The 57671-nt window shown below is 54.6% G+C and carries 47 protein-coding genes (2 of these 47 running past the window's edge); 25 read left to right on the top strand and 22 right to left on the bottom strand.

Going from position 1 to position 57671, the window contains the following annotated elements:
* The 4 genes from ABF979_RS02695 to ABF979_RS02710 form a co-directional block, all read right to left on the bottom strand.
* Window positions 1-843 carry the 5' portion of a TonB-dependent receptor plug domain-containing protein gene (locus ABF979_RS02695; RefSeq protein ID WP_415557612.1) on the bottom strand. It extends 2238 nt beyond the left edge of the window, so the window shows 843 of its 3081 coding nt (coding positions 1-843); it begins with the start codon at window positions 841-843; the stop codon falls past the left edge of the window.
* A 277-nt stretch (window positions 844-1120) separates the two neighbouring features.
* Window positions 1121-1639 (bottom strand): cupin domain-containing protein, encoded by a 519-nt coding sequence (locus tag ABF979_RS02700; RefSeq protein ID WP_415557613.1) that lies wholly within the window; start codon window positions 1637-1639, stop codon window positions 1121-1123.
* A 3-nt stretch (window positions 1640-1642) separates the two neighbouring features.
* Window positions 1643-2191, bottom strand: coding sequence for a VOC family protein (locus tag ABF979_RS02705; RefSeq protein WP_415557614.1), 549 nt, complete (start codon window positions 2189-2191; stop codon window positions 1643-1645).
* Window positions 2192-2282: 91 nt separating this feature from the next.
* Window positions 2283-4871: an MMPL family transporter gene (locus ABF979_RS02710; protein ID WP_415557615.1), complete on the bottom strand. Its 2589-nt coding sequence runs from the start codon at window positions 4869-4871 to the stop codon at window positions 2283-2285.
* A 71-nt stretch (window positions 4872-4942) separates the two neighbouring features.
* Between ABF979_RS02710 and ABF979_RS02715 the strand changes: the two genes are divergently transcribed.
* On the top strand, window positions 4943-5542 hold the full coding sequence (locus ABF979_RS02715) for an IMPACT family protein (protein WP_415557616.1): 600 nt from the start codon (window positions 4943-4945) through the stop codon (window positions 5540-5542).
* 153 nt (window positions 5543-5695) lie between these two features.
* Entirely contained in the window at window positions 5696-7339 is a 1644-nt protein-coding gene (locus tag ABF979_RS02720; protein WP_415557617.1) for an alginate export family protein, read from the top strand.
* Window positions 7340-7346: 7 nt separating this feature from the next.
* Here ABF979_RS02720 and ABF979_RS02725 read toward each other — a convergent pair whose 3' ends face one another.
* From ABF979_RS02725 to pspA, 10 genes are all read right to left on the bottom strand, one after another.
* Window positions 7347-9299 carry a glycosyltransferase family 4 protein gene (locus ABF979_RS02725; protein WP_415557618.1) on the bottom strand — a complete coding sequence of 651 codons (1953 nt, stop codon included), beginning with the start codon at window positions 9297-9299 and terminating at the stop codon, window positions 7347-7349.
* Window positions 9300-9322: 23 nt separating this feature from the next.
* A complete protein-coding gene (locus ABF979_RS02730) occupies window positions 9323-10885 on the bottom strand; it encodes a Hint domain-containing protein (RefSeq protein ID WP_415557619.1) in 1563 nt (520 codons plus the stop codon).
* Window positions 10886-11121: 236 nt separating this feature from the next.
* Complete coding sequence (gene radA, locus ABF979_RS02735; protein ID WP_415557620.1) at window positions 11122-12522, bottom strand: DNA repair protein RadA; 1401 nt, start codon at window positions 12520-12522, stop codon at window positions 11122-11124.
* Between the two features lie 77 nt (window positions 12523-12599).
* Window positions 12600-12803 carry a hypothetical protein gene (locus ABF979_RS02740; protein ID WP_046900488.1) on the bottom strand — a complete coding sequence of 68 codons (204 nt, stop codon included), beginning with the start codon at window positions 12801-12803 and terminating at the stop codon, window positions 12600-12602.
* Window positions 12800-13588, bottom strand: coding sequence for an ABC transporter ATP-binding protein (locus ABF979_RS02745; protein WP_215768591.1), 789 nt, complete (start codon window positions 13586-13588; stop codon window positions 12800-12802). Before ABF979_RS02745 ends, ABF979_RS02740 begins: the two co-directional genes overlap by 4 nt.
* Entirely contained in the window at window positions 13585-14370 is a 786-nt protein-coding gene (locus tag ABF979_RS02750; RefSeq protein WP_046900490.1) for an MlaE family ABC transporter permease, read from the bottom strand. The genes ABF979_RS02745 and ABF979_RS02750 overlap by 4 nt, the downstream gene beginning before the upstream one ends.
* Before the next feature lie 48 nt (window positions 14371-14418).
* A complete protein-coding gene (locus ABF979_RS02755; RefSeq protein ID WP_252348555.1) occupies window positions 14419-15834 on the bottom strand; it encodes a GIN domain-containing protein in 1416 nt (471 codons plus the stop codon).
* A complete protein-coding gene (locus tag ABF979_RS02760; RefSeq protein WP_415557621.1) occupies window positions 15834-17045 on the bottom strand; it encodes a hypothetical protein in 1212 nt (403 codons plus the stop codon). Before ABF979_RS02760 ends, ABF979_RS02755 begins: the two co-directional genes overlap by 1 nt.
* Window positions 17042-17284 carry an envelope stress response membrane protein PspB gene (gene pspB / locus ABF979_RS02765; protein WP_143412284.1) on the bottom strand — a complete coding sequence of 81 codons (243 nt, stop codon included), beginning with the start codon at window positions 17282-17284 and terminating at the stop codon, window positions 17042-17044. The genes ABF979_RS02760 and pspB overlap by 4 nt, the downstream gene beginning before the upstream one ends.
* Before the next feature lie 25 nt (window positions 17285-17309).
* Complete coding sequence (pspA, locus tag ABF979_RS02770; RefSeq protein ID WP_046900493.1) at window positions 17310-17993, bottom strand: phage shock protein PspA; 684 nt, start codon at window positions 17991-17993, stop codon at window positions 17310-17312.
* A gap of 112 nt (window positions 17994-18105) precedes the next feature.
* On the opposite strand from pspA, the gene pspF reads away from it, so the two are divergent.
* From pspF to ABF979_RS02825, 11 genes are all read left to right on the top strand, one after another.
* Window positions 18106-19158, top strand: coding sequence for a phage shock protein operon transcriptional activator (pspF, locus tag ABF979_RS02775; protein WP_415557622.1), 1053 nt, complete (start codon window positions 18106-18108; stop codon window positions 19156-19158).
* Window positions 19159-19442: 284 nt separating this feature from the next.
* Window positions 19443-20123, top strand: a complete 681-nt coding sequence (locus ABF979_RS02780) for a phosphoadenylyl-sulfate reductase (RefSeq protein ID WP_064275243.1) — start codon at window positions 19443-19445, stop codon at window positions 20121-20123.
* Between the two features lie 50 nt (window positions 20124-20173).
* Entirely contained in the window at window positions 20174-20968 is a 795-nt protein-coding gene (gene cysD, locus ABF979_RS02785) for a sulfate adenylyltransferase subunit CysD (protein WP_064275312.1), read from the top strand.
* A 1-nt stretch (window position 20969) separates the two neighbouring features.
* Window positions 20970-22850: an adenylyl-sulfate kinase gene (gene cysC / locus ABF979_RS02790; RefSeq protein ID WP_415557623.1), complete on the top strand. Its 1881-nt coding sequence runs from the start codon at window positions 20970-20972 to the stop codon at window positions 22848-22850.
* A gap of 457 nt (window positions 22851-23307) precedes the next feature.
* Entirely contained in the window at window positions 23308-24072 is a 765-nt protein-coding gene (locus ABF979_RS02795; RefSeq protein ID WP_415557624.1) for a triose-phosphate isomerase, read from the top strand.
* Complete coding sequence (locus ABF979_RS02800) at window positions 24069-24908, top strand: DeoR/GlpR family DNA-binding transcription regulator (RefSeq protein ID WP_211500381.1); 840 nt, start codon at window positions 24069-24071, stop codon at window positions 24906-24908. The genes ABF979_RS02795 and ABF979_RS02800 overlap by 4 nt, the downstream gene beginning before the upstream one ends.
* Before the next feature lie 15 nt (window positions 24909-24923).
* The gene (locus ABF979_RS02805; RefSeq protein WP_415557625.1) at window positions 24924-25406 is read left to right on the top strand and encodes an RpiB/LacA/LacB family sugar-phosphate isomerase; all 483 of its coding nucleotides are present in this window, start codon (window positions 24924-24926) and stop codon (window positions 25404-25406) included.
* Between the two features lie 59 nt (window positions 25407-25465).
* Window positions 25466-26386, top strand: coding sequence for a substrate-binding domain-containing protein (locus tag ABF979_RS02810; RefSeq protein ID WP_211500382.1), 921 nt, complete (start codon window positions 25466-25468; stop codon window positions 26384-26386).
* A gap of 28 nt (window positions 26387-26414) precedes the next feature.
* Window positions 26415-27920: a sugar ABC transporter ATP-binding protein gene (locus ABF979_RS02815; RefSeq protein WP_415557626.1), complete on the top strand. Its 1506-nt coding sequence runs from the start codon at window positions 26415-26417 to the stop codon at window positions 27918-27920.
* Window positions 27910-28929, top strand: coding sequence for an ABC transporter permease (locus ABF979_RS02820; protein WP_415557627.1), 1020 nt, complete (start codon window positions 27910-27912; stop codon window positions 28927-28929). Before ABF979_RS02815 ends, ABF979_RS02820 begins: the two co-directional genes overlap by 11 nt.
* Before the next feature lie 39 nt (window positions 28930-28968).
* Window positions 28969-30723 carry a dihydroxyacetone kinase family protein gene (locus ABF979_RS02825; RefSeq protein ID WP_415557628.1) on the top strand — a complete coding sequence of 585 codons (1755 nt, stop codon included), beginning with the start codon at window positions 28969-28971 and terminating at the stop codon, window positions 30721-30723.
* 125 nt (window positions 30724-30848) lie between these two features.
* On the opposite strand, the gene ABF979_RS02830 is transcribed toward ABF979_RS02825, so the two are convergent.
* Window positions 30849-32579, bottom strand: a complete 1731-nt coding sequence (locus tag ABF979_RS02830) for a Hint domain-containing protein (protein WP_415557629.1) — start codon at window positions 32577-32579, stop codon at window positions 30849-30851.
* A gap of 553 nt (window positions 32580-33132) precedes the next feature.
* On the opposite strand from ABF979_RS02830, the gene ABF979_RS02835 reads away from it, so the two are divergent.
* From ABF979_RS02835 to ABF979_RS02850, 4 genes are all read left to right on the top strand, one after another.
* Window positions 33133-33765, top strand: coding sequence for a TetR/AcrR family transcriptional regulator (locus tag ABF979_RS02835; RefSeq protein WP_046900504.1), 633 nt, complete (start codon window positions 33133-33135; stop codon window positions 33763-33765).
* Window positions 33766-33922: 157 nt separating this feature from the next.
* Window positions 33923-35077: a M24 family metallopeptidase gene (locus ABF979_RS02840; protein WP_415557630.1), complete on the top strand. Its 1155-nt coding sequence runs from the start codon at window positions 33923-33925 to the stop codon at window positions 35075-35077.
* Window positions 35078-35149: 72 nt separating this feature from the next.
* Window positions 35150-36493, top strand: coding sequence for an MFS transporter (locus ABF979_RS02845; protein ID WP_202206962.1), 1344 nt, complete (start codon window positions 35150-35152; stop codon window positions 36491-36493).
* 100 nt (window positions 36494-36593) lie between these two features.
* Window positions 36594-38942 (top strand): TonB-dependent receptor, encoded by a 2349-nt coding sequence (locus ABF979_RS02850; RefSeq protein ID WP_415557631.1) that lies wholly within the window; start codon window positions 36594-36596, stop codon window positions 38940-38942.
* 101 nt (window positions 38943-39043) lie between these two features.
* Here ABF979_RS02850 and ABF979_RS02855 read toward each other — a convergent pair whose 3' ends face one another.
* Complete coding sequence (locus tag ABF979_RS02855; RefSeq protein WP_415557632.1) at window positions 39044-39814, bottom strand: AraC family transcriptional regulator; 771 nt, start codon at window positions 39812-39814, stop codon at window positions 39044-39046.
* A 124-nt stretch (window positions 39815-39938) separates the two neighbouring features.
* Between ABF979_RS02855 and ABF979_RS02860 the strand changes: the two genes are divergently transcribed.
* The 4 genes from ABF979_RS02860 to ABF979_RS02875 all read left to right on the top strand — a co-directional run bounded on the left by ABF979_RS02860 (window position 39939) and on the right by ABF979_RS02875 (window position 44679).
* Entirely contained in the window at window positions 39939-40334 is a 396-nt protein-coding gene (locus tag ABF979_RS02860) for a nuclear transport factor 2 family protein (RefSeq protein WP_415557633.1), read from the top strand.
* 609 nt (window positions 40335-40943) lie between these two features.
* Window positions 40944-41426 (top strand): hypothetical protein, encoded by a 483-nt coding sequence (locus ABF979_RS02865; RefSeq protein WP_415557634.1) that lies wholly within the window; start codon window positions 40944-40946, stop codon window positions 41424-41426.
* Between the two features lie 15 nt (window positions 41427-41441).
* Window positions 41442-42845, top strand: a complete 1404-nt coding sequence (locus tag ABF979_RS02870) for a PLP-dependent aminotransferase family protein (protein ID WP_415557635.1) — start codon at window positions 41442-41444, stop codon at window positions 42843-42845.
* Window positions 42846-43296: 451 nt separating this feature from the next.
* Entirely contained in the window at window positions 43297-44679 is a 1383-nt protein-coding gene (locus ABF979_RS02875; protein WP_215749796.1) for a sugar porter family MFS transporter, read from the top strand.
* Between the two features lie 68 nt (window positions 44680-44747).
* Here the strand turns inward: ABF979_RS02875 and ABF979_RS02880 are convergent, their stop codons facing one another.
* From ABF979_RS02880 to ABF979_RS02895, 4 genes are all read right to left on the bottom strand, one after another.
* Window positions 44748-46061, bottom strand: coding sequence for a UDP-glucose dehydrogenase family protein (locus tag ABF979_RS02880; RefSeq protein WP_415557694.1), 1314 nt, complete (start codon window positions 46059-46061; stop codon window positions 44748-44750).
* Between the two features lie 102 nt (window positions 46062-46163).
* Entirely contained in the window at window positions 46164-48041 is a 1878-nt protein-coding gene (locus tag ABF979_RS02885) for an AsmA family protein (RefSeq protein WP_415557636.1), read from the bottom strand.
* 127 nt (window positions 48042-48168) lie between these two features.
* A complete protein-coding gene (locus tag ABF979_RS02890; RefSeq protein WP_415557696.1) occupies window positions 48169-49824 on the bottom strand; it encodes a porin in 1656 nt (551 codons plus the stop codon).
* A 225-nt stretch (window positions 49825-50049) separates the two neighbouring features.
* Window positions 50050-51741 carry an OprO/OprP family phosphate-selective porin gene (locus ABF979_RS02895; RefSeq protein ID WP_415557637.1) on the bottom strand — a complete coding sequence of 564 codons (1692 nt, stop codon included), beginning with the start codon at window positions 51739-51741 and terminating at the stop codon, window positions 50050-50052.
* A 324-nt stretch (window positions 51742-52065) separates the two neighbouring features.
* Here ABF979_RS02895 and pstS point away from each other — a divergent pair, with 324 nt between their 5' ends.
* Window positions 52066-53082, top strand: coding sequence for a phosphate ABC transporter substrate-binding protein PstS (gene pstS / locus ABF979_RS02900; protein WP_202206972.1), 1017 nt, complete (start codon window positions 52066-52068; stop codon window positions 53080-53082).
* 147 nt (window positions 53083-53229) lie between these two features.
* The gene (locus ABF979_RS02905) at window positions 53230-54474 is read left to right on the top strand and encodes a multidrug effflux MFS transporter (RefSeq protein ID WP_202206973.1); all 1245 of its coding nucleotides are present in this window, start codon (window positions 53230-53232) and stop codon (window positions 54472-54474) included.
* A gap of 43 nt (window positions 54475-54517) precedes the next feature.
* Here the strand turns inward: ABF979_RS02905 and ABF979_RS02910 are convergent, their stop codons facing one another.
* Together ABF979_RS02910 and ABF979_RS02915 are read right to left on the bottom strand one after the other, a co-directional pair.
* Window positions 54518-54658 (bottom strand): hypothetical protein, encoded by a 141-nt coding sequence (locus ABF979_RS02910; RefSeq protein ID WP_157091237.1) that lies wholly within the window; start codon window positions 54656-54658, stop codon window positions 54518-54520.
* 278 nt (window positions 54659-54936) lie between these two features.
* Window positions 54937-55440 carry a DUF2721 domain-containing protein gene (locus ABF979_RS02915; protein ID WP_202206974.1) on the bottom strand — a complete coding sequence of 168 codons (504 nt, stop codon included), beginning with the start codon at window positions 55438-55440 and terminating at the stop codon, window positions 54937-54939.
* Between the two features lie 107 nt (window positions 55441-55547).
* On the opposite strand from ABF979_RS02915, the gene ABF979_RS02920 reads away from it, so the two are divergent.
* Both ABF979_RS02920 and ABF979_RS02925 read left to right on the top strand, forming a co-directional pair.
* Window positions 55548-56393: a creatininase family protein gene (locus ABF979_RS02920; RefSeq protein WP_215749810.1), complete on the top strand. Its 846-nt coding sequence runs from the start codon at window positions 55548-55550 to the stop codon at window positions 56391-56393.
* Window positions 56390-57671 carry the 5' portion of a hypothetical protein gene (locus ABF979_RS02925; protein WP_415557638.1) on the top strand. 5 nt of this gene lie beyond the right edge of the window, so 1282 of the gene's 1287 nt are visible here — the first part of the coding sequence; its start codon is at window positions 56390-56392; its stop codon lies off the right edge, out of view. The genes ABF979_RS02920 and ABF979_RS02925 overlap by 4 nt, the downstream gene beginning before the upstream one ends.

Here is a 57671-nt window from a genome sequence, read left to right on the forward strand (position 1 = left end):
GATATAGACGTTATATCCATCCCGGTGCAGATCACCGAAGCCGTAGGTTGCATAAAGCTTCTGATGTCCGGAATCGCCGCGTTGAGACAGGCCCCCCTCGGCATTGCCTTCAAAACCCTTGATTTCTTTGCGGGTCACATAGTTGATGACACCAGCAACCGCGTCGGCACCGTAACGGGTAGCCGCACCGTCTTCCAGAACATCAGTGGATTCCATGATGGAGGACGGGATCCAGTTGGTATCGACGAAGTTGCGCTGTCCGTCATCCGAAAGGGGATAATAAGACAGTCGCTGCCCATCCATCAGCACCAGCGTTGAATCGGAACTGAGACCACGGAGCGAGGGAGCGGAAGCGCCACCTGCGAAAGCGCCATTGGCGGAGAAAGCGTTGGTCAAACTGCCCGCGCCGTTGGAGGACAGGGCCTGCAATGCGTCTGTTACGTTGGCAAATCCACGCCGCGCCATGTCTGCCCGGCTGATATGCGTGATGGGTGACATGCTGTTGACGTTGGGATCATGCAGCAGCGAACCGGTCACCGTGACATTTTCGGAGCGGACAGACTCGATCTGTTGCAGATCCTTTTTCTGCACACGCGTAACTCTCGATGCCGTAGCAGTAGAGCCTGTTGGTGGAAGTGCAGGAACTGACTGCTGAACAGGAGCAGTAACTTTCGGTGCACTCTTTTTGGTAGTGGAATGTTGTTTGGCAGGAGCCTGCGCATGAGCTCCTGCGACTGGCAGAGCACTATATGAAATGCCTGCCAGGAGCGTAATTTTTAGAAAACCTGTTGGCATGCTCCGGAAAATCCCGGCGCGACCTTGCTTGGGTGGAGACGCTGACATGAAAAGCGGTTTCCTTGCGCGTAACGTTTCAACTGTATCTTCGGTTACAAAATTGAAAGGAAACGTCACTGGTCCGCAATAGAAACAAACACATCCAGCATCAAGAATTTCTAATGTGTGTCATAACCGACACTATTGTTTCAAAGTGTGTTATACTTCTGTATTGCAAGTATTGGCAAGTGTAGTTCAATATAACTACGGAATGTTATCGGATAAAAAACTCCCCTTTTTAGGATAACAAACAGAGTTTTCTCCAACCCACTCTGAAACCATCACCTCATTTGAACCGGCAGGGCTGATCTGTGGTCGGCTGTTCATTAGTCTGAATGACCATGAGCGTCACAGCATCATCGCCGACATTTCCTGCAAAATGCCCGACGTGACCCTTCGCATCCTTACGGCTCATTTGGTCTTCACCCAAAGAAACATCCCCGGGTCCCATCTCGACACGTGTTCCGTCCATTGCGGTGACGTACCATGTGCCTTTGAGAGGGATGATCCACTGGACTTTCGGGTCAGGGTGCCAGCTTCCATCCCAGTGTGGAGGTTGCACGGTGGAAATGATCTGAGCCTGTCCGCTCTTGAGGCGGTCCTGCCATTGCGGGCCTGCTGGCTTGGACATGGTTTTCAGAATGTAATTGTGAAACGGACAGCGCGTCATATGGCTGACGCCATTATGGTCCGTCCAGTTGTGCCAGTAATACGCCGTGGGGGGTGTAGGGTCCGCAGCTTCAGCAGCGTGGCAGAGGGCGGTGACAGCAAGAGCGAAAGCGAACAGCAGAGAGATAGGGCGCATGGCTTATGGTTCCTCATGTCGTGCTGGGGGCTGATAGCGAGGCTTTGGGGCGATATCGTCAAAGCGGCTGCGTGAGGGCGTGGACAGAAGCTCGATAATCATGCCCCACGGCGCACGGCCGTAGCAGAACATGTTACCGGGGCCAGCTTCGAGAGAAGGCTGCCCCTGTGGCTCTGTCAGAAGTTCGCCGCCCGCTTTGGTGAAGCGGATGCAGGCCGCATGAATATCGTCAACATAGACGGCAAAGTGCTGCACGCCGAAGTCACAGGCGCGGACGGCAGGTCTCTGGTCTGGGCCATGAATTTCAAAGAGTTCGAGCCCGGGTCCATGCCCCAGAGACATCATACACATCTCCCAGACCACACTGCCGGTTGGCAGCCCGAGTATCTTCTCTGTCTGCGGACCCTGTTGGGGTTGGGTGTGGGTAACGTTGCGGTATAGCGCAACAGCGCCTAGTGCGGCTTCGAGAAAGCGGATGGCGAGGTTGATGTCGGGTACGGTCACACCGACATGGTCTATACCGCGCGGAAGTCCTGAATGGTCTGCACTCACGGAGAGATCCTTCATCGTTATGAAGGTCTCAACCTGTGAGTGGAGAAACGGTTGCGGTCAGTCGTTCACATTAGTGACGAACTATGTCTACTTAGGCGTCGTCGATCGGACGTTTCGGGAGGAGCGCCGGTACGAAGAAGAGTGTGCAGATCAGTGTGCAGCCCAACGACATCAGAAGCAGACGGCCCATACTCGCAGTGCCCGGATGAGCAGATGTTGCCAGCGATCCAAAGGCCGTTGCTGTCGTCAGGGCAGAAAATAGAACCGCGCGTGCGGTCGGAGAGGTCAACGGCCCCTTGATACCTTCACGCCAGTTCATCACGAAGTAGATATTGAAAGACACGCCAACCCCGAGAAGCAGGGGAAGAGCAATGATGTTGGCGTAGTTCAGTGTTTCTGGAACCGTGACAATCAGGATGACAGTCAGGAGAGCCGAGAGCAGGAGCGGCGCCATAACAAGAGCAGCATCCAGAATGCGGCGCAGCACCACCAGAAGAATGATGCCAATCATGATCAGAGCCGAGATGGCGGCAATCGTGAATGCATGGACGATGGTGTTCGCGCTTTCGGTGATCTCCATGGCCGGCCCACTGATATCCGGATTGACCGAACGCAACTGGGACACAAACTGGTGCATCACGGGCGTCTCGGAAATCTGTCCCTTGGGATGGATCGTCAGGCGCTGGCGACCATCAGGAAGTGCGTAATCCTTCCGAATATCGTCGGGGATATTGTCGATCGTGATGGGCTTCGGCTGAAGCGCCGTGCGGAGCATGGAGAGCTGATCCGGCAAAAAGCGCGTCAGGGCATGGCTGGCATTGACCAGTGTTGCGTCAGGGGCTGTCGAGAGCGTGTTGAGAGCCTGGCGGATTTTTTCCAGCGGCGCGGGGAGCTGATCTTTGACGCTGTCCAGTTTAGTCGCCGCAGCAATGGCAGAGGCCCGAATGGCCGCGGCATCCGGCGCAGGTAATGGGTCCTGAACGGTAATTGTCGGGAGAAGGATGGAAGCCGTGTCCTCGATCATGGCCAGTTTGTCGGTCTGATCATCCGGGACAAGCGCCCCCAGCCACAACACATCATGGACGCTCGACAGCTTGGAGAAAGCCGCCGCGTTCTTCGCCGCATCCTCAACATTCGGCACCAGAAGTTGAGCAAAATACGGGGTGGTAAGGGGGTTATCTTCCAGAAGATGAAGGGCATGCATGCCCTCCGTGTTCGGGTTCTTCGTGTGGAGAGGATCTGCATCAAACTTCAGCAGCGGCATCAGGGCAACGCCCACGACCCCGAGAAGCGCGAACACGCCCACGACCTTTCTGCGCTTGTGACGCAGCACGTGATCAACTGGCGCCATGAACGTGAAGCCGGGCTCACCTTTCCCGAGCTTCGCCCGGAAGAGCGTCAGCAGGGCCGGGAGCAGTGTCATGGTGCACAGGAAGGCAATCAGCATCCCGAAGCCAGCAATCAGGCCTAACTGAGCAACACCGATGAAGCTTGTCGGGGTGAAGGCCAGAAAGCCCGCAGCCGTTGCAAGCGACGCGACCAGAATTTGGGCACCGCTTTCCTGTCCGGTAAGAACAAGGGCGTCATGCAGAGACGGCATGGAGCCATCTTCGTTGCGCTGTCCCCGGAAGCGGACGCTGTACTGAATGGCAAAATCCACTGCAATGCCCACGAACAGGATCGCGAACGCTACCGAGATGAGATTCAGTTCTTTCACGCTAAGCGCAGCAAAGCCGGTCGTCAGCAGAAGGCCTGAAATCAGTGTCAGCAGAATGGGGACAATGACGCGGATCGAATGCACGGCCAGAATCAGCCAGAGTGCGACCAGAACCAGCGAAACGACCAGACCAAGCACCATGCCATGCGCAACGGTCGAGAACTCTTCGTCGTTGAGCTTGACCTCGCCAGTAATGCTGCCGGTGGCCTGACCGGACTTTACGAATTCAAGGCTGTCGATCGCCTTGCGCATCGCCGTTGTGGCGCCCTCTCCGGGTTGAAGGGAGCTATAATCCAGCTTGGGCTTTGTGACGACGAATTCGTAGCGGCTGCCAAGCTCGGCCAGACGACCGACAAGAAGATTCTGCCAGGACAGATCCTGAGGCTGACCAGCCGCGGCCTTGGTCAGAGAGTCCGCAAAGCCGTCCAGAGCGCCGTTGAAGCCGCTGGGAATGCCTTGCCCGGCCTTGATACCGTCCCCAATCAGGCCAAGGGCACCGAACAGGCCGCGGGCTGAAGGATCTGCTGCCAGAGTTCCAAGAAAAGGCTGGGCTGAAACGATGGAATCCAGAAGGGGTTCGAGGTCCTTCTTATCCAGAAACAGGAAGCCGTGACTGTTATAAAACGGATTATCGCCCGGCAGGCTGACCATTTCGAAGTGCTCATGGTCTTTGCTGAGTTCGGCAGCAAGGGCGCGGGCCGTGGCGCGTCCCTGTTCGGGGATGCGGCTGTCGATGATGGCGACGAGCTGATTGTCATCCTGCGGGAAGAGACGGTTCATCTCATCCGTCCGCTGTTTCCAGAGCAGGGTGCTGGCAAACATCTTGCCAGTATCAGTTGTCACACTCAGGCGCATGATACTCAGTGCGACACATCCCGCACAGAGGAGCGCAAACAGAACCACCACCAGTGGCGCACGACGTGCACAGGCGGCATTTAGCCGGCCGATCAGATCCGAAAACATGGGGCCTACCCTTAACAGAACGGGCAGAATTTCCCTACCCCAACCTGACATTTCCGCCATCATGGGGCACAATGGAAGCCATGACGTGGACTCTCGATGGCTTGGCTGAACATGAAAGTGTGATCAAGGGCAGCACTTTCCTTGCGCGCGCGGCCCCTGTTGCAGATGAAGCCGCAGCACTGGCGTTCTTTGCTGAGGTTGCCGTCCCGGACGCGACTCATAATTGCTGGGCCTTCCGGACGGGTCAAAGATACCGTGCCAGCGATGATGGAGAACCCTCCGGAACAGCAGGGCGCCCGATCCTTTCTGCGATTGAGGGGCAGGATTTCGACAATGTGATGGTTGTCGTCACCCGGTGGTTCGGTGGTGTAAAATTGGGGGCCGGTGGGCTCGTCCGGGCATATGGCGGTGCGGCTGCGGCCTGTCTGCGAGAGGCTGCCAAAATCGAGCGGATCGAAACCCTGCCCCTGCGGTTTCATTGCCCATTCTCGGTTTATGCGCAGGTTGAAGCTAAACTGCCGGGGTGGCGGGCAGAAAAGACACTGTGTGACTTTGATGCAGAAGGTGCGTGGTTGACGGTCGCTGTACCTGTTGAAGAGGCAGACATGATCACGGAATACCTGCGAGACCTGACACGTGGCCAGATGGCCATCTCTCGCTCGGATCTATAAACAACTAAATAAAAAAGTTATAAATAAAATCTCTCTTTACATACTGTGTAATATGAGGCTCACTCGTTTTCGTTGCCTCTTCATGTCAAATTGTGGTTCTCGATGCTTCTTTCTGTCGTCTCTTTCCGTCATGAAAGAAGCCTCATTGCCGGAGTGCTTCTGTTGACGGTCAACCTGGGTCATCACGCAGGTGCCCAGACCGTTCCTTTGAAAGCCAGTCCGATTGAGTCCCCTCCGACAGAGGAAGAGTGGATCAAGGTTCCTTCCACCGAGCGACCTATCATCCAGGATTATCCTCATGCCGGCGTGGTCGGCCAGCCACGGCGAATCACTGCCAAGCAGAACCGTGCACCGAATGGTCATCAGGGGCCGTGGGGTGATTTCAACTACGGAAACGGTGAAGCGGCGGGGTTTGGCCCCGTGGGTCGCTACGGCGCAGCGGCTTGGGCGGAGGACTGGAGCTACCTGCGAGACAAAAGCAAGCGCACGGATTTTTTTGATCCGCTCAAATTTATTGCCCTGAACAATAGTCGCACGATCTGGCTGACCTTGTCGGGAGAATCGCGGTTACGAAACTGGTATGAGGAAGCGCCATTTCTGGGGCGCAGTGGAAAGGCTCAGTCGGGCCGTTTCGGAGTTCGGAACCTGATCGGGGCAGACTTGCATCTGGGTGAGCACGTGCGTTTTTTCGGTCAGCTCATCAACGCGGATGCAGGGGGCTGGAAGGGGTTCGGATATGGCTCGACATATCGCAAGAGGCTGGACCTGCAACAGGGCTTTGTTGAGCTGAAGGGCAAGGTTGCGGGCGCCCAGACTGGCTTTATGTTTGGACGACAGCAGTTTCTCGACGCCCCATCCTACGTGCTCTACAATCGTGAAACTCCAAACGTTCCTCTGTCCTGGAATGGTGGCCGGTTTTATGCTCTCTGGCCCCGGATCCGTGTGGACGCATATGATTTCGTTCAGACGAAAACAGACAGTCGTCTCATGTTCCACAATACCGAGGATTACGGGACGCGTCTTTATGGTGGAAACACCACGATGATCGTTCCAGCATTTTCCGTTGGTGGCGAGCGCGTTCATTCGTTTTTGGACCTGTTTTATATCCGGTACAGATACAGCAGCGGCTTGTCTGCGGTGCCGACAGCAGCGCGCGTTCTTAAAGGAACATCCTCTCGGGGCAATCTGGGATTTCGCTGGTATGGAACATCCGCATCCGTCGAATATTCAGTCGGGGCGCTCTATCAGAACGGGACATTTCAATATGCCGGGACGGAGCGAAAAAGCAGCGTTCGCGCCTGGGCCGTCAACACGATCATAGGGTACAGACATACGCCTTCTCCTTTGCATCCCTTTCTGGGTGTGCAGGCTGATGTCTATTCCGGTGGTTCGGATGGTCGAAACGGAACAGTGCGCACGTACATGGCGCCGTTCAATCCACAGACCAATTATCTGGATACGACGACCTATATTTCACCGTCCAATCTGGTCAGCCTGTCTCCCGTTATCAGCATTACCCCATGGAAAGGCTTTGCATCCCTGCGTCTGAAGGCACCGTTTATGTGGCGGGAAAACGCAAACGGGGCGATCTGGAGTTCATCTGGCCCATACACATTCGCTCATGCTTATCGGGGAGGATATGTGGGCGTCGTACCACAGGCATCGTTGACGCTTCAGCTGAACCATCATCTGACCTGGCAGATCTATGGAGCGCGGTTCATGGCATCACAGAGTTTGCGCAAAGCGGGGGCGCAAAGTGGCAGCTATGCGCAGTCCAACGTGACATTCAGGTTCTAGAAAACTATCAGTTCAGGACGGGTTCTGACCTGTCCTCTGGCAGTGGGGGTGGCTCGATCATCACGGGCGGAAGAATGTCTTCCAGACTGGCTTGGATAGCTTTCTCGGAAAAACGCTCTTTCAGCAGCTTCCTTGCGGCCGCTATCTGAGCCTTTGCCGCAGATGGCACCAGAAGAGCAGCTGTTTTTTCCGCAAAATCTTCCGCACTGTCAGCGATGGATTTTGTCCATAGCGGATTGGACGCATCGACCAACCCCTCTGCTGCAATGGGCGTCATGACAATTGGCAGCCCAACAGACCACGCATCCAAAACTTTCCCCTTGATCCCTGCACCATAACGGAGTGGAGCGACACAGAGCGACACGTCAGACAAGGTCTCTTGAAGGTTGGACACGTGCCCCGTCACTTCTATGTCTTTGTCTGCAAGCATGTGAACTGCATGCGGCATGGCGCTGCCGATGAGGCGACAGACAAGATTGGGAATGCGTTTTTTAAGGCGCGGCAAAATATCCAGAATGAGCCATTTTGCAGCGTCCGTGTTGGGGGCATGGGCAAAGTGAGCAACAAACGCAACGATGGGTTTGTTTTGATGTCGACGGGCACGGGTTTTGACGGGAACCGCCCAAGGCACAACATGGATATTGGCTGTAGGAACCATCCGCTCCAGTTGCTTGGCTTCGATCGAAGAATGCGTCAGAACGCTATCGGCCAGCCAGGCACACATGTTTTCCCGCACTTCAATTCGCATTGCTGTGCGCACAAGTTCCGGACGGCTTTCCACAGTGGCCTGACGGCGCAGGCGAAGGGACGCCAGATCCGCAACACTCCAGATCAGTGTGGCTGTTGGGGCAAAGGCGCGGCACAGGGCAGCATAGCTTTCAGCATTATTCAGGCGATGCAGGTAAACTACGTCTAACCCAGGTCCGAGCCGTTTGAGTGCCTCTTCAGGTCCCGTGAAAACCGGGGGCATAAGGCAGTCGATATTCATAACTGCCAGATGCGCCTGATCCTGCTCTGTGGGGGGCAGGCGGGAGGCTATGAAACAGCATCGGTAGCCCAATGCCTGCGTCGCTCGTATGTGAGACAACAAGGCGACCGATCCTGCATCTCTTGTGGGGTCAGGAGCTCTGTCATCTATGAAAAGCGCACAGGGAGCAAAAGAGAGAGCGTCCTCATGGCGGCGGCTGGCTTTTTGAGCGAGAGTGCGAGCCTCGAGACTGGTAATGTTTGACGCGCTCTGGTGTCGAAGCGCATCTGCTGATTTTGTGAGAAAAGACAAGGCGTCACGTCTTGCCTGCGGTGTAATCAGGCCTTGGATCAGGGCGTTGAAATGCTTTTTGAAAGCATCATCCAGGTGATCTGCCCGTGGTAAGAAAACGGGATCTCCGAAACGCTCCTGTCCATGCAGAAGCTGGATAGTATGGTCTTGCAACGGATCAAGCGCAGTGCTGAATACGTATTCGAAGCCGTATCGGCCGGACTGGAAACCAGCGTCCCGTAAATCCCGCCGGAATTGGTTCGCTGGAAAATGTGCGGTGGGAGCGCCATCAATGACCGCGGTCAGCCAGACTGTTCGATCCAGATTCAGGTCATCTCGGACCCAGCCTGCAATACGTAGGCGGTCAGTAATATCTATGGAGCCGACAAGAGCACTGGGCAGAGGCTCAATATAAAAAGGGGAACCGTTCAGGGGGTAGTCATGCTTGCTGTCCCGAATTTCAATAATGCCTCCTTCATGAGGAGGACATTCAGGCCAGGACCAGTCAAACGCGCAATATCCTGCTCTGGCGAAGTCGGTCAGGTCAGTACGGAATATTTCAGCGGTCACCTCATCGAGGAGGCGGCCATTCTGAAAAAACCGCAGGCAGACAGGCTGATCAGGCTCCTCCAGATCTAAAGCCCATCCGGCGATACGATTGCGATTGCAGACATCAATGTAACCTGCCAGAGGGTGCGGCACGGTAGCGAATTATCCTCGGAGTATCAGGCGGCTTTAAGGGGTAAAAAATTCCGTGCGTATTGCTTCAGGCGATCGTGAATACGTGCGAGTTCCGGCCCGTCTTCCAGCCTGGGGGCACAATAGCGTGGAGGCTGTTTGGAAGTCTGCGGGTATAGATCATCGTATTCGCTAGCGTTGTGGAACATCCCGCGTGAGTTATCGTCCAGAAAGCTTTCTGATGGTGCTCCCTCTGCGAGCAAGACGTCATGGCTTTCAAGCTCGATATGGATGTAGCGGATCTCTGAGGGTTTCTCGATCTGAAGAATAGAAAGGTCGTTGACCAGATGAAGAGCCGGAATGAGGCGTCCGTCGATGAGCATCGCGTGCAGCGGGGAAACCATTAGATCCCGACGTGGCAGTCCGTCGCCAAGAGAACCCGCACGAAACAGAATAGGCAGGATATCCCGGTTTCCATAGGCAAAAATCGGATCATAGGCCCGCCGTCCGATCCAGCGGATTGGATGATGCTTTCCCGAGGCAGTGAGAACGATGTCGCCAATAGAAAGCTGTTCGACAGGCCGCTCTCCCTGTGGTGTCGCGATCAGGGTTCCGGGGCAATAGCAGGGCGTGCCGACAACCAGATCCAGTCCGTTTCCCGAAGGTGCAGTCTGGAAATAATAAGGAGAGGAAAAATCGTCTGCCACCCCAATGCTGTGCAGAACCTGGCCGCCAGACATGATTTCCAGAGTAGAACCACTGGAGGGGCTGATGCTTCCGCCATTATGGACCAAAACGCCACTGACTGTAGATGCTGTATTTCCCAGGTCGGTAAAGCTGATTGTCGTCTGAGCGTTATTCTTGAAAATTCCCGTTAGATTAGCGTTGTGATCCAGAATGATCGTTCCGCCATTGCCTGTAACGTTTGTAGCATTTTGGTCTGCACTGACGGATAGGACGCCCTTAACGCCTACCGTGACGTCCGAGAGCGTGCCGGATTTCTGAAGAACTGCGCCGCTTCCTATAGTGATATGGTCAGCGCTTCCTCCAGACAGGATCAGGGTTCCGCTTGCTGGTTGCTGACTGGAACTTGTTATACCTACCGTTGCTGTGTGAAGTGTTCCACCATCGGAGACGATCTGTGTTGCTGCATACTGAGCATACTGAATCGTCATAAGGCCCCCGGAGGTCAGCCAGCCGCCACTAATATTGACGTTGTAGGAGATACCCCCGTTTTCGATAATGGACGTCGCTAATGGGCCAAGCGTTGTATTACTGGCGAATGCTCCAGATTGAATGGTTTGGGTGGACGATTCAAAAACGAAGTGCTCCTGGCTGACTATGGCCCCGCCACCTGGAAAACTTGTCCCGGAGATTATAGTGTTGAGTGCACCTGCAGAATTTTCGATAATCTGCGAGCCGGGAACGCCCGTATAGTGAGGGATCGCTGACCAGTCTGGAGATACGGGTGTGGAACTTGCTACGATTTTCGCGCCATCTACGACAGTCCCGCTTGTGACGACCTGTGATGTAGTGGAAGTCGAGCCTCCCGACACAATCGTGTATGTTTGTCCTGTCTGGGGGGATGTATAAGTGGACGAAGTTGCCATGAACGATGTCACCCGAAAAATGTAGAGAATCCATGGCAATATCCGTTCCTGTTTCAGGATATGGTATTTGCAGAATTCTTACTTGTATTTCTGATTCCCCCCTCGATTGGAGGGATGAAAGGAATGTAATAATTTAATACGGGTTTTTTGAATGGGAGTGTCGGTAATAATTCGTTAATTTAACTGCTTTTTAGCAATTAAATGATGAATTTTTTCATGGATGAAGGCTTTTTACTTCAGCTTTCGGAAGGGCTGAATAATTCTACCAAATCCGTGAGATGCCCGATTTCCCGTAGCTTGAGACCGGCTGGCGGTTTGACCCGTGCCGAGGCAGAAGATACTCGCCTTGGGAGAATGGCTTCTCCAAATCCCAGTTTTGCAACTTCCTTGAGTCTCAGATCAGCCTGACTGACCTGCCTGATCTCACCTGAGAGACCGACCTCGCCGAAATACGCGGCTGTTGAAGATGTTGGGTGGCCTGTCGCTGCGGAGATCAGGGCTGCGGCAACGGCCATGTCTGCGGCAGGCTCATTGACTCTTAACCCACCAGCCACGTTCAGATGGACGTCCATATTGGCGAGTTTCAAACCGCATCTCGCATCCAGCACGGCCAGCAGCATGTTCAGGCGAGAGGTATCCCATCCGACAACGGCGCGACGTGGTGCCCCGTCGCCAGCTTTTGGGGATAGCAGGGCCTGAACTTCCAGAAGAACGGGGCGTGTGCCTTCAAGGCCGGCAAACACAGCCGATCCAGCAATGTTGCCGCGTCTCTCGGCGAGGAACAGGGCGGAAGGATTAGGTACCTCCGTCAGCCCCGTATCAGTCATGGCAAAGACGCCGATTTCATCGGTTGCGCCAAAGCGGTTTTTGGCCGCACGCAGGATGCGGAACTGATGACCGCGATCACCTTCAAAATACATGACAGCATCAACCATGTGTTCCAGCACACGTGGCCCTGCCAGAGACCCTTCCTTCGTGACGTGACCGATCAGAATCAGGGCAAAGCCAAGCGTTTTGGCGAGACGGATGAGTTCAAAAGCACTCGCCCGGACCTGCGCTACGGACCCTGGAGAGCTTTCCACGCTTTCCAGCCACATGGTCTGAATGGAATCAATGACCACGACAGTATGGGACCGATCGTTTTCCAGCGATCCCACGATGTCCCCAACATTGATGGAGGCAGCCAGATCCAAGGAATCCAGTGTCTTGCTGTCCCGGTCCAGCTCCAGTCTCTGCGCGCGAATGCGGATCTGATCGACGGATTCTTCGCCCGAGACATACAGAACCTTGTGACCACTCCGAGCCAGCGCACAGGTTGTCTGGAGCATTAGGGTAGATTTACCGATACCCGGATCACCGCCAACCAGAACAACGGATGCAGGCACAAGACCGCCGCCAAGAACGCGGTCCAGCTCTGCAATGCTTGTCGTGATGCGTGGGGGCGGCTTGGCCTCGCCATCAAGGCGAACGGTCTGAAGACGTCCGCTGCTCAGCTTGCCCGTTTTGCGGGCTGTGGGTTCAGACGCTTCCTCAACCAGCGTGTTCCATTCCCCGCACGCTTCGCATTTGCCCACCCATTTGGAATAGACAGCCCCACAGGACTGGCAGACAAAGCGCGCGGTTGGTTTCTTGGCCAAGGGAATCTCTCTTCACATGGACTCTGGGTGCTCCCGATATAGGGAGTGTTCCCGTTATGATCCAGTCAGAGAAGGTACTAGTCGTCTGTCCGGATGATGATGCGGGCCATGATGCGCGCAGCCGTGACGATCAGAAGCAGGATGAGCGCCTGAATAAGGATATTCTGGCTTTTGGGCGGGTGCATAAACAGAATGAACACCATCGGCAGCGCGATGAGATATGTCAGACCAAGACGCTGCCAAACTCTGCGAGATATGGGAGGGCGTCGGAACGGCTTCATTTGCGAAGTTCCATGGTGATCGGACCTTCCCGGCGTCCATGCGTGAACTGGTCCACCATTGCATTGCCTGAGTGCATCAGGTCTGCGGCCAGCCCCTGCCAGACCAGTTTACCCTGGTAAAGCATGGCAGCCTGATTGCCGATCCGCTGCGCTGAAGCCATGTCATGCGTGATGGCGATCGCCGTTGAGCCCAGCTTCTGAACACAATCCACGATAAGTCCGTCAATGACGGCCCCCATGATGGGATCAAGGCCTGTAGTCGGTTCATCGAAGAACAGGATGTTGGGCTGTCCGGCAATGGCGCGAGCCAGCCCGACGCGCTTTTGCATGCCGCCCGACAGTTCAGAAGGGCTGAGCTGCCCAACGGAGGGGTCCAATCCAACCTGCTGGAGGATTCCGCCTGCCAGTTCACGCGCCTTGGATCGGGACGGAACTGGGCCGTCACGGTCTGAGTGCTTGGCCCGAAGCCCGAATGCAATGTTGTCCGCAACGTCCATGCTGTCGAACAGGGCGGCGTTCTGGAACAGCATGCCAATCTGTCGCCGCAGGACTTCCTGCCGCCCGCGTGGGGCAGTGAGAACGTTCTCGCCGTCAATTTCGATAGTGCCAGCATCGGGCTCGATCAGGCCAAGGATACACCGCAAAAGAACAGATTTTCCTGAGCCGGAGCCGCCAATGATGACCATGGAGGTGCCGGTCTCGACATCAAGGTCGATCCCGTCGAGCACGACCTTGGAGCCGAACGCCTTCGAAAGGCCGCGGATGCAGATTTTGGGTGTGCTCATTGGGAGAAGAACAGATCTGTGAGGAGGTAATCAAACAGCAGAAGCAGAATGGAGGCGCCCACGACGGCCGCTGTGGTGGCTGAACCCACACCTTCCGCACCGCCGCGGCTGTTATAACCGTGGTAGCAACCCAGAAGAGCAATGAGGAAGCCGAAAGCCGCTGCTTTAACCAAGCCGACCACTACGTCCATGGTCTTCAGCGAATCCAGCGTGGCCGTGATGTAGGTGGATGGTGAAAAACCTAGTTTTGCGACCGATACGGTGAAACCGCCAAGAACACCCAGAACGTCCGCCACGATGACGAGACAGGGCAGGGCGATGGTTCCCGCCAGAAGACGTGGCGTCACCAGATATTTCATCGGGTTAGTCGATAGTGTCGTCAGGGCATCGATCTGATCGGTGACGCGCATGGTGCCGATCTGGGCAGACATTGCAGCACCGACACGCCCGGCAACCATCAGTCCTGCCAGAACCGGCCCCAGTTCGCGGGTGACAGCCAGAACCACAATCCCGGCGATGGCGCTCTGGACGTGATACTGCCCGAACCCGACATAGGACTGCAAAGCGATGACGGCTCCGGAGAACAGGGCTGTCAGGGCCACAACCGGAAGGGAGAAGAACCCCGTTTCGATCAGCGTGGACAGGAAGATGCGCCAGTAGAACGGTGGCCGCACGAGATGCGACAGCCCTTCCAGCGCAAACATGGCGAGAGCACCCGACTGGCGGACGAGTCCGAGGACGGCACGGCCAAGGGCCGCTATGGGATCAAGAACGGCATTCACCCTTCAGCCCCTACCCTGCGCGCCCGGCTACGTCAAAGTCTGTCTTGCTCAGGCGGAGCGTTCCAGGTCCCGGAACTGGCGCTCCAGCGCAAAATCCGGGGAGGTTACGAACTGTTCCATGCGGGCCAACCTGGGTTCCATACGGGCTAGGCGGTCGTTCAGGCGCACCAGATTATGGTTTGAACTGAAAGATGTCGTCTCCGGGGCTTGGCGTTGCTTATGACGCGCGCTCTGATCCCGGGCTGTGTGAATAACCTCTTCATACAGATCGACAGCACGGCGTGTGTAATAGACATGTGGCGCATCGCCTGAGGATGATTGTCCTCCCGTGCGACGGTCAGCCATTCGTGTTTCCCAATTTCGTGTGAAAGCAGAAAGGCCTTCAGCAATATCGGTCCAGAGAGCACCAAAAAAGGATTGCCCAGTCCGTTTGCGATAACGCTTGGCGTGACGCAGGACTAGCCAGACGCAGACCACGATCAGAACAAGACGAAGGCCGCCCAGATGGTGGCCGTTGCTATGTTTGCCGAAAGAGCCAAGAGCCTCCCAGCCTTGCTGCGTGCCGGAATCGAAATTCACGGACTGACCGAGGCTGGCCAGAATGTCTTTTGCGATGGCCTGCCCGTCCACTGGCGCGGCTGCGCCGACGTGAACTCCCGGGCTGGTCGTGTGAACCGTCAGGTCTCCGGAGCCATAATGACCGCGGGATAATGTTCCTGAAACACTATCGACCAGAACGTTCCCAGAGCCATAAAGTGACAGGCTGGCTGAGATGGCACTGACATGTGCTGTAATATCGGACGAACCGAGATCCCGAATGGAGAGGTTCTCTACTGAGCCACTCCTGAGCAGCATGTTTCCTGATGATGTCGCGGACAGCTCAACACGAGGTGCTGTTACCAGCCCGACAAGCAGGTCTCCGCTTGAGAAATTGAGAACGTGTACATCGCCTGTCACCGTAGCAATGGAAACATTGCCGGATCCGGTCATCCGCAGATCCACACCCGTTGCGCTGTTGACGCGTACGTCACCGCTTCCGGACAAGCCGCTGAGATGGCCGGATGGCCCTGTGACAGTGATGTCGGTCTTGTTGCCGCGGAGATGGATATTCGTCCCGGCTGGAACCTGAATTGTCGAGCTGGCTTCGGTGCTGCAGGACGGGTCACTCAGAGCAAGTTTGAGTGTCTTGTCCTCGGCGGCTGTCAGGTTGCCATTGCCCTGAAGAACCTTCGCTGTATCACCCTCAACAATATGAAGGTCTGTCAGGCAGGTCGGTGCCAGTTCCAGCGTAGCTCCCGTGACGGAGCTTACACGTTCTGGACTTGCAAACGCTGGGGGCGCCGGGGGAGCAGGAATGGCAGGGGCTGCGTCCTGAGAGAGGGCCGGGCTGATCGTTCCTGTAGCAAGCAGGAGGCCGAGGATGCTCCCTGCAAAACGTACCAGATCGTGGGATATCTTCATCATCAGCCTCCCTGTTTTGGTGTATCGCCTTGAGGCGGCATGACCGGAGCTGTTGGCGTCGAAGGAGCAGGCGGCGGTGCCACAGTGTCCGGAAGGGGAGTCTGTGGCAGCTTCTGAGGAGCTTCCGACGGCGCCGTGGGGGCACTGACTGAGGGTGTCTGCTGCGTCGGGGTGGGAGTACTTGGTGCGACGGCAGCCGGGGGTGGTGCGGCGACAACGGGAGGTTGAACGGCTTCCTGTTCCTGCTCGGCCGGTTTCTGAGGCAATGGTGCCGGTGTTGGTGCTGCAGATGTTGATGGAGCTGGAACGGAAGGCTGGCTGATCTGCGGAGATGTTTCTGTTGAGGCTGGCGGCTGAGGAGCCGGTACCGAAGCTTTGGGAACGGGCGGAGGAGCGACTGGCAGCGTCGCCGTAACTGGTGGTGCGGCCGGTGTCACGACAGTCGGCGGCGGAGCAACTGCCGCCGGTGTTCCGACATTTACCGCGCCACTGCCAGACCGAACGATCGGGCCGGAGACGCGCTCAATATTGACGGCGCCTGTGCCGTTGGCTGTCACCGTCGCAACGGAAGCGTTGCCATGAACGGTGGCGGTCGCATTGTCTGACGTCACGATCGTCAGGGCTTCGATACTACCCTGTGAAACCATGAAAGAGGCATCGTTCGACAGTTGTGCAGATAGAGCGGTCAGCTGTGCAGAGTCGGCAATCAGCGTTGATGTGCCGGAAGCCACGATCTGGGCCGCCCGTTCGAGAGAGCCGATATGCACACTGGAGGCACCATGCATGCTCAGATCAAGGGACTGCGTATTCTCGATATCCATCGTCGCGGAGTCGAGGCTGGCATCAAGAGACGCCAGTTTTCCTTTGATGATGAAATGCGTGTCATGGCTGTCATGGATTGAGACGCCGGTATAAGGCGACACACTGATCGTGACCTTACCATTGGGCGCGCAACTTTTCGTGGCGATGGAGATGCGGCTGTCCGACTCTTCCTTGCCGCTGCGCATCGTCACCTGCGTTGCATTGCTGCTGTCTAAAGTAGCGCCGTCTTTCATGCCTGGGTCTACGACGATCCGCACCTGACCTGTGCAGGGAATCGCCATATCCAGATCAGATCCGGACATGGTGACGCGCGCGGCCTGAGCCGGGTAGGCAGAAACTGCCCCTGTCAGCATGGACAGCAGCAGCATGCGCAGGGCGGTGCGGGATGTCATCGTGAACTCCTAGCTCTCCAGCCCGGGATATCCTCGTCGAGGATGCGTTCGAGCTGGTCGATCCTTTCTTCCAGACGCGTAGCATGGGCCTCGGCCTGTGTCAGGGCAGCCTGCAGATGTGGGTCTGCGATGCCTTGATTGGGAAGGTTGCCCGTCCGGGCACGCAACAGGCGCGGGCCTAGGACGAGTGCCGGGATAAAGCCAAAAAGCAGGACAAGAGCGACGATATCCTCATTCATGACTCAGACTTTCTTGCAGCAGTCATCAGGCTTCGCGCTTCTTTTCTGCAATCCGGCGTTTCAGAGTCTCGAACTCATCTTCTACAGCCGCATCCGTCTCCAGAGCGGCCAACTCTTCGTGCAGGGAGGGGCGACCAGACCGACGTCCCAGATCATAGGCTTCGGCTTTGCCTTCCAGCTCATCCAGAGCGCGCTCGACCTGTTCGAAACGGTTCAGCGTGTCGTCAATGCGGGTATCGTAGAGCTTTTCACGCGTCTTGAGGCGGCCTTCTGCCGTGCGGGCACGCATGGTCAGGGTTTTCTCACGGGATTTCGCATCCGCTAGTTTGGCCTGAAGCTTGGTGATGTCGTCGTTCTGCTGCTCAAGACCTTCCGTGACCTGTGCAATCTGCCGTTCAAGCCCTTCGCGAGACTGTTCGACCGTGTGACGTGCTGAGAGCGCCGCCTTGGCCAAATCGTCCCGGTTACGTTCGATGGCCAGTGTGGCCTTGCGGTGCCATTCGTCTTCTTCGTGCATCATGGTGCGCACGCGGCGTTCAAGCTGCTTGCGCTCGGCGATGGTGCGGACGGCCTGACTGCGCACTTCAACCAGCGTGTCTTCCATCTCCTGAATGACAAGGCGGATCATCTTCTGCGGGTCTTCTGCCGTGGCGAGAATCGCATTGAGATTGGAGTTCACGATGTCGGCGAGCCGAGAAAAAATACCCATGACGCTTTCCTTCCTGAGAACTGGATTAGAGCACAATGACCTGTCTTGTCAGCGGGCTCGTTTTGGGGATGTTATGGTTGTGACAATCTGAAGTGGCGAACGAGGCTCAGAAATGGCGAGATCCACCCAAGCGGACGAGGTTCCGACACCCATCGGGCGGGCTCCGGCATTTCTGGCGATGCTGGACCAGATCTCCCGTCTTGCTCCTCTGAAGCGCCCCGTTCTGGTGATCGGAGAGCGCGGGACGGGCAAGGAGCTGGTCGCGGCGAGGCTTGCGTTGCTGTCGGACCGCTGGGACGCACCTTTGGTCAAGCTGAACTGCGCGGCCCTTCCGGAGGCGCTGTTGGACAGCGAGCTGTTCGGACATGAAGCTGGGGCTTTCACCGGCGCTCAGAAGCGCCGCCTGTCGCGGTTTGAGCGCGCAGATGGCGGAACGCTGTTTCTGGATGAAATCGGCACAGCTTCTCTGGCGGTTCAGGAAAAGCTGCTCCGCGTTATCGAGTACGGCAGTTTTGAGCGTGTTGGCGGCAGTGAGACAATTCGCGTGGATGTGCGTTTGATTGGTGCCACCAACGCTGATCTTCCGGCCATGGCGCGGGAGGGAACATTCCGCCCGGACCTGCTCGACCGACTGGCATTCGATGTGGTCAATATCCCGCCTCTGCGAGCCCGGCAGGACGATATTCCCCTGCTGGCCGACCATTTTGCGACGCGGATGAGCGCAGAGCTTGGCCGAAAGCTTTTCGCGGGGTTTTCTCAGAAAGCTTTGCAGCGGCTGATTGACTACGCTTGGCCCGGCAACGTCCGTGAGCTTCGGAATGTGGTGGAGCGCAGCGTGTATCGTATGGATCAGCCTGAGCGCCGGCTGGATGAGATTGTGCTTGATCCGTTCGTCACGCCTGACTGGAGCAGCGTTATGGCTCCAGCCTCGACCAGGGAAGGTCATGTTCAAGGAGACGTTCCCCAAACCTTCCCGCTGGATTTTGCTGAGACAGTTAAAGGTCATGAACGTGCGTTGCTGGAAGCGGCCCTCAAGGAGGCGCAGTTCAGCCAGCGGCAGGCCGCAGATCTTCTGGGGCTGACTTATTATCAGTTCCGCCACCACCTGCGGCTGCACGGTCTGGCCGACAAGGAAGCGCGGAAGGCCCTGACCAAAAAAGGATGAACGCAGTTTCATACCTGGGTTCATGCATGAAGTGTGCCAGATTTTGTGGTGTAGGGATTTTCAGGAATGATGCCGTTTGGAGGGTGAGTCATTTGCGGGAAATTTGACCATTAATTGGTAAATCAGGCCAAAAACTCTAACGCGCTTCAATCGATGAGAAATGCTCAATTAAACCATTTAATATGGTTATACAAAATAAAATAGTTGAATAATAGGTGAAGCGCGCCTATGTCTCCTTCACGTCGTGATTCTGGCGCGTGTGAACAGGGATATGGGTGCAGTAAATGCCTCTCTCACAATCCGAACTTCAACATCTTTTGGATACGCCGGAGAGTCACGCACTTGAGGAGGCGCTCGTGAGCCTGAAAGGCCGCGTCGCTGTTATTTCCTCATTTGGAGCTGAGTCGGCCATTCTTCTGGATGAGATTGCCCGGATAGACCCGTCCGTGCCGGTTTTCTTTCTGGATACGCGGCGCCATTTCCCGGAAACGCTCTCCTATCGTGATGAGCTTTCCGATGCGCTCGGCCTTCAGGACGTCCGGACTATTTCTCCCTTGGCTCGGGAACTTGAGAACAGAGATCCACAGGATCAGCTCGCGGCATTCGATCCGGATGCCTGCTGCGCCCTGCGCAAAGTGGAGCCTTTGGAGTTGGTGCTTCCGGAATTTGATGTCTGGCTGACCGGGCGCAAGCGCAGTCAGGCCTCAACACGGGCGGCTCTTCCCATTGTGGAACCACAGCCGGATGGCACCGTGAAGCTCAACCCGCTTGCGGGATGGGGCATGGAGAAAATCGAAGCAGAGATGCGTCGTCGGAACCTGCCGCGGCATCCTCTGGTTTCAAAAGGATACACTTCGATTGGCTGTGCGCCTTGCACACGGCCGGTTGGAGACGGAGAAGACGGGCGGGCAGGTCGTTGGGCCGGTCTGACCAAGACAGAATGCGGCATTCATCGGCCAGCATGAACATGGAGCGGACAATGACGCGGACACAAACCCTGGCGGAACCGCGCGTCATGGATGATCTTGACCAGCTCGAAGCTCAGAGCATTTTCATCCTGCGTGAAGCCTATCGGAAACTGAAGCCCCTCTCGCTGCTGTGGTCCCTCGGGAAAGACAGCAACGTCATGGTCTGGCTGGCGCGCAAAGCGTTCATGGGACGCGTGCCGTTCCCGGTCATGCATGTGGATACCGAGAAGAAATTCCCGGAAATGTATGCCTTTCGGGATGAGTACACCAAGAAGTGGGATCTGGATCTCCTTCTGGGATACTGCCCCCCGGTCGAAGAAATCGATCCGTCCCTGCCGCCCGCTGCACGTTCTGCAGCGCGCAAAACTGCGGGTCTGGCGGCTATGATCGACAAGCATAAGCTGCGTGGCGTGATTGCTGGTATTCGCCGTGACGAGCAGGCCACACGTGCCAAGGAGCGCGTGTTCAGCCCTCGTGGTGCTGGTCATCGCTGGGATGTTCGCAATCAGCCGCCGGAATTCTGGGACCAGTATGCCACGCCGTATGAAGATGGCATGCATATTCGCGTCCATCCGTTGCTGGCTTGGCGGGAAATCGACATCTGGCGGTACATCGAACGCGAAGGCATCCCCCTCGTGGATCTGTATTTTGCCAAGGATGGTAAGCGTTATCGCTCTCTGGGTGATCAGGACATCACAAGCCCGATCGAGAGCAATGCCACGACCGTAGCCGAAGTGATTGCCGAGTTGGAAAGCAGCAAGACATCCGAGCGCGCTGGGCGTGCCATGGATCATGAATCAGAAGACGCATTCGAGCGTCTGCGCGTGGCGGGGTATCTGTAAGATGGGTGACATTATCGCAACCCAGGAACTCTCTGGGGCGTATCGCGCGGCCGCCACGCCGATCGTGATCGTCGGGCACGTCGATCACGGTAAATCTACCCTGATTGGACGTCTGCTTTACGATACGGACAGCCTTCAGGACGGCAAGCTGGCGCAGATCGTTGAGAGCAGCCGCAAGCGTGGTCTGGCGGTGGAGTGGAGCTTCCTGCTCGACTCCCTTCAGATCGAGCGCGATCAGGGCGTGACGGTTGATTCCACGCGGATTCCGTTCCGTCTGGGCTCCCGTGAGTTCGTGATTGTGGATGCGCCGGGCCATCGCCAGTTCCTGCGCAACATGATTACGGGTGCTGCCGATGCCGAGGCGGCCGTTCTGGTTGTGGATGCTCAGGAGGGTGCGCAGGAGCAGACGCGGCGTCATGCCATGCTGCTGCGTCTGATCGGGATCCGGCACGTCATTGTGCTGCTGAACAAGTCGGACGTTCTTGGCTTTGATGAGTCGAAGATCGTTCAGGCCGAGTTTGATGTCCGCCAGCTTCTTGGTCGTCTCGAAATCGAAGTGGAAGCCGTTGTACCGGCGTCTGCACGTGATGGTGACAATATTGCCAGCCGTTCCGAGCGATCTGCCTGGTACAAGGGGCCAACGCTGATTGAGGCTCTGGCCAATGTGCCCCCGCCGACGTCCCGTCTGTCTCTGCCGTTCCGGATGCCGGTGCAGGACGTTTATCGCTTTGATGGTGTGCGTTACGTCGCCGGCCGGATCGAGCGTGGCACTGTCCGTGCGGGCGATCGTCTGGCAATTGGTGCCCAGGGCCAGATCGCAACGGTTGCAGAAGTCTGCCGCTGGCATGCGCCGGAATTGCCGGTTGCTGGTGCGGGTGAATCCATTGCGCTGCGCCTGGAGCCGGATCTGGTGCCGGATCGTGGGGACCTGCTGTTCCCGGCAGATGATAAAGCGTCAGCACCCGAGCGTTCTGCCCGTATTCGCACGCGTCTGTTCTGGCTGCGTGGTGAGCCTCTTCGTGTAGGGGAAAGCTTCACGCTACGGCTGACAACAGCAGAGCATGATGTGACGGTGGCGTCCATTGATGCGGTTGTCGATCTGGATGACCTGACATTGCGTCAGGGTGATGAGGTTCCGCCGGACGGATTTGCTGAAATCACGCTCGCGGCTTCTCATGCCGTGCTGTTTGACCCGTTCTCTCCGGGAATGGGCGATGGACGTGGTGTTCTGGTTGATCGTCATCAGCGGATTGTTGGTGGTGCGCCGCTGATTGGTCCGGCTGAGATTGAAGATGGTGTTCATGCCATCCATCCGACAGCCAGCCGTATTTCTGCTGTCCAGCAGGCTCAGACGCGTGGTCATAAGAGTGGCGTGTTCTGGCTGACGGGCCTCCCGGGCTCCGGCAAGAGCACTGTGGCTCGTGCCGCAGAAGTGTCTCTGGCAGGGCAGGGCGTGAAAGCCACCGTTCTGGATGGAGATACGTTGCGGGCCGGACTGTGCAGCGATCTGGGCTTCTCGCCGGATGACCGTCGCGAGAACATTCGTCGTGCGGCACATGTCGCAAAAATTCTGTCTGAGAGCGGCCAGGCCGTGGTTGTCGCGCTGGTCTCGCCCCTTCAGGCAGACCGTGATCTGGCGCGCCTGATTGTGGGTGAGGGCTTCCACGAGATTTTTGTGGATACACCTCTGGAAACTTGCGAACAGCGTGACCCCAAAGGGCTCTACGCTGCAGCGCGCTCGGGAAAAATTCCAGAGTTCACGGGTGTTTCAGCGCCTTACGAAGCTCCCTTGTCTCCTGAGCTGCGGCTGGGAGCTGACCGGACGGAGGCTGAGACTGTGAGTGAGTTGACGGGCTTTGTCCTCCGGGTTGTTCAGCCCTGATTGCAGGCTAATTAAAGTGACTTCAGAAACGGCGGGCTTTGTCCCGCCGTTTTTTGTTTCAAGCCTTTTTCACTATGCGCGTGTCGTCGCATTTTGATCCGGCCGTGCTGTCTGTCAGCGAAAGAGGCGGGGCGCTGCCTCTTTGTGCTTTGACGGCTCTTAATTCGAAATTCGACGGTACAGGCATAGGATAAAGCCGCCGCCCGGAAGATATCACACAAAAAGCAACATTCATCACGTATTTATGTGATGGATATCGGCGGCTCGATAAATATCTCTTGTCGTATATTATACCTAATAATATCAATGAATTACGAATTAACGGTCTCTATCATATTCGTAAAATATCATTTCGGAGCCATAGGATAACAAGGATTTTGTGACGAAATTATCGTTGATGAAGTTATTTATAACAGTATAGTTGTTACGAATCGGGTGCTCAAATCGGAGATGGACGATGGAGCGTGACGCTATCTGGGTTGGTACAAGCTGGAAGATGAACAAGGGGCCCGCAGCATCTGTTGCGGCCGCGAACGAGCTTGCACGGATGTCTTTCCCGGCAGTTCTCCAGCCGTTCGTCATCCCACCATTTACATCTCTCAAGGATGTCTGTGACAGGCTGTCTGGAAACCGCGTTGCAGTGGGTGCACAGAACATGCACTGGCAGGACGAGGGCGCGTGGACCGGAGAAATTTCTCCGACCATGATTTCGGAATGTGGTGCGGAACTGGTGGAAATTGGTCACTCAGAGCGCCGGACCTATTTTGGAGAAACGGATCAAACCGTCAATCTCAAGGTTCATGCGGCTCTGCGACACGGATTGAGGCCGCTCGTCTGTATCGGTGATACGGCTGATGAATATTCTTATAACGTAACAAATGAAACTCTGGCACGCCAATTGAAGATCGCCCTTCATGGGGTGTCTGAAGACGATGTTCCACAGGTTCTCATTGCATATGAACCTGTCTGGGCCATAGGTGCGTCAGGCCGTCCTGCAGATGCAGCTTTCGTTGAGAGAACGCATAATCACCTGCGGAAGCTCCTGATTAACATTGCCGGATCCAGTGCAGGTTCGGCCGTTAAACTCCTCTATGGCGGAAGTGTCACACAGGACAATGCAGCAGGCTATGTCGCGTTACCCAATGTGAATGGTGTTTTCGTCGGGCGGGCTGCTTGGAATGTGGAGCATTTTCGGGCGTTGGCTGAGGGAGTCATCGCATGATGCCCCAAGCAACCTTTGAAACGCGCTCTGCTTCTGCGCGCCGCCAGAACATCCTGGACTATGTTCGGGATCGTGGTGGTGCACAGATTGATGAGTTGGCCGGACGTTTTGTCACCAGCCGCATGACCATTCACCGCGATCTTCAGGTGCTTTCGGAACGCGGAGTTTTACGTCGTGTGCATGGGGGGGTGACTACGCCTCCAAAAGCGTTTTCAGAGGGCAGTATTTCCCAGCGAAGCCATCGGGCGATGGAAGCCAAGCAGGCTATCGCGGCTGTGGCGGCAGGCCTTGTCGAAGAAGGTGAAATCATTGCACTGGATGATTCAACAACATCCCGCGTTCTGGCTGAGCGTCTGACTGACAGTGCCTCTCTTACAGTTGTCACGAACAGCATGGGTACTGCGAACCTGTTCACCAGCAAGCCCAATGTGAATCTTCTGCTGCTTGGCGGTCGCTATAACATGGATTTTGACGCGTTCTTCGGAACACTGTGTGAGCAGGCCGCGGCATCGCTGCGCGTCAACACGCTGTTCCTGTCCGTCGCGGCAATCCGCGGGATGACGGCGTACCATCAGGAGCAGGATATCATCAAAGCCAAGCAGGCCTTGATGAATATTTCCGATCGCAAAATCCTGCTCGTGGACAGTACGAAATTTGGTGTCATCACGCTCAATCGTTTTTCCGATTTAACGGAATTCGATGTGGTGATCACGGATTCAGGTCTCGAAAAAGACCTGGAGGACACGCTCCGCAATGCGGGGATCAATCTGAAAATTGCGGAAATCTCCACCGTCAGGGCGAGCGGATCAAGCAACTCCCCTGAACGTAACCCATAAAGACGGAGAAAAATCATGCGTATTGCGATTGGAGGCGATCGGGCCGGAGAAGGTCTTGCAGGCCTCATTGCTGCACATCTTCGCGCCACAACACCGCATACGGTTGTTGATATGTCCCATCCTGAAGATGAGCATCCTGAGCTCTATTCGGAGCTAAGTGAGCGGGTCGGTCTCGCGATCACGCACGGGGATTTTGATCGGGGAATCCTGTGCTGCGGAACGGGAATTGGCGTTTGTATTTCCGCCAATAAAATTCCGGGAATTCGGGCCGCGCTGACGCACGATACCTATTCTGCAGAACGTGCTGCCCTTTCAAACGATGCCCAGATCATCACCATGGGGGCACGTGTCATCGGGCCGGAACTGGCCAAAAGCATTGTGGATGCCTGGCTGGCGCATAGCTTTGACCCGTCTGGGCCGTCCGCAGGCAACGTTGCGGGCATTGAAGAACTGAGCCGGAAATATTCCGAGCATCATCTGCAAACATCCAACTGCTGAAAATACTTCCCCTGTTTCCGATCTGATACCGGAACGGGTTATCTGGAAAGACGACGAACATGAAAAAAGCTCTTTTCCTTGGTGCTGTTCTGGCCGCAACGCCACTTGCTGCACAGGCCGCTGACACCAACACGCCGTTGCGCTTTGTTCTGATTCCGAAAGTTGTCCATCCGTGGTTTGACAAGCTCAATACGGGTGCTCGTGCCGCAGCAGACATGATCACCAAAACCACGGGACAGAAAATCGAAATCGAATACCGTGCGCCGCAAACCGCTGATGTCTCTTCCCAGAATGACATCATTGAAAGAGCAATTGCTACGCACCCTGACGGACTTATTCTTGATCTGCTGGACGAGAAGGGAAATCGCGCGACGATGGATGAAGCCATCGAGCAGAAAATTCCCATGACCGTTTTCGACTCTCTTCCTCCGGAGGGCATGAATATTACGGCAGTGGGCGCCGATTTCTGTGAGCAGGGAACGATTGCGGCAGAACGGCTTGCCACATTGATTGGCAAAAAAGGTGAAGTGGCCATCATGATGGGCGTGCCCACAGCGCCTAACCACACTTTGCGCGCAGAGTGTGAAAAGAAGGTCTTTGCAAAATACCCGGATATCAAAGTTGTCGCGACCGGGATCGACAACGACAGCATCGAGACAGGTCAGAAACAGGCCTCTGCCATCATGCAGGCGCACCCCAATCTCGTGGGATGGGTTGCCTGTGATGCATCTGGTCCTGTCGGCATCGGGCAGGCCATCCGGGAAAGCGGGAAGGCAGGCAAAGTCCAGGAAGTCGGCCTCGATAACCTGAACGATATGCTTCAGCTTATTCGGGATGGTGTTGCGGAATCAACAGCGTCCAGCCGCCCGGAAATGCAGGGTTACTGGGCTGTCGTCTCTGCATGGCAGAGCGCGATGGGGCAGAAAACACCCAAATACATCGATACGGGCATCGACGTCATCACCAAGAAAACCCTCTGAGCCTGGCTCTGAGGCAGGAGTAACGATCATGGCGGTTCTCCAGGTTGAAGCTGTCCGTAAAAGCTATCCCGGTGTGGTCGCGCTCGATCACGTCGATCTGGTGCTTGAGCCGGGCAAAATCCATATCCTGGCCGGAGAAAATGGTGCGGGTAAATCAACGCTGATCAAGACCCTGACAGGTCTTGTCACGCCTGACGAAGGAACGGTCCTGATCGAGGGGCAGGATGCTCTGGTGGATCATAGCCTTTTCTCCCGTATTGCTTACGTTCCGCAGGAACTGAATCTGTTTCCGTCCATGACGGTTGCTGAAAACATGTTCATGCCGTTCCATCGTTCGGGATTTGGTCATCTGACGATTTCCCGGAAGGCTATGGAAGCGGAGGCAGCCCGGTTTATCGAGCGCTTTGGGATTCATGCCCGGCCGGGACAGACCGTCAGTCGCATCAGCGTATCAGATCAGCAGCTGCTTCAGATTGCGCGTGCGGCCTGCCGGAATGAGTTCAAGGTTTTGATCCTGGATGAACCGACATCTTCCCTCACGGCGAACGAGACGGAACATCTTTTCCGCATTATCACCACGTTGCGGGATAGTGGCTGTGCAATTGTTTTTGTCTCGCACAAAATGGAAGAAATTTTCAGTTTGGGCGACACTGTGACTGTTCTGCGCAATGGTCGCAGTGTTGGGACGTACCCGATGGATGGCATGACGGAAGATCAGCTTATCCGCCTGATGTCTGGCAGTTCTGTTCAGCTTGAAGAGAAATTCCAGCCGCGAGGTGCCATTGATGATTCTGATATTCTTCTGAGTGTGGAAGGCCTGACGGGACCGGGCTTTTCAGATGTTTCTTTTCAGCTCCGTCGTGGCGAAATTCTTGGTTTTGCGGGGCTGGTGGGGGCTGGTCGTTCGGAAGTGATGCAGACCATGTTCGGGTATCATTCCGCAAAATCCGGACGGTGCATGTTTAACGGTAAAGAAATACCTCGTGGCCGAACAGATCGGGCTGTGGCTATGGGCATGGTCTATCTTTCCGAAGAACGGAAACATCACGGTATTTTTCCGCTTCTGAGCGTGCGCGAAAACATCAGCCTTTCCGTTCTGGAAAAGATGAAGCGCGGCGGCATTATTTCGTCCGGAAAGGAGAAATCAATCGTTTCTGAAACGATTCAGAAATTTGATGTGCGCACATCTTCCGTCGGCAAGAAAATTGTCTTCCTGTCCGGGGGAAACCAGCAGAAAGCCATTATCGGCCGTGCCATGGCGCGTCGTCCTCGCATTTTGATTTTCGATGAGCCCACAAAGGGTATCGATATCGGCACGAAATTCCAGATCTACCGCATCATGCAACAGCTCGCGGAAGAGGGTGTCGGCATCATCCTCGTCTCTTCTGAAATGACTGAGTTGCAGCGCTGCGCAACGCGAATCATCACCATGTATGGCGGTCGGACCACCGGGTCGTTCGACCAGGCTACCACTGACGTCAATACGCTTGTGGGCGCGATCATCGGCGCCACGGAGACCCGTCATGTCGCTTGAAACCACGCTCCCCGGAGCAACTCCCACGCCACCAAAGGCGTCTTCCCTTCGTGCGCTTATAGCCAGAATGGTCGCCAATCCGCTGGGTGGCGTCATTGGTGCGATGATCCTGATTTTCGGGATTTCGTGTCTGTTGTCGCCGCACTTCCTGACATCATTCAACATGATCATCATCGCGCGTGCGCTCGCGTTCATCGGTCTGGTCACCATTGGGCAGGCCGTCTTGATGATTCTTGGCGAGCTTGACCTGTCCGTTGGTGCGATTGGTGGCCTCGCTGGCGTCGTTGGCGGAATGCTGATGGTGCAGGTCGGTCTGAATCCTTGGCTCTCGCTCGCTCTGTGCCTGCTGATGGGAGCGGGATGTGGCTTGTTAAATGGCCTGCTGATTACTCAGCTTCGTCTGCATTCTCTGGTGCTGACCATCGGTATGGCGGGCGTTTATGGCGGTGCCAATCTGGTGGCGACACGCGGCGTCGCCATTACCGGTGTGCCGCATGAAATCAGCTTCCTTGGTAGAGGTCTTGTCCTCGGCGTGCCGGTTCCATTTCTGGTGCTGCTGGTGTGTCTGACGGTTGTCGCATTCGTCATGATGCGTACGCCTGTCGGGCGCTACATTTACGCCATCGGGAGCAACCCGCAGGCCGCAAGAATGCTCGGTATTCGCGTCAATGCCATTCGTATGGGCGCGTTCGCTCTCGCCGGTTTCCTGTCTGCTCTGGCTGGCATTCTCATGGTCGCGCGTCTCGGAACAGCACAGCCATCCATCGGTGACACATGGGTTCTGTCTCCGATTGCGGCAGCCGTCATTGGCGGCGTTGCAACAACGGGTGGTCTGGGAAGCCCGGTTGGCGCTGTGCTGGGTGCCGTGATCATCGGGATCATTGAAGACATCATCGTCCTCTTTGGCATCTCGCCGTACTGGCAGTCCGTTGTGAGCGGCGGCATCGTCGTGCTCGCCATCTCTCTGGACTCTCTAGCCCGTCATTACCTTAACCGCGACGCGTCCTGACCGTCAGCAGCTTTTCATCCTGATAAAGGAGAGACTCACATGACCAAGATCTGTGGCGATGCTTCCGAATTCGCAGCCTCGGCCCTGCATGGATACAGCATGGTGCATCGAGACCTTGTCAAAATGGTCCGGGGTGGTGTTGTGCGCGCCAAACCGGGTTCAAAAGGCAAGGTGGCTGTCGTCGTGGGTGGAGGATCAGGGCATTATCCCGCATTCATCGGGTATGTGGGAACTGGTTTTGCGGACGCGGCCATTGCTGGAGATATCTTCGCGTCTCCGTCAACGCAGGCCATTCAAAGTGTCGTCCGTCAGGCTGATCTCGGAGGAGGCATTCTTCTGGGCTTTGGCAATTATGCTGGAGATGTTCTGAACTTTGGTATCGCTGCCGACAGGTTGCGGGCAGAGGGATATGACGTTCGCATTCTTGCAACCATGGATGACGTGGCCAGTGCGACAGAAAACGAGAGGGAACGTCGGCGCGGTATTGCGGGTGATCTGACAATTTTCAAGATTGTGGGCGCTGCTGCGGAAGAAGGGCTGGATCTGGACGCTGTCGAACAGATTGGTCACCGCGTAAACCGTCAGACACGAACTTTCGGCGTTGCTTTTGATGGCTGCACGCTGCCGGGCGAGGCAGACAAGCTGTTTCACGTTCCGAATGCCCGAATGGCGCTTGGGCTTGGTGTGCATGGGGAGCCGGGGATCGGGGAGGAGAGCATTCCAACACCGCAGGTCCTGGCACAGATCCTGCTGGAAAAAGTCCTAAGCGAACTGCCTGCCGGGGCATCCCGGCGTGTGGCTCTGACTCTCAACGGGTTGGGAAGTACGAAACAGGAGGAACTGTTTGTTCTGTGGGAAGCACTGGCGCCCCTGTTGGAAAAAGCAGGTCTGACGGCTGTGGCCCCTCTGGTTGGAGAATATGTCACCAGTCTTGATATGGCAGGCTGTTCACTGACCTTGACCTGGCTTGATGAAGAACTGGAGCGCCTCTGGTGTGCTCCGGTTGATACGGCTGCGTTGCGCCATGGCTTGATTGAAGAGGTAGGTATAACTTTCGAGGACGCGCCAGCCGAAACCAGCGTGACATACATGAAATCGTCCACAGCAGAAGGGCGGCGAGGCGGTCAGTGCGTCTCGGGAGTTATGATCACCTTGGCCGAGGCTCTTGCCGCGGCAGAAACTGAACTGGGTCATATCGATGCGGTGGCAGGAGATGGAGATCATGGTCAGGGAATGGCCCGCGGTTCGGCTGCTGCCAAAGCCGCGGCCGTCAGAGCCGCGACTTCAGGGGCCGGGCCTGCAACTACTCTTTCAGCAGCGGCAGATGCCTGGGCGGATCGTGCGGGCGGAACGTCTGGCGCTTTGTGGGGCGAGGGCCTGAGAGCGTTCAGTCTGGCGCTGGACGACAATGCGCTTCCCTCTTCAACGCAGCTTGCTCAGGGAGCAAGGCAGGCGATGGAGCGCATCATGTCTCTTGGGAAAGCGAAGCCTGGGGACAAAACCCTCATTGATGCTCTCGTGCCATTTGTAGAAATTCTTGAGCAGGAGCTTTCAGGTGGCGCGGCTCTGCCCGTTGCGTGGTCTAAGGCCGCCAATGCCTCACAAGTCGCCGCCGAGGCTACGAAAGATCTTCTCCCTCGCATGGGGCGCGCTAGAACCCATGGTGAAAGAAGCAAGGGTCACCCTGATGCGGGGGCTCTTTCTCTCGCGCTTTGTGTCGGTGTGGTGGGAAAGGAACTGCAGACCCCGCTTCTTGACGATGAGCAAAAACGCACAGTTTCTCTGGGGGAGTAAGGGAAAAACGGACGCTTTCTTAGAGAAACGCGTCAGGGGAGGCCTTTTCTTGAGAACTCCTGACCTGTGGCGAAAGTGAAAGGTCAGGAGCTTTCTCACCAAAAGCTCCTGATCCTTTTAACGGCTTAGCCGAAAGAAAGCTGGAGTGCTGAATCGTCCTGGCTCTCCAGAAGATATGGCCCTGCGTTCAGAACCTGAACTTCCAGCATCCCGATCGCATCAGCATTCCGGTTTCCCAGAGACACCAGAGCATTGCCATTCGTCCAACGGGCTTCACCGTTGGTTTCAGCGTACCAGCCCGCATCCTCGGATGCAGAAAGATGGGACGTGATGGAATGGCAAACCGTGCTGTCCCAGAGTTTGATTTGCCCCACCAGAACGCCGAGATTGCGACGGTCATCAACAAATGGACCAATAACATCTGCTGGGCGGCTGCTTCTTGAAACCAGACGAACCGATGTGACGCCCGGCTGGATCTGGAACAGAACCGATCCCTGCATTGTCCGTGATGGATAAATCACGGTGTTGTCCGTCGTGACCAAATGCAGATCATGGTCATCAGTTTGTTCTGCGGGACGCGACGTTTCGCCGATATCCAGCTTGATCGCACGTTCCAGAAGCGCAGTATAAAGCGGTTCGACCTGCTCGCGGCTTACACCTAGCGGCGCCGCAGCATCAGACACCCATGTCTGATTGTTCAGGCGAACAACATCTCCGGTCTGTTCGAACGAAGTGCGGTTTCCCGTGTCCAGATAGCTTTCAGCTTCTGCTCCATCGGCGATAAGAACGCCGTGTGTTTCGAGTTCTACATGGAAGATTTCGAAAAAGCTCTCGGACGTATCTGTCGTGATGGAACGACCATTGACCAGCATCCGCGCCGGAACCATCAGATCATTCAGATGCAGGCAGTGCTCCGAGGTAATACGAAGGTCCTTGTGTGGGATGTTATCGGCGAGTGCGTTGGCCTTGATGCAGACGGGCCATTTGTTAGGGTCTGCACTGGCTTTGACGTCCACAAAACGACGGCCCACCCAGTGGATTGGCTCTGGCTGAAGTTTGCCGTTCCGTTTGACCATAACCAGATCGCCAATCTGCAAGGTTTCAACGGCCTTTTCACCGTCTGGCGTTAAAATCATGGTGTTGGACAGATAGCAGACCGTAACCCGGATGCCGCCGCTATCGTACTGACCCGACGACGCTGAGACGTTGAACGTATGACCATTATAGGCAGTCGTATCCAAGCCCACGGACTGTACAAGCTTACCTGCTGAATAGACATTCAAGGTCGAGCCACTGACACTGGCTGACATGCTGGAACCAGCCTTGAAGTCTGCAAATGTCAGCAGAGAGCCAGAGGTAATGTCCAGACCGCTGATAATGGCGCCTGAATGAACTGTATAAATTCCACCGGAAGACACCGTGGCGCTAATGGACGACGCACCAGCCTGTACGGAGAATTCTCCACCATTGGCAACAGTCGTATAATAGTCCTTGGATGGGCCGTAGCTGTTGCCGAATTCCTGGGCAAAGCCACCAGAGGAAACGGTGACGTTGCTGAGCACACCGCCTCGATTATTGATTTCAGCGCCGGAAAAAACCGTGACGCCTGTGACCGTCGCTCCGGAATAGGTGTAGAGTCGAGCGCCATTGGCAGCATATTTCGCGCCGCCAGAACTCAGTACGATGCCCGACGCGCTTCCACTTTTGACATTGACAACGCCGCCTGAAGAAACAGCGATACTGCTTGCTTTCCCGCCACCTGAGACATTCAGTGTGCCGCCACCACGGACAACGAAACCGCTTTGTGTCGTACCGCTAACGGTCGTGGAGCTTCCTGAACTGACTGTCGTTGTCATGTGATTCCTATGCTTCTTCGTCGACGCTGGATGCGAATAGTTTGTTTTAAGTAAACTAATGGTATGATTTCAGGTGGTTTTTGTAAAATGAAAATATTGATTTTCATGATTTTCCACGGCAGAAAGACCAAAAAGAAAACAATAAGTTTCTAAAAAGTCCTGATATTTTCAGGAGAAATACGTTTTGAGAAAAATGCATTCTAGAGGGCGGCGTTAATCGGAATTTTCATATTGGATTCCGAATGTGAGATGGAGAGAGGCCAGAAAAGCGCTCTGATATTTTAAAATCGATGGATGGTCTGCGGTAGCATAGTGGTTTCTAGAAATGCCTCCCTCCCGGCAAACCTGAGAGGCCCATTCGAGATGTGGAGAGACTGATGATCTCGATAACGTCATGTCCCGAGCTCTTTGCGTAGAACAGCAATCCTAAGAAAGTGTTGATTGGAAGAAGTGTTGGCGAATGGAATTGAAGGGGAATTTCCGGAAGCGGAAGCTTCACTGTAATAGAATGTCCTATCGTTGATTTTGGCATCAGGGGCCTGTCTGTAATCTCATGAGTGTTTCTTCCGTCCCCGTGCGGCGGCGTACGCAGGCTGATCGTAGCGCCTCGACGCGTGCCAAGGTTGTGCAAGCGGCCGTCAATCTACTTCAGACGCAGGGCTATGCCGCGACAACAATACAGCGCATCGCAAAGGCGGCGGGTGTCAGTCTTGGGGCGTTGCAGCACCACTTCCCCACAAAATCACTGATTATGGCCACGGTCCTGCGGCATTATGCTCTTAAGCGCGCGCGCCTCTACAGGCAGGCCATCAGCAACAAGGAAACACCTGAGCAGCGTGTTGATGCCATGCTGGATACGATGTGGGCACTCGTGACCGCCGGGCCGGAATTTATTGCGACGGTGGAAATAGAGTTGGCAAGGCGAAGCGATCCGGATCTGGAAGAAGTGACAGCTCCGGTTCTCGCCCGCATTGACCAGTTCATGACGAGGTGGCTGTCCGGAAAGCGGGGTGTGGCGCCCAGTCAGGAGTTTATTGATCTGCGACTTCTGAATGCTGCGCTTTTGCGCGGGTTAGCAGTTGAAACGGCACGAGGCATTCCGCTGGAGGATCTCTATCGCTCCTTTGAAGTCTGGCGCAGATTTGCCCGCGAAGAATTCCTTCGGATTGCTTTGAAAACTCCCTGATTCAGAGGGCTGGAGACGTTCCGCACGTACAGGGTCGAATCATTCCGATACGCAAATAATTTATCTTGACGCATAACAAACAATTAGGTTGTATTGCTTTTATAAGAATTTGAATGGGAGCGTTGAGAGACCTCCCTCCAGCACAACAGGGTCAGACATGACAATGCCGCCTCTTACTGCTTTGCAGGTTTCTCCCGCCGAAATGGCCGAACGCCATAAGAAGGTCCGGGAAAAAATGGAGGCAGCCGGCCATGCGGCGTATGTCTCTTTTGATCCTGACAACATTTATTACCTGACAAATTTCGCTAATTTCGTTCATGAGCGTCCATTTGTACTGGTTCTGACTGCCTCGGACGCGACGTTCATTGTTCCCAGGCTTGAGATCCCGCATGTGGAGCGGCACAAGGTCGGTGCCCTGACACTTGCGGAGTATGCCGAGTTCCCAGCCCCTGCTGGAGCGCGATGGTCTGATCGTCTGGCGAACATTCTGCCAGCACAGGGTACAATCGGTATTGAGGCGGCCTGTCCGGCTTATTTGCAGGCAGCGATCGGACCTCGGTGCCAGATCCTGAATATCGTTGATGACGTCCGGCAGATTAAGTCTGCCCATGAGATTTCACGTATCGCGTGGACAAGTGACGTGATGACCAAGGCTCTTGCCATGATGATGGGCAAGGTCAAGCCAGGTGTGATGGTGGCTCAGGCCATTTCAGACGTGACTCCCTATTTTTACCATCGCTGCCTGACGGAAGCACCGGCTTATAATGTCATGTCCAGCAAGGCTGCCGGTCTCATCCAGCCGCCTGCCTATACAGACGATCCGCATAATTTTTCATGCCTGACCGCACCTTGTGAACCAGGAGGTCCGTTCATGGGGCTTATTGCGGGGCGCATTAACGGATATGGCGCGGAAATCGAGCGAACGTTCTTCTTGGATCATATCCCCGAAGACGCGAAACGCCCTTTCGATACCATGATGGAAATGCGCCATACCGCGTACGGTATGCTCAAACCGGGTGCGATTGGTTCCGAAATTGATGCGGCCTGCCAGGCTATTGCGCATCGTGCGGGCTATGAAACGCCGCTGCACCGGACCGGCCATAGTTTCGGCGTTACCAGTCATGAAGCTCCGTTCCTTGCTCTGGGTGAAGATAACGTCATTCAGCCGGGTATGATTTTCAGTATTGAGCCGGGAATTTATATCAAAGGGCAGGGTGGATACCGGCATTCGGATACAGTTCTGATCACTGAAGCCGGATACGAAATACTGACAAAATATCCCGATGAAAAAGAAAATCTCATCGTTCGTTAGGCCTGAGGCACACGCTGATTTTTCCTGACGAAGTTTGTTTTTTCATTCTCCCTTGTGTCGGGAACGCTATCGATGACTATTTCAGAACGGCTGGAGCAGCTTCCGTTTTCCCGCTTTCATTACAAGCTCCTTCTGGTGGGGGGAGCAGGGTACTGCTTTGACGGGCTTGATGGAGCCATTTTGGCATTCGTGATGCCCGCTATTCAGCATTTATGGGGCCTGTCCCTGTCACAACTGGGGCTATTGGGCAGCTCCGCGTTTTTGGGATATTTCATTGGTGCGCTGTGTGCCGGTTTGATTGCAGACAGATGGGGCCGCCGATCCGTCATGATGTGGGCTTTGGCCTGCTATTGTCTGGGATCGTTGGCTTCGGCCTTCTGTACAAACTGGCACAGCTTTCTTCTGACACGGATGATCGCGGGTCTTGGGACTGGCGCTGAATCCGCCATTATCGCTCCATATCTTTCAGAGTTTGTGCCGCGTCGTTATCGCGGAGCTTTTACTGGTGCTCTGGCTGGCTTCTTCTCGTTTGGTTTTGTTGCTGCGGCTCTGCTGGGATATGCCCTGATCCCGGGATCATCGGACGGGTGGCGTTGGGCGCTGGCTCTGACAGCCTGTCCGGTAATTTTGCTCCTTTGGTGGCGCAGATCTCTGCCAGAATCTCCCCGCTGGCTTCAGATCGTCGGGCGGGGACAGGAAGCTCATGCTGTTCTTAGTGGAATCGAAAGAGAACTAGGGCGCCCATCGGTGGCTTATAAGGCAGAAAGCGCGCCGTCATCACCATGCACGCGTATGTCCAAGCAATTCACGCAGCTTTTGTCGGCACGCCTGCGCAGGGTCACCGTCATGAGCTGGCTTCTCTGGATGTCCATTACGTTCAGCTATTATGCGTTCTTTTCCTGGCTGCCTACGCTTCTGATCGCTCGGGGTTTTACCATTGCGCATAGTTTCGGCTTTTCAATCGCAATCTACGTGGCACAAATTCCCGGGTATTTCAGTGCTGTTTATTTCAATGAAGCGTGGGGACGAAAAGCGACCATTGTAGGTTATCTAGCTGCCGCGATGATCAGCGCTCTTGGTCTGGGGATGGCGAGTTCTTCGACCGCAGTTCTCGTATCCGGCCTTCTGCTCTCCTTCTTCATGAATGGAACGTATGCCGGGGTTTACGCCTACACTCCTGAGATTTTCCCAACGTCTCTCCGCGCGACGGGCATGGGAACAGCATCGGCACTTGGTCGAGTAGGAGCGATTGCTGCCCCGCTCTTGATTGGTGCCGCATATCCCAAAGTAGGCTTTGCAGGAGTGTTTGGTCTGACAGCCGTCATTTTGTTCGGTGGCGCGCTCAGTATCCTCCTGTTCGGACCTTCCACCAAAAACCGTTCTCTGGAGGCGATTACTGGAGATTACGGCGTGTAAGTCACGTCTGCCTCCACACGTCCCTCTCCACCAAGTTCGCTCATGCGAGTGCATGAAACACGCCACCTTCATAACCGGAGATATTCCGGGGAGACCTGAAATGTTCCGATATAACAATTATTTTCTTCTGTGCGGCACTGCTCTTGCCATGACGCTTTCTGTCTTTACGGAAACATCTGTCGCGGCCCCAATCACAACGGGCGCAGTTCACAAACATGCGTCTCATCCCAAAGCTGGTGCAACTATAAAAAAGCCTGTGTTGTCTCCCGTTCAGCATAATCGAAGGGCCATGCAATCTTCGCAACCTGAGACGATTATGGTGCGGCAGACGAGAAATGTGTTTGGGCAGGCGGCGCGACAGAAGCAGGGCATTTCAGTCACTCATATCGATGCTGCGGATCTCGCAAGGCATCAGGTGACGGACGTTAAAGGCGTGATGAACCTTGCGCCCAATCTCACAGTGCAGCCTCAAGGTGCGAGTTCAAGTGTCAATTTTACATTGCGTGGTGTGGGGCTAAACGATTTTACCTCTAACAATACGCCATCCGTCATGACCTATGTGGACGGCGTAGCTTTGCCTATTGGATATATGGCAGGCGCTGCGATGTTTGATATGGCGGGTGTGGATGTCAGCAACGGGCCATCTGGTTACACGCACGGACAAACCGTAACGGCCGGTGAGATCAATGTTCAAACGGCAGACCCGACGAAGGCGCTTCACTATGGTGCGTCTGAAGACATTGCGACCTATAATCGCAGCATTACCAACCTTTACGTTTCCGGCCCCATCACCTCCAACGTGCAATACCGTATTGCTGGTTTTACTCAGCAGGGGGGAGGCTTTCAGAAGAACATCAACACAGGCCAGACTTTGGGAAATGTCAACAAAGGCGGTTTGCGTGCAAAGGTTGCCTGGCAGCCTGACGATAAGACGAACATCGTTTTTAGTGGGAACTGGATGCAGGATAATTCCCAGGCTACTGGCGTTTATAATATTCAAGACCTATCGAGAAATACGCCAGCTTACAGCAATAACAGGGATACCTCGTGGGGCTTTCGCCCGGAATTTCTCAAGTTGTCAGGCAATGAGGGACAGACCAAACCATCTTATAACAACACCTTCTGGGGGGCAGGCGTTAATATCACGCGGAACCTAGGATTTGCGAACCTGACAACCATTAGCGCATTCCAGCAGATGTACGTTCATAATCTCATGGATCTGGATGGCACACGCTATGCAATCTATGACGTGGACGTCAACACGAACGCCAATATGTTCTCTCAGGAGGTCAAGTTAGCATCGCGTAACTCACAGTCACGCCTTCAGTGGACGGTGGGGATGTATTATGACCGCACGCAAATGCGTTCTTCCATTTTTAATGATTATTCCCAGTCCGGGTCCCGGCCTTATGTGCAGCGGACCAGCTATAATCAGGATCAGCAGGCGTTCAGTCAGTATGGCCATTTGCGCTTTGCCCTTACCAAGCGGCTGCATCTTCAGGCGGCCCTGACGCATGAATCCGATGACCGTACGCTCTACAATATGCGGACTATGCGGTATAACACTCCGGCGTATCCAACGCCTTTTGACAACCAGTATGGCCGACATGGTGCTCTGACCAATCAGTTTTCCGGAATGGGCGGCATTGAATATCAGGCGTTCAATAATCTGATGTTTTATGGGTCAATTCGGAAAGGGTTCAAGCCGGGCGGGTTCACAGCCAACAATACGGTTGTTGAATCGCAGCTTAATCCAACAAAGCCGGAATCTCTTCTGGCGTATGAAATTGGCTTCAAGTCCGATTATCTGCATCATAAGCTTCGTATCAATGGTAATGCATTCTGGTACGATTATCATAATCAACAGATGATCGGTTTGGCCGTTATCCCGCGCTATGGCGTGGTCGGCCAGTACGTCAATATTCCCAAGAGCCGTATCTGGGGCGTGGAGATGGAGATTGATGCCAACCCGATCCCGGGGTTGGTCCTACACCAACATATTGGATACGAACGCGGGAATTATAAGGATTTCAACGCTATCGACTCAACGGCTGTCGCTCTCGCGTACATCAAGACGGGCGTGCTGAGCGCGCAGTACAAGAATTTCAATAACGTCGATATGGGAATTCCGAAGCTGACACTTGAGGGCTCTGCGTCCTACAAGGTGAAGCTCGGTGAGGCATGGGGGCTGACGCCCTACGTCGATTACAGTTACCGCGGATCCCAGTTAAATATTCCTGGGAATAACCTTTACCGGCTGCCAGCTTATTCCCTGCTGGATGCTGGTTTGACGTTCGCACCTAAGAGCGGAAAATGGTCCGTGTCTGCCTATGCAAATAATTTGCTGAACCGCCATTACGACGTAACGCGGGACACGGGTTTGAATGGTATTTTCGGCGTTCCAGGAACGCCACGCATGGTTGGTGGTCGCCTTAAAGTGGATTTCTGATACAAGTAGACGGATCTCAAAGGGAGTATGTAGGCTAAGCTGCGGAAAGACGAATGGAGTTTGATGAACCCACGCGTTCTCCAGCACGCAGAGCCGTGGACTTACACAACGCCTTTGAGCAGTCGTTTGGTGTAATCGCTTGGAGAGTATCCGGTGTTTTTCCTGAAAGCCGCAGCAAAAGCACCGAGACTTTCATAACCTACAGCAGCAGCTACAGAAGTGACGCTTTCGCCGCGCGCCAGTTTTTCCTGAGCACTCAGAATACGCAACCTCTGGCGCCAAGTCGAAAAAGACATGCCGGTATCAGCGGTAAAATGGCGCACGAAAGAGCGGAGCGACATCCCGGCCAGCTTTGCCCAGTCCTGCTGCTCTCGTGTATCGGCCGGATGAATGCTCAATGCTTCTGTCACTTGCTTCAACCTGACGTCTTTGGGGGCTGGTAGTGCTACCGAACAACGAGGAATAGACAGAAGTTCATCCCAGAAGCTTGCAGCCAATCGAGCGGTACGGTCGTCCCATGTAGTGCTGATGATAGCTACTGACAGACGTTCCGCCTGAGCTGTTATCAGACGTGTGCTGTCTGCAATAAAAGGTTTGGTGGGGAGAGAAATGCATCTGTCTTCTCTGAGATAGAAGCTCCAGCCCGAAATCGCACCATGGGAGCGCGCCTCATGATTGGTTTTTGGTGGAACCCAGAGAAATTGTCTTGGACCGATCAGCCAGTACGACTCTTCAGTCTTTATGATCATAACCCCGCGCTCTACTCCAATAATTTGACCGGTTTTGTGGATGTGAAGGTCGGTCACGCGACGTTGGGGCTGACTGATATGCCTGGTTGTTAGCCAAGGACAAGCGATATTGGCGGAGTGCATATGTAGGCCCGACTAGGAAATTTTGGCGTATAACAGTTGTATTATGGCGCATTCCCGAGAGTGCGCCACATTTTCCTACGTTAAAGTCTCTGTGTTGGATGCCACAAGACCAAAGGAAGTTTTCATGTCATTGAGACATCACGAGCGGACGATCCGCCAAATGTTCTCTACGTTTACGGATTTTAACTCAGAGATCAGCGCGCTCTCTGATTTTATGACACCAGATTATCGACAGCGTGTTGATGGAAATGAGATGACGCTGGACGCCTTCCTAAGGCATGCGAATGCTCTAAGAAGCGGCCTTTGTAGGCTGGAAATCAGTATTAAGCATGTCGTCTGTGAGGGTGATAGGGCAGCTACTGTCCATTTGGCGCGTGCTATACGCCACTCTGGTGAGTGTAGTCTGATTAAGGTTATCGCTTTTTATGAATTTCGTGAGGAGCGTATCTGCCTCGTGGATGAACTGACGCGTGTTCTTGAGGGTGGACAGAACGATAAAGCGCTTGGATCGCTACAGTAACGGGTGGTTATGATATTTCAATCATTATCATGAAGTGTCATTTATGGCTGCGGCTTGTTTCTAGTGTGGCGCAGTCATGGAGACATCACAGGCTAGAAGATGGCCGCAATGATATGGGACCAGTCGGTTATGATCTCCGCTGTTTTTATAGTTCTTTGAAAAAAGCGAGACTGTAATGCAAGTTGGGAGTTCCGCGAGGAGGCTGTGAAACGCGACGGTCTTCTTTTTGCTAACCACCACATCCGTATCATCTTGTTTGCGTGTTTATTTTCAAACCTCGTTATTGTCGTCATCAAAATTTTAAAGTGGCGAAGTGCAGATAATGTTTTCACATTAAATTCTCTCCACAAAAAAGCACATTAAAAACAATTGGTTATAAGGGGACTTTCTTCCAAACATTATTTTTGAAAAAATTGTACGTATTTATAGGTCGTATTTTCCTGCTATTGTCTTTGATTGTATCTATTTTCTGGCATTTCATTCACCCCCTGTAATTTGCATACCGGCGGTAAAAGGCGAACAATGTGCCTCAAAGAATGGAGGCCAATCGACAGAAAGTGTACTGACTTCGACGCCTTGGAACGTTCTAACAGGACAAGGAACAGAATTATGATTGAAAATTTTAATAAGAATGAAATTTACAATAATAAAAACGTCGAAGCTGAAACTATCCTGAAGCATAGACTTTTTGGTATGGTTTTAGGTTTGTTTCTTGCTCATGCGTATGTAGCTCTGGCACTTTATTACACATACATAGATGACAAAAATCATTTCCACACAAGCTGGATGGCTTTGTTCGGTTGCTTTGTTTCATCCATGATATTTTTGTATCATATTGGTATTTCAAAAGCGATTTCTGAAAGAGAAAACGGAGTTTACGGAAAGTATCTCTCTCCTTTCATGTCATCCTCTCTATGGGGTTTCGTTTTATTGGCGATAACCGTCATAACGATTGTTCAGGGACAAGCTTGGTTCTCGCCATATGAATATCTTGCATGGCCTATGGCATTTGCATCCATATTTGTTGGGTATTTTATCGGGCCAGCGCTCGATCGATTTTTCGGGTTTCTTATGAATTTTTCCAGAAAATAATTAAGAATTCCGCAAATGCAGAATAAAAAAATATTGGATAGGTGGAGTGAATATACGGCCCAATATAATGGGCCTATGTACCTTGCAATAGTAGAAGCTCTGGCATCGTCAATTCGGGAGGGTATCATTCATGGTTCTGAAAGACTTCCTACCCAGCGAGATATAGCTGCTGCGCTCGGGACAAATCTTACAACTGTGACGCGAGCATTCAGAGAGGCGCATCGCCGTGGGCTCATTAATGCAACGGTGGGGCGAGGAACCTTTGTAAGGATGGGAGCTGAAGTCAGTCACTGGCGCTCTCCCAAGGCGGCAATTGTTGATATGACGATGAATCTGCCGCCAATACCGCAAAATCCGCCACTTCAGCGCATTATGCAGCGTGATCTTGCTGCACTTTTGAAAAAGCAGGATATCGCCAACCTTATGTCCTACCGCGTCACAGGGGGAACATTGGAAGAGCGCCAACAAGCGGTAAAATGGATTGAACCCGTTATGGGATCAAGGCGCCCAGATGATGTGTTGGTTGTCCCTGGTGCACAGACGGCTTTGGCGGCAGCCATGAGTATTTTGGCAGGTCCGGGAGATATAATATTAACTGACCGTATTACCTATTCTGGAATACGCACTGTCGCAGATCAACTCGGGCTTATTCTGGTCGGGGTAGATGGTGATGAAAACGGGTTTCTACCTGAGCAGCTGGAAACGGCCTGCCAACAATATCGACCAAAAGCCATATATTGTATTCCTGCTATTCAAAATCCGACGACGGTGACGATGTCATTGGAACGCCGTAAGCAGGTCTTAAGGATCGCTCATGACAACCGTTTGTATGTCGTAGAAGATGATCCCTACAGCTTGTTGTATGATAATCCCATTCCTGCACTGGCTGCGCTTGATCATGGCCGAGTGATCTATGTGTCGACGTTGGCAAAGGTACTGAGCCCAGGCTTGAGAACAGCTTATGTTGCACTGCCAAACGCTGAAATGACCAGACGTTTTTCTAGAGCAGTCCGCGCATTTGCTCTGACAAATGCGGGACTATTGAGTGCACTGACATTGCGATGGATGCAGACAGGGCAGTCGAAAGAAATATTAGTATCGATTAAGCAGGAGTTACGCCTCAGACAGTCTATTGCTCGAAAAATTTTGGGAGACGGTCATGGGATGGACCCGAATGGCCCCCATGTGTGGCTAAAGTTGCCTGCGTGGTGGAGTAGCGTGGATTTTGTATCATATGCGCGCCATCGTGGTATTGCACTGGTCCCGAGTAATGTTTTTGCCGTGGATGGTGATGCGCCCCAAAGAGCTAGAATTTCTCTTGGGAGTATCTCTAATATTTCTAATCTTGAAAATTCATTGCATGATATTGTGACTATTCTTAGTCACAAGAGATCTACGGATTTCCTGTCTATCGTATAAATCGAAAAAGCAGGAATTTCCTTGCTCGCGCAATTTACCCAGCAAAAACTTTTTTCAATATTCCGGGAGGTGGCCGGTGTAAGCCTGTCCTCTCTCGATGGTGATCGTGGTCTCATACCTGAACCGGGGTAGCATGCCGAAAGCAACAGAGGGCTTATGCTCAAGTGCTTGATCATGATCATTCAGTTGTGCCCGACTACAAATGCGGCAGCCTTGACCTGCTTTTCAAGAAACAGACACCGTCGTCAAGGAGTGTGGAAGCAAGAGTGCATCCACCCCCGATGAGGCGAGATGTGACAAATGCACATCATTGAATGTCACATCTAAGCCAGAAATAACATTAATATCATCGAAATATGAAAATACTCACTTTTACGATGTTCCGTTAGGTGCTGTAACGTTAAAGACCCCCCCTCCCGAATGACCCTGCTCACGGACGGAAGAAGACCCTATGACGCAGTCCCTTGATGTTTCACGACGGCTCAGCGGAGAAGCGCTGACCAATTTCATTGCAACCATCTCTGCAACGGGTGGTCTGCTTTTCGGATATGATACGGGGATCATATCCTCGGCGCTTTTGCAGATACGTGAGCAGTTTCATCTCGACACAATCGGGTCCGAGATTGTGACATCTGCCATCATTCTCGGCGCGTTGATTGGCTGTCTTGGTGCCGGGGGCATTTCTGACCGGTTTGGTCGTCGTCGGACTGTGATGCTTGCTGCCGCTTTGTTTCTGGTTGGAACAGCATTGGCATCGGCGGCCCAAGGGGTCACAGTACTTATCGTCTCACGTCTGATTCTAGGTCTTGCGATCGGCGCGGCGTCCCAGATTGTCCCGATCTACATTGCAGAAATTTCGCCGCCGAACCGTCGCGGACGACTGGTTGTTGGTTTCCAGCTTGCGATTGTATCGGGCGTTACGATTTCCTTCCTGACTGGCTATTTCCTGCGAGACAGCAGCTGGCGGATCATGTTCGGCATCGGCATGCTGCCTGCACTGATCCTTTTTGTCGGGATGGGATTTCTGCCAAACAGCCCACGGTGGTTAGCGCTTAAAGGGCGGACGGATGAAGCTCTGGCTGTTCTGCGTCGCGTACGGCCTTCAGAAGAAGTGGCCCAGAATGAACTTCAGGCCATCATAGACAACCATGACGAGCAGGCTCCCTGGTCTGAACTCGCCAAGCCCTGGGTTCGTCCGGCTCTTATTGCTTCTGTTGGTATCGCTCTGCTGTGTCAGTTAACAGGCATCAACGCGGTTCTGTACTATGCCCCAACCATTTTTGCAGATGCCGGGTTTGGTCAGGAATCTGCGCTTTTGACGTCAGTTGCTGTTGGTCTGGCGATGGTCTGCGCTACGATCTTCGGTGGCTGGGCCGTTGATAACTGGGGCCGCCGGACGCTGATTCTACGCCTGCTGCCCGGTGCAGTTATTTCCCTGATTGTGCTCGGAGCAATGTTTGCGCTGCACATGAAAGGCGGTGTTGGCGCATGGATCACGGTTCTGGCGATCATGGGTTACACGATCTGCAACACGGGTAGCTTGTCAGTTGCAGTCTGGCTGGTTGGCGCTGAGGTTTATCCGCTGTCCTGCCGTGGCAAGGGCATGAGCCTTGTTGCGGGCAGCCATTGGGGGGCAGATCTGCTGATCTCTCTGACAACTCTGTCTCTTGTTGAGGGTTTGGGCGCGCACATGACGTTCTGGCTTTTCGCCCTCGTCAATGCAGGCGCCTTTCTGTTCGTGCTGCGTTATGTGCCGGAGACCAAAGGCCAGTCCTTGGAACAGCTTGAAAAGAGCCTTCGGAATGGAACTTTTGCTCCTGTTCACAAGTCCTGAAGGCTGAATGTATTACTTTTGACGCGAAAAACCGGCCCCTCAAAGAGGTCGGTTTTTTTTGTGCACGTTCAGAGTCGGCCGATTGAACTGTAATCAAAGCCGGCGGCCCGCATGCTTGCGGGGTCCCAGATGTTTCTCAGATCCGCAATGGCTTTTCCGCGCATGGCTTTGCTCAGGCGTTCCGGATCAATGGCGCGGAATACGTTCCATTCCGTGAGAACGACCAGAATGTCAGCGTTGGTCGCTGCTTCCAGCGCGTCTCCGCAATAGACAACCCCGTCAGGCAGGAGCGAGCGTGCAGCTTCCATTCCCTCAGGATCGAAGACCTGAATCCGGGCTCCTGCTTCATGCAGATGGGTAAGGATAGGCAAAGAAGCTGCCTCGCGCATATCGTCGGTATCTGGCTTGAAGGTTAGACCCAGAACTCCCACCGTCTTGCCTTGGACAGTACCGCCAGCCTGAGCAATGATGCGTTCAGCCATGCGACTTTTGCGGTCTTCGTTTACGGCGACGGTGGCTTCGACCAAACGGGATGGGGCTCCTGCATCATTTGCGATGGCTGTTAGAGCGCGTGTATCCTTCGGGAAGCAGGACCCCCCATAACCCGGGCCCGGGTGCAGAAAACGCCCGCCAATGCGTTGATCCAGACCCATGCCACGCGCAACATCATGGACATTGCCTCCCACTTTTTCGCAAAGATCAGCCATCTCGTTGATGAAGGTGACTTTCATGGCGAGAAAGGCATTTGCGGCGTATTTGGTGAGTTCCGCCGTTTCGAGGTCTGTAATGACGATAGGCGCTTCAATCAGATGCAGGGGGCGATAGACTTCACGCATGATCCTTGTCGCACGTTCGCCTTCGTCGGAACCGGATGTATCAATCCCGATGATCACGCGATCCGGGCGCATGAAATCTCCGATAGCGTTACCTTCTCGGAGGAATTCGGGATTTGATGCAACGTCAAACGTGAGCTCAGGGCGTGTTTCCCTTAGAATTCGTGCAACTTCACGGCCTGTTCCAACCGGAACCGTAGATTTCGTGACGACGAGCAGGCCCTCTTTGGCAGAGCGGGCGATTTCTTCCGTTGCTGCATAGACGTAGGTCAGGTCTGCGTGGCCGTCGCCGCGCCGGGTCGGGGTGCCAACGGCGATAAAGACGGCGTCTGCCCCATTGATAGCAGTCGACAGATCATCCCCAAATGTAAGGCGGCCGGTCTCGGTATTCTTGGCGACAATAGCGTCCAAACCGGGCTCATAAATGGGAATACGGCCCTCACGCAGGGCCGCCAGTTTCTTGGGGTCCCGCTCGACAACGGCTACGTCTGAACCGAATTCGGCAAAGCATGCACCGGAGACCAGCCCGACGTAACCACCACCGATCATTGCTATACGCATAACAGAAACTCTCCAGGCGCTATGCGGTCTGCATAACCTGCGTACATTGACGGAGCAAATTGAGGCCGCTCCACGAACTAGGATGATGTGTCATTGCGTGGGGCGGGCGCAGGCATTGGAAGATGCAAAGGATCGGAGGGCAGCAGGCAGAACAGTCAGTTCGTTGGAGTCAGCCAAAAGATCACGCCCTTTCTTCGACCACTTCGCAATGCTCAGATCGGGACTGTCAAACCGCCCACTGACACGTACGGGGATATCGAGTGCAAAGAAACTCGTGGAGAACGGCCGGCTCGCAAACACAAGGTCCAACCATCGGCGGTTTAAATCAAAATCTGCCTTCGCGGCCAGAACACCGGCGCTGGTCTTTAGGCGGAGAGGAACAACTTTTCCGATCCCCTGATGCATCTCCAGAACACCCAGCATACAGGTGATCGGTGTGGTCCCTTTTGCATGACGGAACAGGAGCCGAAGATCCATGGACGCGGCTTCCACGATCTCTCGGGCAATTTCTCCTTTTTCCATACTGACCGCTGCGACCAGATCAGCTTTCCGTGTGGCCTCGTTCAGGGTGCGGACATTATTCGCCGAAGCAATGATGCGGATCGACAGGCTGCCTTTTACCGGAACTGGGGCTAGACCCGCAGTACGGCGAAGGCGGTCAATGTCGCCATGGGAAAGAGCAATGTTTGCCGTAACATGGGAGCGGCCGCCTTGATCTTCCATGTGCCCGTTGGCCTGAAGTCCCGCTCCCAGATAGCCTAGCGCGAGAGTACTGACATCAATGCGACCAGGTGTCTGAGACGCGTCCAGCTTCAACTTGGCAAACGTCAGAGCGTTGTAAAGGATCTCATCAGCAGTGAGTTTGACGTGCAGAACCGGGTCAGGTTTTGCGGGGGCAATCAGGGGGATATCGGTTGGCCCAGAGGATTTTCCGGATGAGAGTGCTTTATTGAGATCATTAAGATCTACCCGGCCCAGATTCAGGTCTGTTGAAATGATATCGGGCTTTCCTTTGCCACCTTCGTTCAGATCAAAGGTCCCACTTTTGATTTTGGTGCTTTGGAAGTTTCCCGTGGCATTGGTGAGATGCCAGTTATCTCCGGCATGACTAAAGGTGCCATTAAGAGTCAGGGGAATAACGGGATGGGTGTCTGATAGCCCTGCCAGCGCAAAAATTGGCGCAGAGGTCGGCGTGGAAAGGGTAATATTGCCTTTCACGCCCTCAAAGTTCAGAGCATCCGTGAGGGTGCCATCAAAATCGATAGCAAGATCCCCGGACGTAACATGGGCTTTTGCCCCGTATGGCTCTGGGGCGCGACGTAGGACCTTGAGGGGCTGCATGGTGGCATCGAGCGTGACGGGTGTGCCGTTGTATGCGCCCTGAAAAGCCATGCTCAGGGGAGACGCATCATTTTCGGACTGCAAAGTCACATGCTGCATGGTGACTGGGTAAGAGGCGCCCTTTTCAGAGCGATAAGTAACATCGCTCTCGTTGATTGTGGCATTGCGAAGTCCTGGGAACCAGTTCAGGTCAGGCTTGTCCGAAGATGGCGGTTGGGTATCTGCGGTATCGGATGTTTTATGGGGCTTGAAGCGCCAGTTAGGTGTTCGGTCTGGAGTTCTTTCAAAGAGGCCTGAGAAATGGTCAATCGTGACATCGCGTGTTTCAAGGGGCCCATGCAGAAGCGAGGTTAGTCGTATTCGGGCATGCAGGGCACCTACACTCACCATATCTGGTCGACTGCCGCCGGGAATATTGGCCAGATGCAGGTCCTTGGCGTCTACCGTGATCCACTGGCCAAGGCTGAGGCGTAATGAGCCGATTTTGACCGTTCGACCCGTGGCTTTTTCGAGCTTCTGTGTTGCAAGTGCCGAGAAATCTTTCTGGTCGATCCAGAGCCAGCCGCCTCCGATGATCGCACTGCAAACGACAAGAAAGCCGAGGAACGCTCCAAGAAGCCATTTCAACAAGAGAAAGTCTTTCCAAATACCGAATATAAAATTCTATAATAACTGGAAGATCTCTAGAGTGGGAGAGTTCGTCTGGAAAAAATAATTTTCCAGAACATTTCATTGGGTTTCAGGTGAATGCTGTTCAGAATGTTGACTGAATGCGCCCGACGACCGCATCGCCGTTGCGACCATAGAGGTTAACGGTGGCGGAAGAACGACTGACGATGAAGTGGTTATAGTCCAGCATGAATTTAAAATAGCGGTTGGGATACCAGCTTAGGCCCGTTGCCCAGACAGTCTGCTGTCCGCCACGGACGCCATCTGCATCTCCTATGCGGCTGTTGAGATCAGCGACGCTATAACGGGCTGCAATTTCCAGAGCTCCCCAACGATCATGCAGGGGATCAAATTCCTGATCCGGAGAGACGCCGGGGGCAAGGAAACCTCCTTCCTGGATGCTGTAACGCCGTGGGTTTCCAAAAAGCGTGTATCCAACAGCACCATACCACCCCTGGAATCCGAGTGAGGGTAAACCCTCTGTGCGTTCAACACCGATGCGATAATACTCAGCCTTTATCAGAAGTCGTTTCCAGCGCAGCGCGAGCTCCGGCCCTGCTGACCAGAGTTGAGCAACATTATTGATGGCGTCCGTCGTCATAAGGATGGATTCGCCCAGATTGATTTCCGGGCGTTGGGCAAACGTATAACTGCGGCCTGTCGTGCTCTTGGCAACCTTGAAAGATGCGATGGAGGAGATGCCGACATGCATGTCCACGTCTTTGGTTACAACTGGGCGGCCTGCGACACGGAAGGTTCCACCTGTCTGACTATCCGTGATCTCGTCCCCGACACTGGCATAATAGCCGCGCTCGTTGCGATTGCCCCATTCCTGCCCGGTGAAGTACCCTCCAATCCACCAGCGATCGGCATAGTGCATACCTCCCACGCTGAATCTGGCATCGTTGGCGGCAATCGTGCGGACAAGATCAATAATTGCAGGGCGCTCAACAAACATGAAGTCGTTCGAGCTCTCTGCATCTTCTTCCGTCACACGGGGTTGAAAATATCCAACGGTCAGTACGGTGTTATGCAGCCCGGCATAGTTGATGTTGGCTTCGTAAAGGCCAACCTGACCATCATGGTTGCCATGCCCGAAGTCGGGTGTGACGTTTGCAACCCAGTCCTTGTAGCGGAAGGTAAACGGAATCCGGAGGCGTCTACTGTTGGATGTAAAGCTGTTGAAATTGCCTCGCTCTTCGTCATTTCTGTGCGAAATGCTTGGGAAGCCGCCAAAATCTTCCTGAAACGCTAAACCAATAGACAAAGAATAGGCGCCATCGGCTGTCTTGAATGTCGGACGCCCGTTCGGGAAGCCAATCTTGATTCCTCCGACGCTGACTTCCTCATCCTGAGCGGTAGCGGCCTGGAAATCCTGCCAGGAGGTCACGATGCCTCGGTCTGATGGCGGCGTGTCTTGCGGATGGACGCCTGGCCGATGGATTGTCAGTGGAGCAATGGCAGGCATGACCTGAAGAAGCGGAGGCGGCGGGAGAAAGCTTGCGCGCTGCCTGTAGGGATTTGCTTCTGTTTCTTCGCGCTGGTGTGCCAGAACGGCCCGAGCCTGTCTGAGTTCTTCGTTTCGCTCTTTCCGGAGTTTCTGGACCTCCGCCTGCATTGCCCTGATCTGGCGCTCCATGATTTCCAGTCTGTCGGCAGCGAAAACGGGGAAAGTGGAAGCAAGAGACAGTAAAAACGTTGCTGTTGCTAGAAAACTCAGGCGGGTCAAAGAGACAATCATAAGCGAAAGGGCGTCCTGGAAGGGCAGCTCATCTGTCGGGGCCAAGATCGCAGGCATACTGCAGGCGAGGATTTTCTGTTTAGACAGAAATCACAATGAGGTGCGTATCATTGTGCGACAAATAGAGGGCTACGGTAGACGCCACTGTTTCTTGTCTGATGCTCGATCAATGGAAAAGGCGGGGGCATGGTCCATGACCCGCCCCGCCTGAAAAATGGTGAAGTGTTAGAAACCAGCCTGAATTCGGGCTGCAATCGAGTTGCCACTGCGGCCATACAGGTTGGTCGCCTGCATGCTGCGAGACACGATGAAGTGGCTGTAGTCCAGCATGAGGCGGAAATGGCGATTGGGATACCAGTTCAGGCCGCCGGTCCAGACTGTTTGTTGACCACCGCGAATGACATTCTTGGCGTTTGCATCATTCAGGCCACTATTGAGGTCAATGACACTGTAGTGGCCGACGACTTCAAGAGCCCCCCATTGGCCGAGCGCCGGATTGAATTCTTCGTTGGCCTTTACGCCGGGACCACCAAAAGCGCCTTCCTTGATGTTGTACATGCGAGGGTCACCGAAGATTGTATAGGCTGCTGACCCGTACCAGCCTTGGAACCCCGCGGACTTCAGACCGGGGCCAGAACGCTCGACGCCAACGTGATAGTACTCCCCTTTGACGATCAGACGTTTCCAGCGGATGCCCAGTTCAGGGCCAGCAGCCCAGACCTGGGCAGCATTTGTGATTCCTCCTGTTGCCGCGAGATTAGCCTCTCCAATGTCGAATTCAGGACGCTGGCCGAAGGATGTTGACCGTGTGCAATGGTTGGCATCTGCTCCTGTGTTGCAGGCAACCTTGAAGGCTGAAATGGCAGACGCTCCAACATGGACGTCCACGTCCTTTGTGACCACAGGTCGGCCAGCGACACGGAGTGTGGCGCCTGTCTGACTATCAACGGTATTGGCGTTGCCGCCGCCATAATAGGTACTGCCGTTGTCAGAGGCGTTGCGGTGTCCCCATTCCTGGCCCGTAAAGTATCCGGCAACCCACCAACGCTTTTCATAATGCAGCCCACCAACACTGAAACGGGCATCGCCAGCAGCGATGTTGCGGACCATGTCAGTGATGCTCGGACGTTCAAGTGTGAAGAAGTCATTCGAGCTTTCGGAATCTTCCTCCGTCACGCGAGGCTGGAAGTAACCCGCAGTCAGGATTGTATTGCGAAAACCAGTGTAGTTCAGGTTGCCCTCGTACAGGCCGACATAACCATCATTATGGTTCGCCCCAAAATCAGGCGTAACGGCTGCAACCCAGTTCTTGTAGCGGAACATGAACGGGATACGCAGGCGTCGCAGATTGGAGGTAAAGCTGTTGAAAGCACCACGGCTTTCGCCTGCCCGTGGGCCTGCATTGAAGAATCCGCCAAAGTCTTCATGGAAGGCCAGTCCAATGGAGAAAGCATACGCGCCATCGGAAGACTGAATGGTTGGACGGCCTTTGGGAAAGCCAATTTTCACGCCACCAACCGTGACTTCCTCGTCCTGAGACGTCGCGCGCTGGAAGTCGGCCCATGAACTGACATCTGCACGGTCCGAAGCCGCACGGCCACTGTCCGGACTACCAGTCCCTTGGCGAACAGTGATTAGGGGGGTAGTGGATTGTGGTGGGGAGCCAATATAGCGGCTACGTTGACTGTAAGGGTTATTTTCCGCTTCTTCACGCCGACGGGCAAGGACGGCTCTGGCTCGCTTGATCTCGTCGTTATGCTCTTTCTTCAGGGCATTCAACTGCGCCTGCATCGCGTGAATCTGGCGTTCCATGATTTCCATCTGGTCAGCCGCATGGGCATGACCAACGAACGTTCCAAAAGACATCAGGGTCGAAGTCGCCAGAAGGGCTGTTGTTCTTCGAACAGAAAAAGTCATTGCCGTGGTGCATCCTTGCATGAATGGCAGGTGATCCACAGCGGAGGTATCTGATTTCGTTTTTTGAAGAGTGGGAAGGTTTCATGACGGTAAAAAGACTCATTTATGACAAACCCTGTCATGTCTTTGAAAATGTGTGTCTTTTAGAAACGGGCTGCATTTTCCCATTGTTGAATGCTTTAAGGGGAATGGACCATGGGTGTGTTATTTACGCATCAGGCACTCTGAGCCTGTCATGAAACTATCATGTGCCACCCTCTGTTTCCCTTGGAAGGGTGGGGCTAGTACATAACTCCGTTTACCAATGCCCGGTTAGGGATCATCATGATTAAGAACAAGCTCGCGCTTTTCGGTTTTGTCGCAATGACGGCCCTTGGTTCTGTCTCGCTGTCTTCTGCCCGTGCTGAGGAGATTACGGGTGCAGGCTCCAGCTTCGCAGCCCCCATCTACGGGGCGTGGGGGGCCGCTGCTAAAACTCAGATCGGGGTGAACGTAAATTATCAGAGCGTCGGCTCCAGCGCTGGCCAGGATCAGGTTATTGCCCGCACCGTCGATTTCGGCGCTTCTGACAAGCCGATGGCTGCTGACCGCCTGGCTGCTGAACACCTGTATCAGTTCCCGACCGTGATGAGCGGCATTGTCGTCGTTGCCAATGTTCCGGGAATCGAGGCTGGCAGCCTGCATCTGGATGGTCCGACGCTTGCCGCTCTGTACGATGGCGACATCACGGAGTGGGATGATGATCGCATCAAGGCTCTGAATCCGGGTTTGAAACTGCCGGAAACAGATGTCGCTCCGGTTCATCGTGCTGATGGTTCGGGCACAAGCTTTGTCTTCACATCCTATCTGTCTCAGGTCTCCCCTGAATGGAAGCAGAAGCTGGGCGCTGGCACGTCAATCGCATGGCCGGGCGGTTCTGGCGCCCGCGGCAATGACGGTGTGGCAGCGATGGTCAAGCAGACGGAAGGTGGCATCGGCTATGTCGAGTATTCCTATGCTGCACAGAATCATCTGAATATTGCCCAGATGAAGAACCATGCCGGCGCATTTATTTCTCCAACGCTCCAGAGTTTTGCTGAAGCTGCGAATGCGGCTGACTGGACCCATGCTGACCATTACGCGGTTAACCTGCTCGATACGGCGGGCGCAGGGGCTTGGCCGATTGTGACGGCAACGTTCGTTCTGGTTCCGACAAACCCGAAGGATGCGAAAGTCGCCAAGGCTGTTCGTGACTTCTTCGCCTGGGGATTTCAGAATGGTGATGCGGACAATGCCCGCCTTGACTATGTCGGCCTCCCCAAAAGCGTGAAGGACAGCGTACTGGCAGGCTGGGGGAAATAATCTTCCGGTCGTCCCTGTTTTCCTGATCATTTCTGCTTTTTCGGGGATGGTCAGAGCGCATAAAAAGGCGTTGAGTACCAAAGCGGGCTTCTCTTTAATGAGGAGCCCGTTTTCCTGTTTATCGCCCTGCCATGACGTGGTGTACTTTTGTCCACTTCCTCCGCCTCTGATGCCCCTGTAACGACCCTTTCGCCGGTCGTTCGGATTTTGATCGGCCTTATCTTCATTCTCGGACCGGTTTCGACAGATATGTATCTGCCAGCATTTCCCATGCTGGAACATGATCTGGGGCAGGGGGCGGGTTCAGCCCAGTTGACGCTGACAGCCTGGCTCGCCGGGCTCGCAATTGGGCAGTTTACACTCGGCCCACTCTGTGACCGCTATGGCCGTAAATTGCCGCTCCTGCTGGGGCTGGTGGTGTACGTGATTGCCTCTGCCTTACTGGCCGTGGTCACGAATTTTCACCTATTCTGCATCCTACGTTTCATCGCTGCGATGGGAGGGGCGACAACGTCCGTAGCGCCACGAGCTATGGTGCGGGACGTTGCCACAGGACCGGCTGGCGTGAAGCTGATGTCCCAGTTGATGCTCATCTTTGGTCTCGGACCGCTTCTGGCACCTTCCATCGGCAGTTTTCTGCTGGATCTGGGGGAGTGGAGACTAATCTTCTGGGTTGGGGCAGGATTTGGAGTGTTGCTGTTCATTGGAACGTGGTTCCTGCTGCCAGACACGTTTCCGCCAGAGAAGCGGTTTGCGCTCCCTTTTACAGGCGTGGTCGCCCGGTATTGGGGCCTGATTACAGAGCCACTGTTCTGCTCTGCTGCCATGGTCGCAAGCTTCGGCACCTTTACGATGTTTGCCTATCTTTCCAATGCACCAGCTCTTTTTGAGGGCATTCTGCATTTCTCGCCGCGCTTGTTCGCCATATTCTTTGGGTTGAACGCTGTAGGCTTTGTCTTGGGGTCACAGATCAACGCACGGATGGCGCAGCGCTTTCTGTTTACCAGAGTCATGGAATACGGAATGCTGGCTGTTCTAACCTTCACACTGCTTGGTGTGCTGGTTTGTTCGCTGGGGCTGGTTGGGCCACAAAATCCCTGGATACTCTGCATCCTGATTTTCTGTACGACGTCGTCGCTCGGATTTGTCGGGCCAAACGCTGGTGTTCTGGCCCTGACGCATCACGGGCATCAGGCAGGAGCAGCATCTGCCCTGATTGGTACACTGAACTGGACCATCGCAGGAGGTGCAGGCGTTTTAATGGCGCTGCTACCGTCACACTGGATCGGGTCCACATCAGTGGGCATGATGATCGGAATCATGGGCTGTTGGATCAGCGACTTGTGGCGTCGTCGTCTGGATCCGAATTCCTACTTGTCCGTTCGTCACTGAAACCCTGCCTGCGAACAGCCAAGGCGTAACCAAAGGCTAAAATTCAGCCTTTGGAAGAAACGCGGTCAGCTGCAACAGTAGCGATCATCAGAGCGCCGATAACAGGCACGAATGCGACCATTGAGAACTGGGCGAGAAGATTGGTTGGCAGGCCGATCAGGTGGATCAGGGTCATGGACGTCATGGAAGTTTTCTCCGTTTTACTTGCCGTTGATGGCGTGGGACGGGAGAAACTCCAGAAACCACTTTCAAAGCAACAAATGAAGATGCGGGATCAGACCTGCGTTTAATGCATAAATCCCTGCCAGAACTTTGCTGCAATTCATGAAATGCACATCCCTGACCTGAAACAGAGATTATTTCACGTTTCAGTTCAGGGATGTTCTATTGTCGCTTCCCTGGCAATTTAGGGTATCAAAATTTGGGAACGAGCACATTCGCGCAATAAAATTGCGCGAGGCCTCAATTTTTCTTGGGGGACGAAAGAGAAAGCCCGTCGCGTCGTAGCCCGTGCCAACTGAGAAGTGTGTCCGCCAGAAAGAAGAAAAGAGCGCCAACGGTGCAGGCCAGAGCTATGCCGAAAAAGGCTAGCAGCCATGTGGATGTGCTTGCATCGCGCAGCGAGCCGACAAAAAGAGCCATTGCCGCGCCGCAGGTCGAGGCCCCGCCGATGGCGTTGAGCATGATGGCTGCGTCCAGAACGAAGATTCGCCGATGGAGTCTGAGCTCATGAGCGGCCAGTCGTGCCGGTGTATAGAAAGGGTCTGGCGTATCGGTATCAGAAGGCGGAGCGGCCAGTTTTTTTCGTACGTCTTCGAGGTGATCTGCCACGCGAGCAAGGCGTGTGTTGAAGACGTTGATGAGTGTTCCAATGCCCGAAAGCATGAAAACCGGCGTCAGCGCGACTTGAATCAGATGGGCGGCACTATCGACCGCATCGGGGTCATAAGAAACAGGAAAAGGCATACCGCTCTCTATACTGTATCTTCCGAGAGCGAAAAGATGGCGTGCTCTGGAAAACATACCCCCGGATGGAGTAGGGAAAGACGACCATTTTCAGAGATGCCTGTCTTATGCCGATTTATCCCCGTCTATTGCGCTCCGCCTGTGCGATGCTTGGCCTGGGGATTGGTATGGCTCCGCTGGCATTCGGGCAGGCCGTGATGCATTGCTCGGGAACAGCGGCACAAGTTGAATTCGCCTGCCACACCTGGACGGAAATCGACCGCTCCGTTCATGGCGGTACGGATACTATTATCATTCCTGTCGGTGGTACGGAGCAAAGCGGGCCGTACATGGCTGTCGGCAAGCATAATGTGCGGGCGCAGGTTCTGGCGGACGAAATTGCCAGACAGGCCGGGCAGACGTTTGTGGCCCCCGTCATTGCCTATGTGCCGGAAGGTTCAACCTCCCCGCGAACCTCTCACATGCGTTTTCCGGGAACGATTTCCGTACCGCCTGCCGTGTTTGAGGGAATGCTGATAGGTGCCGCTGAAAGCTTTCGTGTGCAGGGTTTCCGGAAAATCGTTTTTCTCGGAGATCATGGAGGCTATCAGGCGTCCATGGCGCATGTGGCCCAGGAGCTGAATACGCGATGGAAGGGCCAGGCAGCAGTTCTGGACCTGCGCGATTATTATGAAGTTATTCCCCATCAGTATGCTGATGCCCTGAAAGCGCAGGGTCATGCAGCAGAAGTGGGTATGCATGCGGAGCTGAGCGATACGTCCCTGATGCTGGCCGTGGATCCGTCCCTGGTCCGTCAGGAAGCGCTTCGCACCGCTCCAAAACCCAGTGTCACCGATGGCGTTTATGGCGGGGATCCGCGCCAGGCTACGCCCGGACTGGGACGTATCGGCACAGAGATGCAGATACGCACCGCTGTAACGGCACTTCAGTCCTTCAACAGGAGCCATCCATGAATTTCAAGACCCCCCTTCTGGCGGCGCTGACGCTGCTGGGAGCCTCTGCGGCGCAGGCCCAGACCACGGCTCCTGCGGACGCAAGTGCACCGATTCCTGTGCCTCCGGCCCCGGCGGCTCCAGCAGCTCCGCCAGCTATGGTGCCTTTCTCGGCGCCAGCGCCTGCTGTTTCATCTGTTCCCGTGGCCGCCCCGGCTGCTTCAGATGCGGTGCAGACCATTCCGGGCATGCCAGCCGTGATTGATCCGCACAATATTTATAGCGAGACCACGCCGTCCCATATTTCCCCGGCGATCGCTCATGATCCGGCACGGGTTTATGTCCCGAACCTGCGTGGAAACAGCGTCTCCGTTATTGATCCAGTGTCTTTTCAAGTTGTGGATACCTACCCCGTTGGGCGCTCCCCACAGCACGTCGTGCCATCCTGGGATCTGCGGACGCTGTGGGTGACCAACAACAGTGAGGGACGTCCGGATGGCTCCCTGACGCCGATCGACCCTGCGACCGCAAAGCCCGGCGCAAATATCGCAGTAGATGATCCGTACAACATGTACTTCACCCCGGATGGCAAGTACGCGATCACGGTAGCTGAAGCTCACAAGCGTCTTGATTTCCGCGACCCGCACACGATGGAGCTAAAGGGCTCAGTCGAGACGCCGGAATGCAAAGGCGTCAATCACGCTGACTTCTCCATTGACGGCAAGTACGCGATCTTCACCTGCGAGTTTGGCGGTTATGTTGCCAAGGTCGATACCGTGAACCTGAAGATGATCGGTATGCTGAAGCTGTCCAAGGGTGGAATGCCGCAGGATATTCTGACGGCTCCAGACGGGCATAAGTTCTATGTTGCCGACATGATGGCTGACGGTGTGTTCGTCGTGGATGGTGACTCTTTTACGGAAACCGACTTCATCCCAACGGGTATCGGCACGCATGGCCTGTATCCGAGCCGTGATGGCAAGGTCATGTATGTGGCGAACCGCGGCTCCCATCGCATTCACGGTAAGCGCGGCAGTCCGGGTGGAGTGTCCATCATCGATTTTGCGACGGACAAGGTCATCAAGACCTGGATGATTCCGGGTGGTGGCAGCCCGGATATGGGCAATGTCAGTGCTGACGGCAAACTGCTCTGGCTGTCTGGTCGTTTTGACGATGTGGTTTATGCCATCGACACGGACACGGGGGCTGTCCGCAAGATCCCTGTTGGAGCAGAGCCACATGGCCTGACCGTCTGGCCGCAGCCAGGCCGTTACAGTGTGGGTCACACTGGCATTCTGC

Origin of the sequence: Gluconobacter sp., from assembly GCF_047723935.1 — a bacterium.
In the GTDB taxonomy this organism is placed as follows: Bacteria; Pseudomonadota; Alphaproteobacteria; order Acetobacterales; family Acetobacteraceae; genus Gluconobacter.

What these genes read in the sequence shown, in the direction of transcription:
- ABF979_RS02840 (WP_415557630.1), top strand. Translation starts at nt 33,923, where the DNA reads ATGACAATGCCGCCTCTTACTGCTTTGCAGGTTTCTCCCGCCGAAATG.
- ABF979_RS02845 (WP_202206962.1), top strand. Translation starts at nt 35,150, where the DNA reads ATGACTATTTCAGAACGGCTGGAGCAGCTTCCGTTTTCCCGCTTTCAT.
- ABF979_RS02825 (WP_415557628.1), top strand. Translation starts at nt 28,969, where the DNA reads ATGACCAAGATCTGTGGCGATGCTTCCGAATTCGCAGCCTCGGCCCTG.
- ABF979_RS02800 (WP_211500381.1), top strand. Translation starts at nt 24,069, where the DNA reads ATGATGCCCCAAGCAACCTTTGAAACGCGCTCTGCTTCTGCGCGCCGC.
- ABF979_RS02875 (WP_215749796.1), top strand. Translation starts at nt 43,297, where the DNA reads ATGACGCAGTCCCTTGATGTTTCACGACGGCTCAGCGGAGAAGCGCTG.
- ABF979_RS02835 (WP_046900504.1), top strand. Translation starts at nt 33,133, where the DNA reads ATGAGTGTTTCTTCCGTCCCCGTGCGGCGGCGTACGCAGGCTGATCGT.
- ABF979_RS02715 (WP_415557616.1), top strand. Translation starts at nt 4,943, where the DNA reads ATGGAAGCCATGACGTGGACTCTCGATGGCTTGGCTGAACATGAAAGT.
- ABF979_RS02805 (WP_415557625.1), top strand. Translation starts at nt 24,924, where the DNA reads ATGCGTATTGCGATTGGAGGCGATCGGGCCGGAGAAGGTCTTGCAGGC.
- ABF979_RS02820 (WP_415557627.1), top strand. Translation starts at nt 27,910, where the DNA reads ATGTCGCTTGAAACCACGCTCCCCGGAGCAACTCCCACGCCACCAAAG.
- ABF979_RS02830 (WP_415557629.1), bottom strand. Translation starts at nt 32,579, where the DNA reads ATGACAACGACAGTCAGTTCAGGAAGCTCCACGACCGTTAGCGGTACG.
- ABF979_RS02880 (WP_415557694.1), bottom strand. Translation starts at nt 46,061, where the DNA reads ATGATCGGTGGTGGTTACGTCGGGCTGGTCTCCGGTGCATGCTTTGCC.
- ABF979_RS02740 (WP_046900488.1), bottom strand. Translation starts at nt 12,803, where the DNA reads ATGAAGCCGTTCCGACGCCCTCCCATATCTCGCAGAGTTTGGCAGCGT.
- pspB (WP_143412284.1), bottom strand. Translation starts at nt 17,284, where the DNA reads ATGAATGAGGATATCGTCGCTCTTGTCCTGCTTTTTGGCTTTATCCCG.
- ABF979_RS02855 (WP_415557632.1), bottom strand. Translation starts at nt 39,814, where the DNA reads ATGCACTCCGCCAATATCGCTTGTCCTTGGCTAACAACCAGGCATATC.
- pstS (WP_202206972.1), top strand. Translation starts at nt 52,066, where the DNA reads ATGATTAAGAACAAGCTCGCGCTTTTCGGTTTTGTCGCAATGACGGCC.
- ABF979_RS02780 (WP_064275243.1), top strand. Translation starts at nt 19,443, where the DNA reads ATGCCTCTCTCACAATCCGAACTTCAACATCTTTTGGATACGCCGGAG.
- ABF979_RS02850 (WP_415557631.1), top strand. Translation starts at nt 36,594, where the DNA reads ATGTTCCGATATAACAATTATTTTCTTCTGTGCGGCACTGCTCTTGCC.
- ABF979_RS02865 (WP_415557634.1), top strand. Translation starts at nt 40,944, where the DNA reads ATGATTGAAAATTTTAATAAGAATGAAATTTACAATAATAAAAACGTC.
- ABF979_RS02810 (WP_211500382.1), top strand. Translation starts at nt 25,466, where the DNA reads ATGAAAAAAGCTCTTTTCCTTGGTGCTGTTCTGGCCGCAACGCCACTT.
- cysD (WP_064275312.1), top strand. Translation starts at nt 20,174, where the DNA reads ATGGATGATCTTGACCAGCTCGAAGCTCAGAGCATTTTCATCCTGCGT.
- cysC (WP_415557623.1), top strand. Translation starts at nt 20,970, where the DNA reads ATGGGTGACATTATCGCAACCCAGGAACTCTCTGGGGCGTATCGCGCG.
- ABF979_RS02915 (WP_202206974.1), bottom strand. Translation starts at nt 55,440, where the DNA reads ATGCCTTTTCCTGTTTCTTATGACCCCGATGCGGTCGATAGTGCCGCC.
- ABF979_RS02700 (WP_415557613.1), bottom strand. Translation starts at nt 1,639, where the DNA reads ATGCGCCCTATCTCTCTGCTGTTCGCTTTCGCTCTTGCTGTCACCGCC.
- ABF979_RS02920 (WP_215749810.1), top strand. Translation starts at nt 55,548, where the DNA reads ATGCCGATTTATCCCCGTCTATTGCGCTCCGCCTGTGCGATGCTTGGC.
- ABF979_RS02755 (WP_252348555.1), bottom strand. Translation starts at nt 15,834, where the DNA reads ATGATGAAGATATCCCACGATCTGGTACGTTTTGCAGGGAGCATCCTC.
- ABF979_RS02730 (WP_415557619.1), bottom strand. Translation starts at nt 10,885, where the DNA reads ATGGCAACTTCGTCCACTTATACATCCCCCCAGACAGGACAAACATAC.
- ABF979_RS02745 (WP_215768591.1), bottom strand. Translation starts at nt 13,588, where the DNA reads ATGAGCACACCCAAAATCTGCATCCGCGGCCTTTCGAAGGCGTTCGGC.
- ABF979_RS02710 (WP_415557615.1), bottom strand. Translation starts at nt 4,871, where the DNA reads ATGTTTTCGGATCTGATCGGCCGGCTAAATGCCGCCTGTGCACGTCGT.
- ABF979_RS02760 (WP_415557621.1), bottom strand. Translation starts at nt 17,045, where the DNA reads ATGACATCCCGCACCGCCCTGCGCATGCTGCTGCTGTCCATGCTGACA.
- pspF (WP_415557622.1), top strand. Translation starts at nt 18,106, where the DNA reads ATGGCGAGATCCACCCAAGCGGACGAGGTTCCGACACCCATCGGGCGG.
- pspA (WP_046900493.1), bottom strand. Translation starts at nt 17,993, where the DNA reads ATGGGTATTTTTTCTCGGCTCGCCGACATCGTGAACTCCAATCTCAAT.
- ABF979_RS02895 (WP_415557637.1), bottom strand. Translation starts at nt 51,741, where the DNA reads ATGACTTTTTCTGTTCGAAGAACAACAGCCCTTCTGGCGACTTCGACC.
- ABF979_RS02815 (WP_415557626.1), top strand. Translation starts at nt 26,415, where the DNA reads ATGGCGGTTCTCCAGGTTGAAGCTGTCCGTAAAAGCTATCCCGGTGTG.
- ABF979_RS02870 (WP_415557635.1), top strand. Translation starts at nt 41,442, where the DNA reads ATGCAGAATAAAAAAATATTGGATAGGTGGAGTGAATATACGGCCCAA.
- ABF979_RS02860 (WP_415557633.1), top strand. Translation starts at nt 39,939, where the DNA reads ATGTCATTGAGACATCACGAGCGGACGATCCGCCAAATGTTCTCTACG.
- ABF979_RS02795 (WP_415557624.1), top strand. Translation starts at nt 23,308, where the DNA reads ATGGAGCGTGACGCTATCTGGGTTGGTACAAGCTGGAAGATGAACAAG.
- ABF979_RS02890 (WP_415557696.1), bottom strand. Translation starts at nt 49,824, where the DNA reads ATGATTGTCTCTTTGACCCGCCTGAGTTTTCTAGCAACAGCAACGTTT.
- ABF979_RS02910 (WP_157091237.1), bottom strand. Translation starts at nt 54,658, where the DNA reads ATGACGTCCATGACCCTGATCCACCTGATCGGCCTGCCAACCAATCTT.